This window comes from Streptomyces sp. NPDC101152 (assembly GCF_044768275.1).
Taxonomy (GTDB): domain Bacteria; phylum Actinomycetota; class Actinomycetes; order Streptomycetales; family Streptomycetaceae; genus Streptomyces.
The window spans coordinates 56,041-112,287 of the sequence record NZ_JBIWPO010000020.1 but is presented as its reverse complement, the minus strand read 5'-3'; the positions used below and the strand labels follow the sequence as shown (position 1 = coordinate 112,287).

Genomic DNA, 56,247 nt, shown 5'->3' with positions numbered 1-56,247 from the left:
TGCTGGCCCGCGTGGTCGAGGCCTTCGACGACCACGTCTACCACACGGTCATCGGCCGCACGGTCCGCTTCCCGGAGACCACGGTCGCCGGTGAGCCGATCACCACGTACGCCTCCAACTCCGTCGGCGCCGCCGCCTACCGTCAGCTCGCCAGGGAGGTGCTCGCCCGGTGTCACGCCGAGTGAGTCTGCCGGGGGCCGACGAACTCTTCCGTACGACAGGGGGAATGGCGCTCCAGCCGTCCACTCCGCGGCGGGGGGCAGGCGAAGCCCGGGTGCCCGCGCCCGCGGGAGAGAGCGAGCCGGCCACGGCCGGACCGCCCGAGGACGCACCGCAGTCGGTGCCCGCGCAGGGCGGGGACGGCGAGGGCGCGGAGCATGTGGCGGCGGAGCCGGAGCCGACCGACGAGGGCGAGTCCCGGGGCCGTCCCGCGCGCGGGCAGACGGCGCAGGAAGGTTCTGCCCCGGTCGGCGCGAACGCCCAGCCGCGCAAGCGGGGACGCGCGCCCAATCGGCGCCCCAGCGGACGGGAACGGCACGACGAGAAGATCACCGTGTACGTGTCCGCCGAGGAGCTGATGGACCTGGAGCACGCGCGCCTGGTGCTGCGGGGCGAGCACGGGCTGGCCGTCGACCGCGGCAGGATCGTCCGGGAAGCCGTCGCCGTGGTCCTGGCCGACCTGGAGTCCCGCGGGGACGCGAGCATCCTCGTACGCCGGCTGCGCGGCCGGTAGGCGGTAGCCTGCGGGGGCCATGACCTCGAACGACCTCCCCAGCCCCGGCCCCGCCGCCGGCCGCCGACGTGCGCTGGGAAGGGGCCCGGGCGCGGCTACCCCGCAGGACGCACCGGCGATGCCGGCTTCAAAGCCCCCCGCCGAACCGGCCGTCGGGGCGGGACCGACGGCTGTCGCGCCGGACCCCGACGGGACAGCGCAGCCCGCGGATGTTCCGCGGGACGTGTCGGTGGTTGTGGTGCCGGAGTCTCCCGGCGGTCCCGGCGTCGAAGCGGAACCGACGGCTGTCGCGCCGGACCCCGACGGGACAGCGCAGCCCGCGGATGTTCCGCGGGACGTGTCGGTGGTTGTGGTGCCGGAGTCTCCAGCCGAACCGGCCGGTGAGGGAGAACCGGCAGCTGTGGTGGCGGACCCCGACGGGGGAGGGAAATCCGCGGATGTTCCGCAGGACGCCATGGCGGTTCCGGCGGCGAAGCCTCCCGTCGGACCCGCCGTCGGGGCCGAGGTGCCGGAGACTGGGCAGGCCGGGGACTCCGTCGATGGTGTTTTCAAGGTTCGGCTTTCCAACTTCGAGGGGCCCTTTGACCTGCTCCTCCAGCTGATCTCGAAGCACAAGCTCGACGTCACCGAGGTCGCGCTGTCCAAGGTGACCGACGAGTTCATGGCGCACATCCGGGCCATGGGCCCGGACTGGGACCTGGACGAGACGACCGAGTTCTTGGTCGTGGCGGCCACCCTGCTGGATCTGAAGGCGGCCCGGCTGCTGCCGTCCGCCCGGGTGGAGGACGAGGCCGACCTGGCCCTGCTGGAGGCCCGCGACCTGCTCTTCGCGCGGCTGCTGCAGTACCGGGCGTACAAACAGATCGCCGACATCTTCAGCGGGCGCCTGGACGACGAGTCCCGGCGCTACCCCCGCACCGTCGGCCTGGAGCCGCACCACGCCGAACTGCTGCCGGAGGTCGTCATCAGCATCGGCCCGGAGGGGTTCGCCCGGCTCGCCGTCAAGGCGATGCAGCCCAGACCCAGGCCGCAGGTGTACGTCGACCATATCCACGCCCCGCTGGTCAGCGTCCAGGAACAGGCGCAGATCGTGGTCGCCCGGCTCCGGGAACTCGGCGAGGCCAGCTTCCGCTCCCTCGTCGAGGACACCGACGACACCCTCACCGTCGTGGCCAGGTTCCTGGCGCTGCTGGAGCTGTACCGGGAGAAGGCCGTCGCCCTCGACCAGGAGACCGCCCTCGGGGAGCTGACCGTGCGGTGGACCGGCGGTGAGGACCAGACCCAGCCGATGGTGACCGACGAGTTCGACCGGCCGCCCGAGCCGTCCAAGGAGGAGAAGGCATGAGTGAGGGGACGACCGAGCTGCCGGCCGGTCTGCTCGCCGTCGCGGATCTCGACCTCAAGCCCGCGCTGGAGGCCGTCCTGATGGTCGTGGACGAGCCCGCCACCGAGGAGCACCTGGCGAAGATCCTGGAGCGGCCCAAGCGGCAGATCGGCGACGCGCTGCGGGCGCTGGCCGACGACTACACCGTGCAGGGCCGCGGCTTCGAGCTGCGCTTCGTCGCGGGCGGCTGGCGCTTCTACAGCCGCGCCGAGTACGCCCCGGCCGTCGAGCGGCTCGTCCTGGAGGGCCAGACGGCGCGGCTCACGCAGGCCGCCCTGGAGACGCTGGCCGTCGTGGCCTACCGCCAGCCGGTCAGCCGCAGCCGGGTCTCCGCCGTCCGCGGGGTCAACTGCGACGGGGTCATGCGGACCCTGCTGCAACGGGGTCTGGTCGAGGAGGCGGGCACGGAACCCGAAACAGGTGCGATCCTGTACAGGACGACGAACTACTTCCTGGAGCGGATGGGCCTGCGCGGTCTGGACGAGCTCCCGGAGCTCGCGCCCTTCCTCCCGGAGGCGGAGGCGATCGAGGCCGAGACACTGGAAGGGGTCCCGTCGTTCGATCCGGACGCTCCGGATTCCGAGGACGCAGACGACAAGACGGAACTTTGATGCGAAGCAGCAGCGGCAGGAACAGCAGCGGAAACAACGGCGGGAGCCGTGGTGGCAACAGCGGCGGCCGCAGCGGAAGCAGCGGTGGCCGCGGCAACTACCGCGGCGCCGGCAACAACCGCGACGACAGTCAGGGGGGCCGCCCCAGGAAGCCCCGCCCCGAGGAGCGCCGCTACGACGTGGGCCCCGGCGCCACCCAGGACGGCCCCAAGTCCGGGCGCGGCGGCGCGGCCCGCGGCGGCGCCAAGGGCGGCCCCAAGCAGGGACAGCAGCGCGGCGGCCGTACGACTCCCGCCCGCTCCCGTGAGTACGAGGCGCGGGCCGAGGAGCGCAACCGGGACCGGTACGCGGGCAAGAAGGAGATCAAGCTGCCCAAGACCTTCCCGGGTGCCGAGCAGGAGGGCGAGCGGCTGCAGAAGGTCCTCGCACGCGCGGGCTACGGCTCCCGGCGCGCCTGCGAGGAGCTGATCGAGCAGGCCAGGGTCGAGGTCAACGGCGAGATCGTCCTGGAGCAGGGCAAGCGGGTCGACCCGGAGAAGGACGAGGTCAAGGTCGACGGGCTGACCGTCGCCACGCAGTCGTACCAGTTCTTCTCGCTCAACAAGCCCGCCGGTGTCGTCTCGACGATGGAGGACCCGGAGGGGCGCCAGTGCCTCGGGGACTACGTCACCAACCGGGAGACCCGGCTCTTCCACGTGGGGCGGCTCGACACCGAGACCGAGGGCGTCATCCTGCTCACCAACCACGGCGAGCTCGCGCACCGGTTGACCCACCCCAAGTACGGCGTGAAGAAGACCTACCTCGCCGCCATCGTCGGCCCGATCCCGCGCGACCTGGGCAAGAAGCTCAAGGACGGCATCCAGCTGGAGGACGGCTACGCGCGCGCGGACCACTTCCGGGTCGTCGAGCAGACCGGCAAGAACTACCTGGTCGAGGTGACCCTGCACGAGGGCCGCAAGCACATCGTGCGCCGCATGCTCGCCGAGGCCGGCTTCCCGGTCGAGAAGCTGGTGCGCACCTCCTTCGGCCCGATCACCCTGGGCGACCAGAAGTCGGGCTGGCTGCGGCGGCTGTCCAACACCGAGGTCGGCATGCTGATGAAGGAAGTCGACCTCTGAGCCTCGGGCACCGATGCCTTTTCGCCCTCTCGCCGGTCTGTACTGCGTGACCGGCGAGAGGAGTGTGCAGGGATGCCTGCTACGACGACGGACCGCGACGAGTTCGTCCGGCTGACGGACCCGTACCGGCGCGAGCTGCTCGCGCACTGCTACCGGATGCTGGGCTCGGTCGACGAGGCCGAGGACCTGGTCCAGGAGACGTATCTGCGGGCCTGGCGGTCCTACGAGGGCTACGAGGGCCGGGCCAGTCTGCGGACCTGGCTGCACCGGATCGCCACCAACACCTGTCTGACGGCCCTGGAGAGCCGCGCGAGGCGTCCGCTGCCCTCCGGGCTCGGGGGGCCGTCAGAGGCGCCCGAGGAGCCGCTGAGGGGCCCTGCGACGGATGTTCCGTGGCTCCAGCCCCTGCCCGACGCCCTCGTGGACCCCGCGACCGTCGTGGCCGCCCGCGGGAGCCTGCGGCTCGCCCTGGTCGCCGCGCTCCAGCACCTGCCCGCCCGGCAGCGGGCGGTGCTCATCCTGCGGGACGTGCTGGCCTGGCAGGCGCCGGAGGTCGCGTCACTGCTCGGGACCTCGACAGAGGCCGTCAAGAGCAGCCTCCAGCGCGCGCGTGCCCGGCTCGACGAGGTGGCCCCGGAAGAGGACCTCGTCGTCGAACCCGAGGGCGCGGCGGACCGCGAGGTGCTCGACCGCTACATGGCCGCCTTCGAACACGCCGACCTGGACGCGCTGATCGACCTCCTCCAGGACGGCGTCGAGCTGGAGATGCCGCCCAACCTGGAGTGGTTCCGCGGCCGGAAGGACGTGCTGCGCTTCCTGCACGCGCGCGTGCAGGAGAAGGGCGGCCTGCGCATGCTGCCCACGCGCGCGAACGGACAGCCGGCCCTCGTCATGTACGCGCGTGGGGTGGACGGTGTGCTGCGGGCTCACTCGGTGCAGGTGCTCACCGTGGTGGACGGGACGGTGTCCCGGATCACCGCCTTCCTCGACGTGGAGCAGATCGTGCGCTTCGGCTTCCCGAAGGTGCTGTCGTGAACGCCGGGGAGCTGCTGGAGCGTTCGCTCGCGTACGCGCTGGGCTGCGTCGCCGGGGTCGGCGCCGGACGGCTGGAGCGGGGGACGCCGTGCGCGGAGTGGGACCTGGGGGAGCTGCTCGGACATCTCGACGACTCCCTGGACGCCCTGCACGAGGGGCTGACGGGCGGGCGGATCGGACTCGCACCGGGGACCGGTGACCGGGCCTGCGCGTTCCGCACGCGCGCGTGTGCCGTGCTCGGCGCCTGGGCCGCCGGGCCCCGGGAGCGGGTGCTGGTGGGCGAACTTCCGCTGGACGTGCGGGTGATGGCCGCCGTGGGGGCCGTGGAGATCGCCGTCCACGGGTGGGACGTGGCGCAGGCCTGCGGGCGGCCACGGCCCATACCGGCCGCCCTCGCCGCCGAACTGCTGTCGGTCGCGCGGTGCGTGGTGGCGGAGGGGGACCGGGGCGTGCTGTTCGGCGCTCCCGTGGCCGTACCCCTGGGCGCGGGGTACGACGCGCGGCTGCTGGCCTTCCTGGGGCGGCGCGATTCCTTTGCGGGGTGAGGGTGGTCTGCCTTCCGTGAGCGACCTCATGAGCTCACGGAAGGAACCCCCCGTCATGACCGACACACTGAGTGTCTCCGTACGCAAACCACCCGTCGACACGGGTCCGTCCCGGCGCGGCTGGACCGTCGTGCTGGCCGGGCTCGGCGCGCTGCTGTGCTCGCTGGACGTCGTGGTCGTCGCCACCGCGCTGCCCGCGCTGCGGGCCGATTTCGGGGCGAGCCTGTCGGACCTGGAGTGGACGATCAACGCCTACAACCTGGTCTTCGCCTGCCTCACCCTGACCGGCGCCGCGCTCGGCGACCGCTTCGGGCGCCGGCGGATGTACGTCCTCGGGCTCGCCGTCTTCACCCTCGCCTCCGCCACCGCCGCCCTGTCCAACGGCCCCGGGCAGCTCATCGGCGCCCGGATGGTGCAGGGCGCCGGGGCCGCCGTCCTGCTGCCGCTCACCCTGACCCTGATCAGCGAGGCGTTCCCGGCCGAGAAGCGGGGCGTCGCCATCGGGGTGTGGGGCGGGGTGACCGGGCTCGGGGTCGCCGCCGGGCCGCTGCTGGGCGGGGCCGTCACCGAGGGCCTGTCGTGGCAGTGGATCTTCTGGCTGAACGTCCCGATCGGGCTGGCGATGCTGCCGTTCGCCGCCACCAAGCTCCGCGAGAGCCGCGGCACGCGGCCGCAACTCGACCCGGTGGGGCTGGTGCTGGCGGCCGCCGGGCTGACCGGGCTGGCCTGGGCTCCGGTACGGGCTCCGCAGGCGGGGTGGGGGAGTGCCGAGGTGCTGTCCGCGCTGACCGCGGGCCTGGTGTTCGTCGCAGGCTTCCTCCTCTGGGAGCGGCGGGGCGCCCGCTATCCGATGCTGCCGCTCGGGCACTTCCGCAACCGCGGCTTCACCACCGCCAACGCGGCCGCCTTCCTGCTCTTCGGCTCGCTCCTGGGCGCCCTCTTCATGATCACGCAGCTCTTCCAGACCGGGCTCGGCTACTCCCCGCTCCAGGCGGGCGTGCGCATCCTCGTCTGGAACGCCATGCCGCTGCTGGTCGCGCCGGTCGCGGGTGCCCTCGCGGACCGGTTCGGCACCCGGCTGTTCATGCTGGTCGGTCTGCTGCTCCAGGGCACCGGCCTGGCCCTGCTCGCCTGGCAGGTGCAACCCGGCGTCAGCTACGGGCAGTTGGTCTTCCCGCTGATCATCGCCGGGATCGGCATCTCCATGGTGTTCCCGAGCGTCGCCAACGCCGTGACCTCGTCGGTGCCGCTCGGCGAGGCGGGTGTCGCGGCCGGCGTCAACAACGCCCTGCGGGAACTGGGCGGGGTCTTCGGCATCGCGGTCGCCGCCCTGGTCTTCACCCGGTACGGCGGCTACGGCTCCCCGGCGTCCTTCCTGGACGGCTGCGCCCCGGCGCTGTGGGTGTCGGCGGGGGCCGCCGGAGCGGGCGCGCTGGTGGCGGCGTTCGCGCCGTCCCGCACGCGCGCGTGAGCCCGTTCCGTGCCGTCGAGCAGTGCGCGCATGCGCTCGGCGGCACGGACCGCGGCCGCGCCGCAGCAGTTGTTGAACAGCACGTGCAGCCGGCCGACGCGGTCGGCGAGTCCCCGTAACCGGGGCAGCCACTCGGCGAGTTCGGCCTCGGCGTAGTCGTACCGGAAGCGGTCCTCCTTGCTCCCCGTGCCCCAGGCGGGGCTGCGGCCGTGGAAGCGCACGACGGACAGGTCCGGTGAGGTGACCGGTGTGACGGGCGGGATGGACGAGGGCAGCGCCTGCGCCATGTCGACGGCCACGGCGGCCATGCCGTACCGGACCAGCAGCGCGCGCGTGGCGTCCGCCCACTCCTCGCGCCACCAGTCGGGATGCCGGAACTCCACCGAGACCGGCCAGCCCGCGGTCCGTTCGGCGCACTCCTGCAGGAAGCGCCCGGCCAGCCGTCCGGGCCGGAACCACGGCGGGAACTGGAACAGCACACCGCCGAGCCGCCCGGCCGCCCGCAGCGGCTCGATGCCCTCGGTGAACCGCGCCCACACCGCGTCGAGCACTTTCGGGTCCCGCGGATCGGCGGGCAGCCCGTCCGGCATCACCGAACCTCGGGTCGGGTGACCGGTGAGCAGCGAGAACGCCTTGACATCGAAGACGAAGCCCTCCGGTGTGCGCTCCGCCCACAGCCGGGAGTTGCGGGCGCTGGGCAGGGCGTAGTACGCCGAGTCGACCTCGACCACGGGGAACCGGTCCGCGTAGTACCGCAACCGCCCCTCGGGGTCCCGGCTCCCCTCCGGATACCAGCCGCTGCCGACCAGCGCGCGGTCCGTCCACGAACACGTGCCCACCAGGATCTCGCCCATGGCGCCCCGACTACCCCCGGAGGGCTTGTGGAAGCCCACCCACGCTGTTTATAGTCGATATGACTATTAAAGTGGTGGTGAAAGTGGCCTTCGACAAGGCGAGTTACGACAAGTACGCCTACGAGCCCTTCGCCGTCACCGTCGACCTCGCCGTCCTCACCATCCGCGACGGCGTTCTGCAGGTCCTGCTGGTGGAGCGCGGGCACGAACCGTACGCCGGTCACTGGGCGCTGCCCGGTGGCTTCGTCGAGCCGGACGAGTCGGCGGAGACGGCCGCCGGACGTGAACTCGCCGAGGAGACGGGCCTGTCCGACGTCACCGGACTGCACCTGGAGCAGCTGCGGACCTACAGCGAGCCCGACCGGGATCCCCGGATGAGGGTCGTGTCCGTCGCCTTCACCGCACTGCTGCCCGACGCGCCCGAACCGCACGCCGGCAGCGACGCCGCCCGGGCGAGCTGGCTGCCGTACGACGTGGAGCGGCCGCTCGCCTTCGACCACGACCGGATCCTGGCCGACGCCCACGAACGCGTCGGCGCCCAGCTGGAGTACAGCGGCCTCGCCACCGCCTTCTGCCCGCCCGAGTTCACCCTCGGCGAGCTGCGCCAGGTCTACGAGACCGTCTGGGGCACGCCCCTCGACCGGCCCAACTTCCGCCGCAAGGTGCTCGCCACGCCCGGTTTCGTCGAACCGGTGCCGGGCGCCGCCCGACTGACCGGAGGACGCGGCAAGCCCGCCGCCCTCTACCGCGCGGGCCGGGCCACCGCCCTGCACCCGCCGCTCCTGCGACCGTCCCGGGAAGGACGCCCCGTATGACCGCAACCATCGTCGACAAGCGCGCCGCCACCGGGGCGTTGATCGGGCTCGCCCTGGGGGACGCGCTCGGATACCCGACCGAGTTCAACGACGTGCCGACGATCATCGCCAAGCACGGTCCCTGGCGCCAACTGCCGCTGTCCCGGCATGCCTTCGTGTCCGACGACACGCAGATGACGCTCGCGGTCGCGCACGGGATGCGGACGGCGATGGACCGCGGGGTGCTCGCGCCGACGCGGCTGGAGGGTCCGTTGCGCGAGGAGTTCGTGAAGTGGTACCAGTCACCCGACAACAACCGGGCGCCGGGGAGGACCTGTCTGCGGGCCTGCGAGCTGCTCAAGGACGAGAACCGGCCCTGGCAGGACGCCAGCCAGATCGGCTCCAAGGGCTGCGGCGCGAACATGCGCGTGGCGCCCGTCGGGCTCGCCCCGGGCCTGAGCGACGAACAGCGGGCCGGCGCCGCCCAGTTGCAGGCCGCCCTCACCCACGGCCACCCGACCGCGCTCGCCGCGTCCGACCTGACGGCCCGGGCGGTACGCCTGCTCGCGCAGGGCACCGAACCGACGGCCCTCGTCGGGCTGCTGCGGACGTACGCCCGCGACAACCGCAGCCGCTACCACCACACCTGGCTCGGCGACCTGTGGAACCGGGCCGACGACGCCACCCCCGAGGAGTTCATCGCGCGCGGCTGGGACGAGTGCCTGGAGATACTCGACCGCCTCGACGCCGCCGTGCGCACGGCAGACCCGGAGGCGGACCCGTGCCTGGCCACCGGCGCGGGCTGGATCGCCGAAGAGGCCCTGGCCACCGGCCTGCTGTGCTTCCTGCTCTTCCCCGGCGAACCCGTCACCGCCATCCGCCGCGCCGCCTGCACCTCCGGCGACTCGGACTCCATCGCCTGCCTGACGGGCGCCTTCGCGGGCGCGTACCGCGGCGCCGAGGCCTGGCCGACCGACTGGGCCGACCGCATCGAGTACCGGGGCGACCTGATGACCCTCGGGGCACTCTGGGACTCCTGAGCCGGCTCAGGCGGCCGAGGCGCGGCGGACGCGGACGAGGAAGTCCTCCACGCGGCGGTGGTCCGGGGCCTCGGGGAGCGGGCTGTGGTGGGACGCCTCGTCCGCCTCCCTCGCCAGGCGGTTCATCCACGACTCGACCTCGGACCAGGTCAGTTCGCCGCGCTTCACGGCGAGAAGGGGCTCGCGCTCGGCGCCCACCTCGATGGTGAGGGTGCCCGTGCGCAGCAGGTCGCGGGAGCTGGTCAGCAGCCGGAGCAGGTGCATCGCGTGTTTCCAGCGCGGGGCGCCGTGGAGGCGGACGTCCGCCTCCAGCTTCCGGCGCTGGCCCAGCGCGTAGCGGGTGAACGTCCCGTGGGCCCGGCGGGAGAGGAACGCCTCGCGGAGGGCGAGGAGTTCGCGGCCCGTGGCGTCCACGTGCTCCACCAGCGGGGAGTGCAGGCACTCCAGGATGTTCGGGTTCGCGCGCAGGGCGAGTTCGCAGAAGCGTTCCAGTTCCCAGCTGAACTGTTCATCCGCCGGCCCCTCGACGTGCGTCGGCGGCTTCTCGAAGCGCCAGAACAGGGGAGTGGGGGCCAGAAAGACACCCCGGCGGTCGGTGTCGCTGCCCTCCGTCGCCAGACCGAAGGCGCGCGAACCCATCACGCAGGAGTAGATCGTGTGGTCGCGTACCAGGGTCTCGGGCTGCATGCCGGGGAGCGTACGCGGCGCATCACGCGAGGTGGATCGAATTTCCCTCCACCTTGATCGGCGCCGGCGGCAGCGGCTTGGGTGCCGGTCCGCCCGCCACCGAGCCGTCGGCGATGCGGTACTTGCTGCCGTGGCACGGGCAGTCGATGGTGCCGTTCGCGACCGAGCCGACCGTGCAGCCCTGGTGGGTGCAGATCGCCGAGAAGGCCTTGAACTCACCCTTCGCGGGCTGGGTGACGACCACCTTCTGGTCGTTGAAGATCTTCCCTCCACCGACCGGGATCTCGGACGTCTTCGCCAGTTCCTGCCCGCCGGACGCCGGCACCGGGGACGACCCCGAGCCGCTGTTGCTGTCGCCGTACTTGCTGCACCCCGCGGCCAGCGGCACCGCGCCGGTCGCGAGGAGAACCGTGCGCCGCTTCGGGCGGTGGGTCATGTCGTCACTCCGAAGGTACGGAAGAACCAGAGGGCGGAGGTCAGCCAGATGAGGGTGAGAACGGTGAAGACCAGCCCGCCGACGAACGGCAGCAGCCAGCCGGGCAGCCGCTCCGAGCGCAGCAGCAGCATCTTGGCACTGAAGGCACCGAAGAAGAAGCACCCCAGGACGGAGTGCCACATGACCCGCGTGCTGTACGTCTGGTAGCCCAGCGCGTACAGACAGTGCACGGCCACCGGGACCGCCACGAGGAACGCGATCCGCCCCGACCAGCGGTGCAGCGCCGGCGCCCAGCGCGGGCCCCGCAGTTTCCCGTACACCATGAACGCGGACAGGAGCTGGATCAGCGCGAAGAAGAACGCCGTTGTCGCGAGCCACGTCTTCACCGCGCCCGTGCTGCTGAATCCGGCGAGGTTGAAGGCGGTCCCGGCCGGATGGTGGGCCCTTCCGTAGACGCCGAGGCCGACGGCGACCGCGGCGGCGACGAGGGCCGGGAGCAGATAGCGGGCCCGGCCGGGTGCCCGGTGGGAGGGCGGAGAGGGCGGGAAGCCCTGGGTGGCGGCGTTCGGGTCGACGGTCATGGTCGGCTCCTCGGCGGGAGGGTCAGGGAGTTACGGGACGTGCCGTGAGCTGCTGTCCGTCGACCGTCACCGCGCCCGTGGCCGGGTCGATGGCGGGCGCCGCCGAGTGCCGTCCGTCGCGGGTGAGTAGACCGACCTGCCGGCCGCCGGGCAGCACGATCCAGCCGCCGACGATCCGGGCGCCGCGCACCTGGCTGTTGGCCCGGTAGAGCCCGGACGGTTTCTTCGCCCTGGCGAGGGTGAAGGTGTAGTGCCCGCCGCCCAGGTCGGCCGTACCGCTCAGCCGCTCGCTCCCCTTCAGCGTGCCGGTCAGCCGTGCGCCGTTGTTCCCGGTCAGCCGCATGCTGCCGTCGCCGCGCACATCGCCCTTCAGCCACGACTCGATGTCGTGGCCGTCGCAGAAGTAGGCGATCGCCTTGCCGCCGCGCAGCGACACGGCGACGGCGGAGGAGTCGTCGTCGGTCCGGCCGGTGTAGACGCCGGCCGCGGCGGGCGTGCGGGTCGGGGCCGGACTGGTACGGGGGGACATGCTGGTCCTCGTGGGAGCCGGGGACGCGCTCGGCGACTGCTCCCGGTACGGGGACGAGGCGCTCTTCGTGCCCGTGGTCGAGTTGAGCGTGAGCATGAACAGACCGAACAGCAGTCCCGCGAGCAAGGTCAGCAGCGGTCCAGGACGCTTCATGGAGGCCTCCCCCGAGGCGGGTTTCCTGTCATCAGAGCGGACCGGCCGGTGCGGCGTAAAGAGGCGCACGGAGTGTTCCCGTACCGAGTAGCGGAATAGAGACGTTCGGGTGACATTGTCGTAGATCGTCGGGTCGTCTCAGCGGGCGGGCGCCGAGGGCCCGCAGATCGCGGGCTGACTAGGCTGGACGGTCGGAGAGCCGATACCTCAGCAAGGAGCAGCGCCGTGGCGGTACGAGCGGTCCGGGGAGCCGTCCAACTGGAACGGGACGAGGCCGGGCACATGGACGAGCAGGTCGGAGCCCTGCTCACCGCCCTCCTGGAACGGAACGGCCTGAGCGCCGACGACCTGATCAGCATCTGGTTCACGGCCACGCCCGACCTGCACAGCGACTTCCCGGCGGCCGCCGCGCGCAAGCTCGGCATCGTCGACGTCCCGCTGATCTGCGCCCAGGAGCTGGACATAGCGGGCGCCATGCCCCGGGTCGTGCGGATACTCGCGCACATCGAGACCGATCGGCCCCGCACCGAGATCAACCACGTCTACCTCGGCGCCGCGGCCGCCCTGCGCAAGGACATCGCCCAGTGAGAACCGCACTCGTCATCGGCACCGGCCTCATCGGTACGTCCGCCGGTCTCGCCCTCGCCAAGCGGGGCGTCGTCGTCCACCTCACCGACCACGACCCGGGACAGGCCCGCACCGCGGCCGCGCTGGGCGCCGGCACGGACGAGGCGCCCGAGGGTCCGGTCGACCTCGCGATCGTCGCCGCCCCGCCCGCGCACGTGGCCGCGGTGCTGGCCGACGCCATGCGCCGGGGCCTGGCCCGCGGCTACATCGACGTGGCCAGCGTCAAGGGCGGCCCGCGCCGCGAACTGGAGGCGATCGGCCTCGACCTCTCCTCCTACATCGGCACGCACCCCATGTCCGGCCGCGAGAAGTCGGGCCCGCTGGCGGCCACCGGCGACCTCTTCGAGGGACGCCCCTGGGTGCTGACCCCCACCCGGGACACCGACACCGAGGTGCTGAACCTCGCCCTCGAACTCGTCTCGCACTGCCGGGCGGTTCCGGTGGTGATGGACGCGGACGCCCACGACCGCGCGGTGGCGCTGGTGTCGCACATGCCCCACCTCATGTCCAGCATGGTCGCCGCGCGCCTGGAGAACGCCGAGGAGGCGGCCGTACGGCTGTGCGGGCAGGGCATCCGGGACGTGACCCGGATCGCCGCCTCCGACCCCCGGATGTGGATCGACATCCTGTCCGCGAACCCGGGTCCGGTGGCCGACCTGCTCTCCGACGTCGCCGCCGACCTGGAGGAGACGGTCGAGGCGCTGCGGTCCCTGCAGTCCTCCGACGAGGCCAAGCGGCGCGAGGGCACGGCCGGCATCGAGGACGTGCTGCGGCGCGGGAACGCGGGCCAGGTCCGGGTCCCCGGCAAGCACGGGTCCGCGCCGCGGGCGTACGAGGTCGTGGCCGTCCTCATCGACGACCAGCCGGGGCAGCTGGCCCGCATCTTCGCCGACGCGGGCCGGGCCGGGGTCAACATCGAGGACGTCCGCATCGAGCACGCCACCGGGCAGCAGGCGGGCCTGGTGCAGCTGATGGTGGAGCCGCAGGCGGCGCCCGTCCTCACGGCGGCGCTGCGGGAGCGGGGCTGGGCCATCCGGCAGTGATCCTCCCGATCATCCGCCTGTAAGAGGGGACCCGGGAAGCCAGTAACCTTGTGCGGGGCGCGCTCGCGCCCGCACACCACCCGCCCCACCGCACCAGGAAGGTGTCCCCCCGTGGAAAACGGCGCCGCCCAGCCCGTGATCGTCGCCATCGACGGTCCCTCCGGCACGGGCAAGTCGAGCACGTCGAAGGCCGTCGCCGCGCAGCTCGGACTGAGCTACCTGGACACCGGCGCCCAGTACCGGGCGATCACCTGGTGGATGGTGACCAACGGGATCGACATCGAGGACCCGTCCGCGATCGCGGCGGTGGCGGGGAAGCCGGAGATCGTCTCCGGCACCGACCCGGCGAACCCGACGATCAACGTCGACGGCACCGACGTGGCAGGTCCCATCCGCACCCAGGAGGTCACCGCCAAGGTCAGCGCCGTCAGCGCGGTCCCCGAGGTGCGCGCCCGCATCACCGAACTGCAGCGTTCGGTGGCCGCCGCCGCACCGACGGGCATCGTGGTCGAGGGCCGGGACATCGGTACGACCGTGCTGCCCGACGCCGACCTGAAGATCTTCCTCACCGCCTCCCCGGAGGCCCGGGCCGCCCGCCGCAGCGGCGAGCTGAAGGGTGCGGACGTCAACGCCACCCGCGAGGCTCTGATCAAGCGGGACGCGGCCGACTCCTCCCGCAAGACCTCGCCGCTGGCCAAGGCGGACGACGCGGTCGAGGTGGACACCACCGAGCTCACCCTCGCGCAGGTCGTCGAGTGCGTCGTGACCCTCGTCGAGGAGAAGCGGGCCGGGAAGTGAGTGCCGCTCCCGTGGCTTCCGAGCGAGGCGCCGAGGTCGGGCGGCGGATCGGCGTCGGCCTGATGTACGGGCTGTGGAAGCCGCGTGTGCTCGGCGCCTGGAAGGTGCCCGCGAGCGGCCCGGCGATCCTCGCCGTGAACCACTCCCACAACATCGACGGCCCCATGGTCATGGGTGTGGCGCCCCGGCCGACGCACTTCCTGATCAAGAAGGAGGCGTTCGTCGGCCCGCTCGACCCGTTCCTGACGGCGATCGGCCAGCTGAAGGTGGACCGCTCGGTCGCCGACCGCGGGGCGATAACGCGGGCGCTCGACGTCCTGGCGGCCGGGGGAGTCCTGGGCATCTTCCCCGAGGGCACCCGCGGCGAGGGCGACTTCGCCTCCCTGCGCGCGGGGCTGGCCTACTTCGCCGTCCGCAGCGGCGCCCCGATCGTCCCGGTCGCCGTCCTGGGAAGTTCCGGGAATCCCGGACGGCTGACGAAGGCGCTGCCCCCGCTGCGCAGCCGCATCGACGTCGTCTTCGGCGACCCCTTCGAGGCGGGCGACGGCAGCGGCCGGCGCACCCGCGCGGCCCTGGACGCGGCGACCGAACGCATCCAGAAGCAGCTCGGCACCCACCTGGAAAACGCCAGGCGCCTGACCGGGCGCTAGGCGAGACTGAGTAGTGGATCAAACCGGACGACACCGGGCGGTCCACCGATCACCACGATGAACGAGGTACGGACTTCATGAACGACGACATCCACTCCGAGGGCTCTTTCGAGGAGCACGACCACGGAGCGCTTGGTGATGCCGAGTACGCGGAGTTCATGGAGCTCGCCGCGGAAGAGGGCTTCGACCTCGAGGACGTCGAGGGGGCGATCGAGGCGGCCGGCCACGGCCCGCTGCCCGTGCTCGCCGTCGTCGGGCGGCCGAACGTCGGCAAGTCGACCCTGGTGAACCGGATCATCGGCCGCCGTGAGGCCGTGGTCGAGGACAAGCCGGGTGTCACCCGCGACCGCGTGACCTACGAGGCCGAGTGGGCCGGCCGGCGCTTCAAGGTCGTCGACACCGGCGGCTGGGAGCAGGACGTCCTCGGCATCGACGCCTCCGTGGCCGCGCAGGCGGAGTACGCGATCGAGGCCGCCGACGCGGTGGTGTTCGTCGTGGACGCCAAGGTCGGCGCGACCGACACGGACGAGGCGGTCGTACGGCTGCTGCGCAAGGCCGGGAAGCCGGTCGTGCTGGCCGCCAACAAGGTCGACGGGCCGAGCGGTGAGGCGGACGCCGCCTACCTGTGGTCCCTGGGCCTGGGCGAGCCGCACCCCGTCTCCGCGCTGCACGGCCGCGGCACCGGCGACATGCTGGACGCCGTCCTGGAGGCGCTCCCGGACGCGCCCGCGCAGACCTTCGGCGGCACGGCCATCGACGGCCCGCGCCGCATCGCCCTGATCGGCCGCCCGAACGTCGGCAAGTCCTCCCTGCTGAACAAGGTCGCCGGCGAGGAGCGCGTCGTCGTCAACGAGATCGCGGGCACCACCCGTGACCCGGTCGACGAGCTGATCGAACTCGGCGGCGTCACCTGGAAGTTCGTCGACACGGCGGGCATCCGCAAGCGGGTCCACCTCCAGCAGGGCGCCGACTACTACGCCTCGCTGCGCACCGCGGCCGCCGTCGAGAAGGCCGAGGTGGCGGTCATCCTGATCGACGCCTCCGAGTCCATCTCGGTGCAGGACCAGCGGATCGTCACCATGGCGGTCGAGGCGGGCCGCGCCATGGTCATCGCCTACAACAAGTGGGACACCCTCGACGAGGAGCGCCGCTACTACCTGGAGCGGGAGATCGAGACCGAGTTCGGCCAGGTGGCGTGGGCGCCCCGGGTCAACGTCTCGGCGCGCACCGGGCGGCACATGGAGAAGCTGGTCCCGGCGATCGAGACGGCCCTGGCGGGCTGGGAGACGCGGGTCCCGACAGGGCGACTGAACGCCTTCCTCGGTGAACTGGTCGCCGCCCACCCGCACCCGATCCGGGGCGGCAAGCAGCCGCGCATCCTCTTCGGCACCCAGGCGGGCACCAAGCCGCCGCGGTTCGTGCTCTTCGCCTCCGGATTCATCGAGGCGGGCTACCGGCGGTTCATCGAGCGCCGGCTGCGCGAGGAGTTCGGCTTCGAGGGGACGCCGATCCATATCTCGGTGCGGGTGCGCGAGAAGCGCGGCACCAAGAAGAAGTAGGCGTACGAACAGGAGAGGGCGGCCCCGGCCGTGGGGTCGCCCTCTCCTCTGCTCCGAGGCCGCTCAGCTGCCTGAGGACCGGCCGGGCGGCAGGGCGGCTGGTACGTGGTGCATGCCCGTGCCCTGCGGCCCGATGTGCCCGACGCGCTGCCACTGCGACTGCGACTGCTGACGCGCGCTGTACGCCCCCGCACTGTAGGCGCTGTACGAGCTGCTGAAGGACCCCGGACGGTGTCCGCCGTACGACCCCGTGCCGTGCGGGATGTTCCCGAAGGCGGTGAAGCCGAGATCCTCCTCGCCGCTGCGGTCACCCGGCAGTGTGCGGAAGGACTTGACGTACTCGGCGTAGAGCGCGTCGTAGATCGGCGTGGCCGAGGGGCCGCCCGAGTAGTCCTGCGCCGGCCGCGCGGAGGGGATCGACGCGAAGGGCTGGCGGCGGGGAACGTCGTAGGTGTGCACGTATGTCCAAACGACCTCGGGTCACTTGGGATGCGGGTTCACCCGGCCGACGATCTCACGTCCCGGCCAGGGGCATCGCCGCGGCGACCAGCTTGCCGTTCGCCGCCGCCTTGTCGAGCGCGTCGCGCAGCAGGTCCTCCCGGGGCTGACGCCCGATCGAGCCGACCGGCGCGGCGAACATCAGCACCTGCTGGTGCTTGTTCGCGGCCGCACGCCAGCTCTCGGTGACCTGGAGCGGCTGGTGCGCCTGCCACCAGGCCACCGGCTGCCCGCCGTTCGCCGACGGCTGCAGCACCGCGTGCAGCTGTCCCACGGCGAGCAGCACCGACCAGCCGTGCAGCACCGGCGGCACCTCGGTCAGCTCGGTCAGCGGCATGAAGCCCTGCTCGATCAGCAGGGGCAGGAAGTCGTCGCCCAGTCCCGTGGTGCCCGGCCGGACGATCGGGCCGGTCGGCTCGACCACCAGCGCGGGGTGCAACTCCCCGGCGAGCAGGACGAGTCCGCTGGTCACGCCGAGCACCGCCTGCTCCGGCACGACCTTCTCCGGGTCCAGGTCCACCGTGTCGCCGGAGATGGACCGCACCGCCCCCTGGAGCTGCTCCTCGGTCACCTGGACGACCTGCGAGGGCAGGCAGGTGGCGTGGGCGAAGGCCAGGACGGCGGTCTCGTCGCCGATGAACAGGACGGTGCTGGTGCGCTCCTGTTCGGAGTCGCCCGGGGTGCGGCAGGACGTGCAGTCGTAACTGCCGGGGGCGTTCTCTCCGGCGAGCAGCCGGTCGGCTTCTTCGTCGCCGATCTCGGCGCGTACCTCGTTGCTGACGTCGAGCATGCGCGGCACGGTGGCTCCCCTCGGGAAGTGTGAACCGGGCGGGTCCCGGGCTCATGAAGGAGACAACGGGCGATCTGTGGGGAGAGTCACGCTCCAGGGCGAACGGAATCAATCCGGCCGACGCGCTTGGTCACGACGGGTGCGGAATTGGTCACTCACGGTCAATTGCAGTTAGATGCAAGGGAGTTGGTTGCGTGAAGTGAGTCACAGTCAGGTAACGGGCCTGGTCGAAATATCAGGAAATCAGGGAATGAAGTGGGTGGCCGTCATCTTTTGCTACCGCCGGTAACAGTTAACTGACCTGCCACAACGGCTCGTTGGTTGTCCTGCGGCCCCACGGCTCCTTAGATTCCTCCGCCGTGTGCAACGAGCACCGCTCGGGAAACGTCCACCGACCGCACCGGCCGTCACCATTCGGCAGGCGCGGGCCCGGCGGACGGGGTGGAGCGTGGCGACCGGCCCAAGTGCCGCGAGCGCGCCCCGCCTTGGGGGAGCCCGGGTGTTTCGAGAGGGAATTACATGTCCGAGTGTGCCGATACCACCCGCGAGAACGTCCGTAAGACGCGCACGACGGCGGTCCTCGCCGGGGCCGTACTGCTCGCCCCGCTCGGAGTGCTGGCCGCGACCGGGAACGCGGTCGCCGCGGACGGCGGGGTGTGGGACCGCATCGCCCAGTGCGAGAGCGGCGGCAACTGGCACATCAACACCGGCAACGGCTACTACGGCGGGCTCCAGTTCTCCGCCGGCACCTGGCGCGCGTACGGCGGCTCGGCCTACGCCTCCACCGCCGACCAGGCGTCCAGGGAAGCGCAGATCGCCGTCGCCACGAAGGTCCAGCACGCCCAGGGGTGGGGTGCCTGGCCGGTCTGCTCGGGCCGGGCCGGGGCGTACGGCAGCGCGCCCGCCTCCTCCGGTTCGGCGGCCACCAAGGCGGCCCCCGAGGACGCCGCGGCGAAGAAGGTCTTCAAGCAGCAGGTCCCGGAGAAGCCGGCGAAGGCGCCGGTCCGCTCCGAGGGACACGTCAACCGCGGTTCCGCCCGGGGCGACTACACGGTCCGCGAGGGCGACACGCTGAGCGGGATCGCCGCCCGGCACGGGACCGCCTGGCAGCGGCTGTACGACATCAACAAGTCCGTCATCGGCGGCGACCCGAACCTGATCGTGCCCGGGCAGCAGCTCCAGCTCTGAGCCGCGCCCTCTCATCCGGGTCATGGGGCCCTCTCCGGTTCTCGCCGGAGGGGGCCCCTCTGCGTGTCTGTGCCCGTCACCTCACCGCCGTGACAGTTCGCCCGCCTCGCCGGCGAACACGACGGCGCCGCGGCGGAGTTCGTACACGAGCGTCGGGGCCCGGCGCCGCAGCACGGGAGGCAGCCGCTGCTCGGCGACCACCACACACGCGTCCAGACCGCTCAGCAGCTCGTACGTGCGGGCGGCGACCGCCGGTGACATGCCCTGCGCGGGCTCGTCGACGAGGACCACGCGCGCGCGTGCCAGCAGGGCGCGGGAGAGGGCGAGCATGCGCTGCTCACCGCCGGAGAGCGTGCCGGCGCGGCGGGGGAGGAGGGGCTCCAGCTGGGGGTACGCGTCCAGGGCGGGGGCGTGGTCCCGGGCCGCCAGTTCCAGGTTCTCGAGGACGGTGAGCGAGCCGAACACGGCCTGCCGCTCCGGGACCAGGCACAGCCCGCGGCGGGCCCGCTCGTACGCCGGCAGCCGGGTCACGTCGGCTCCGTCCCACACCACCGCCCCGGCGGACAGCGGTACGGTCCCGGCGAGCGCGCGCAGGACGGTCGTCCGGCCGGAGCCGTTGCGTCCGAGGAGGACGGTGAGTCCGCGGGCGGGGGCGGCGAGGGTGACGCCGTGCAGCGCCTCCAAGGGGCCGTAGCGCACACGCGCGTGGCGGAGCGCGACGCCGTTCACGCCCCGACCTCGTTCAGTACGCGGTCCGGTGGGCCCGAGGCGACGATGTGGCCGGCCGCCATGACGTGCACCACGTGCGCGAGGTCGGCGACCAGGTCGAGGTCGTGCTCCACCACGAGGAGGGCGGTGCCGTCGGCGGCGAGGGCTCTCAGCACGCGGGTCATGGCGGCGATCTCGGCGCTGTCGAGGCCGGCCGCGGGTTCGTCGAGGAGGAGTACGCGGGGGTCGCCGGCGAGGGCCCGGGCCAGTTCCACGCGGCGCAGGGTGCCGGTGGGGAGGGCGGCGGCGAGGAGGGTCCGCACCGGGCCGTCGAGGCCGAGGAGTCTGAGGGTGCGCTCGACTGCCCGGGGGTCCTTGGTGCGGCCCTGCTCGGCGCCTACCCGGACGTTCTCCGTCACGGTGAGGGAGGGGAAGACGGACAGTTGCTGGAAGGTGCGGGCGATACCGAGGCGGGTGCGGGTGTGGGGCGGGAGCCGGGTGATGTCGCGGTTGCCGAGGTGGATCCGGCCGTGGGTGGGGTGCAGGGTGCCGGCGAGGCAGTGGAACAGGGTGCTCTTCCCCGCGCCGTTGGGCCCGACGACGGCGGTGATCTGCCCGGGGGCCAGGTCCAGATCGACGCCGTCGAGGGCGGTGAAGCGACCGTAGCGGGCGGAGAGGGAGCGGGCCTCGAGCGTCGGTGCGGCTGCGTGACGGCGGGGGCGCACCCGGCCTCCAGCCGGGTGCGTGTTCCCACCCGCACCACCCGTGCGGGTTTGGTGGTCGGGTGCGGGTGTCCCTGGTGGGGGCTGCGCGCCGTCGGCGGCTGTCCGGGGGGCGGCTGGTGGGTGTTCGTGCCGTGGCTCTGCGCCGCCGGCGTCTCCTGCGAGGCTCCGCCGTGGTGGCGCGGGTTCGGCGGCCGACTCCTGCGGCGTGGCGGTCCATGTCGCCCCGGTGACCCCCGCCAGGGCCGGGCGCACGGGCTTGGGCTGGGCCGCAGGGCGGAGTGTTGCTCGCACTCGTGTGCCGACCGGCGTCAGCGCCGCCCCTCGCCGGCCGGCCGCCGCTCTGCGCAGGGCCTCGTACGGGCCCCCCGGGAAGCGGCCCACCAGTACCGCCAGTACGCCGATCAGGGCTGCCGCCACTCCGCCCCGGGCGCCCGCGTCCAGGCCGACCAGGAGGGCGGCCGCGGCCAGGGCGCCGAGGGTGCTGTCGGCGCCCAGGACGACCACCGCGGCGAACCAGAGCAGGCCGCGGACGGGGTCGAACGCGGCGGGGTCGAAGGCACGCAGGCCCATGCCCAGCATGCCGCCGCCCAGGGCGGCCAGAGCGGCGCCCGCGACGAAGGCGAGCAGTTTCAGCTCCGGGACCCGCACACCCGCCGCCGACGCCCCGGCCTCGTCGTCCCGCATCGCGGCGAGGGCTCGGCCGGTGCGGCCCCTGCGCAGGGCGCGGGTGGCCAGCAACGCGGCCGCCAGCAGGGCCAGTTCGAGGACGTAGTACGCGCGGTCGCCGTCGAGGCCCGCCGGGCGGTTCAGGGACAGGTCGGACGTCGCGTACGGCTGGGCGAAGACGAAGCGGCTCACGCCGACGCCCACGGCGAAGGTCGCGAGGGCCAGCGCGAGGCCCTGGCGGCTGATCGCCGGCCAGCCCGTCAGGAGGCCCAGCGGCGCCACCAGGACGACGGCCACGGCGAGGGCGGCCAGTTCCGGCAGCCGGGGCAGCCACGGGAAACGGCCGGCGGACAGGAGGGCCGTGAAGAGGGCGCCCAGGCCCGCGTACGCCGCCTGGCCCAGGGAGATCTGGCCGCCGCGGCCGGTGACGACGACCAGGGAGAGGAGGACGACTCCCAACGCCGGGACCTGGACCGAGGTGTGCAGGTCCGAGCCCGCGAAGCCCAGCGGCAGGAGGAACAGGACGGCCGTCACCGCCCACGCGCCCGGCGGTGTTGGCACGCGCGCGGTGGCCGTGCGGGGCAGGGCGTCGCGCGTACCGATACGGGGCAGCGCGAGGGACGCGACCAGCAGGGCGACGACGAACAGGTTCGCGCCCGCCGCCTGCAGCAACGGCGCGCCCCAGCCCGAGGGATGCAGCCGCGTCAGCTGGCTCTGCGCCACGCCGACGCCGAGCGCCACCAGCACGGCGACCGGCAGACTGCGCATCCGCGCGGCCACCGCCACCGCCACGACCTCCATCACCAGCAGCGGCAGCCCGTACGGGTCCAGACGGACGTACGGCGCCAGCAGCACCCCCGTCAGCCCGGCCGTGAAGGACCCGAACGCCCAGCCCGCCGCCGCCACCCGGTCCGCGTCGATCCCGCCGAGCACCGCGAGCCCCCGGTCGTCCACCACGGCCCGCAGCTCCCGCCCGAACCGCGTCCAGCGGATGACCGCCCCGACCCCGGCGGCCAGGACCAGCGCGACGCCCAGCTGGCCCCACGGGTCCGCCGACACCAGTTCCGGCGCGTCGTTGCGCGCCCCCTGCCCCCACAGCAGCGCCGCACCGCCGACCAGCAGCACGAACACCCCGATCGAGGCGACCAGCGTCTGCGCCGGGTCGCTGCCCAGCACCGCCAACGGGCGGAACACGAACCGTTCCAGCGCCACCCCGATCGCCGGGCCGAGCACCACGAGCGTGGCCGTCGCCGCCAGCCACAGCGGCCAGCCCCAGACGACCACGCACTGCCGCAGCGCGTACGCGCACACCATCGCGATCGCCCCGTGCGCGAAGTTCAGCACGCCGGTCGCCCGGTACGTCACGATCAGGCCGATCCCGGTGAGCGCGGCCGCGCTGCCGACCGAGAGGCCGGCGAGCGTGAGGTCGTACGTCAGCGAGGACATCAGTCGGTTTCTTCGGACGGCTCACAGATGGGGCAGGGGCCCAGCTCGCCGCTCGCCAGGAGCTTGGCGTCCACCGGGACCGCCTCCGCCTTCCCGGCGACCAGGGGACAGTCCGCGCGGTGCCACAGAGTGCCGCCCGGCACCATCAGCCGGTCCCCGCTGACCGCGAGGGGCGCGCCGGCAGGCTGCCCGGACGCGTCGGCGTCGGCGGGCTCGACGGCGACCAGGAGGCCGTACAGCTCCTCGACGCGCGCGGCGGCCAGGGTGCCCCGGCCGTGGGTGAGCAGCACGGACCCGGCGACGATCAGGGCCGCTCCCGGGATCGAGCAGGAGGCCAGGTAGGGCAGTTGCCGCTCGGCGAAGCGCTCACCGGAGATCCCGTACCAGCCGATGACGCACAGCACCGCGCCCGCGGCCAGCGCGGCCCAGCCGGCCCACAGGACGGGATGCACACTCCGCACTCTGGCTGTCCGCATCTGGGGCTCCCACACGTCATGTGTCTGTCCATGTCAGCCAATGGCTTGCACTATGCCTTCTGGAAGCTGACCCTGAAAGCACCGGGCGCACCTTGCCCGGACCGACACCCGGTGGTGAGCCAGATGGTTCTCGGGAGCGACCTCAGGCGGGGGAACGCACGGAGGGGGCGCGGCCCAGGGGCTGCGGGACGGGGTACGGCGCTCGCCGCGGCCCTCGTTCTCATCTTCGCCCCGGTCCTCGCGGCGTGCAGCGACAAGAGCGGCGGCGGCAGCCAGAGCACGCCGCCCACCCCGTCCGTGGCGAGTACGACGACGAGCGCGCCGGCCACCGCGCCCGCGGACCCCGCCGCGGCCCAACAGGAGATCACCAGGAACTGGCAGAAGTTCTTCGACCCGAAGACGTCGCTGGCCGACAAGCAGAAGGTCCTGGAGAACGGCGACCGGATGGCGCCCGTGCTGAAGGCCTTCAGCAGTGACAGACGCGGCGGCCAGGTGCAGGCACAGGTCCAGAAGATCGCGTTCACCTCCCCGACGCAGGCCACCGTGACGTACGCGCTGACCCTGCAGGGCGCCACCGCGCTGCCGAACGCCTCCGGGACCTCGGTCCAGCAGGGCGGCACCTGGAAGGTGTCCGACAACACGCTGTGCGCACTGGTCAAGCTGAGCGGCGATGCGTCGAGTTCGCCGGCACCGGGCTGCTGAGGGCGCGGTCGCCGCGGCGCTGCTGCTCGTCCTGGGCACGGCCTGCGGGAGCCGGCTGCCGGAGAGCGACTTCGAGCACGGCACCCGTACTTCGGCGCCCGTGCCGAGCGGCGGCGCGCCCCTCGCCGTCGGCATCGTCACCAGCGCGACCAGCCCGGTCGGCGGCGACACCTTCACCGGCCCGCGAGACGGCGCCAAGGTGTACTTCGACCGTCTCAACGCGCGCGGGGGCATCGACGGCCGCCCGGTCGAGGTGCACGAGTGCGACGACGGCGGCAGCGGTGTCGGCGACAACGCGTGCGTGCGCAAGCTGATCGACGAAGACAAGGTCGTCGCCCTGGTCGCCACCACCGCCCTGGACTACGCAGGCGCCCCCCGCGTCTCCCGGGCGGGCGTGCCCGACATCGGCGGCCAGCCCATCGGCGCCGCCTACGACACCTGGCCGCACCTGTACGGCATCTACGGCAGCGACGCCCCCCGCGACGGCACCCCCGGCTGGGGCGGCAAGCTGTACGGCGGCACCGAGGTCTACCGGTACTTCAAACGGGAGCAGGGCGCCCGTACGGCCGCCGTCGTGTCGTACAACCAGGCCTCCTCCGCCGCCTACGCCCGCCTCGTCGAGCAGGGCCTGAAGGCGGAGGGCTACAAGGTGGTCAGCGAGGAACTGGACTTCGCGCTGCCCAACTTCCGCGCCGCCGCCGCCGACCTGAAGGAGCAGGGCGCCGACCTGGTCTTCGACGCGATCGACACGCACGGCAACGCGGAACTGTGCAAGGCGATGGACCAGGTGGGCGCGAAGGTCATCGCCAAGGTCACCAACGTGCAGAACTGGACCTCCACCGTCCCCGACGACTACAAGGACTCGCCGCGCTGCCGCAACGCGCTGTGGGCGACCGGCTCCAGCCGGAACTTCGAGGACACCGGAAACGCGGCCGTCCGCGCGTTCCGGGACGCCACGAAGGGCCTGACCACGCACTCGCAGTGGCAGCTGGAGGGCTGGGCGGCCGCCATGTGGTTCACGGACGCCGCCAGGTCCTGCGCGCCCACGGGCATCACGCGCGCGTGCGTGGACGCCTTCGTGAACCACAGCGCCGGCTACACCGCCGGCGGGCTGCTGCTGCCCGTGTCCTTCGAGCGGCTCGCCGAGCCACCGAGGACCCGCACGGCGTGTCTGTCGGTGGCCCGCTGGCAGGACGGCAGGGGCTGGGTCTCACAAGGGGACATGAACCACACCTGTTTCGACGTGCCCCAGCTCCCCTACACCCCCTAGGGCCGCGACGCCAGAGCGACCCGGCGCGGGGAGCGGACGCCAGGAACCCTTGCGGACAGACACTGTCCGCGACTGCTGGCAGACTCGGCACCATGTTGGAGACCTCGGCACGGCTGCTGCGTCTGCTCTCTCTCCTCCAGGCCCATCGGGAATGGTCGGGCGCCGACCTCGCCGAACGGCTCGGTGTCACCGCGCGCACCGTGCGCCGGGACGTCGACCGCCTGCGCGAGCTGGGCTACCCCGTCAACGCCAGTCCCGGCACCGGGGGCGGCTACCAGCTGGGCGCGGGCGCCGAACTGCCGCCGCTGCTGCTGGACGACGATGAGGCGGTTGCCGTGGCCGTCGGCCTGCGCACGGCCGCGGGGACCGGCATCGACGGCATCGGCGAGACCTCCGTACGGGCCCTCGCCAAACTGGAGCAGGTGCTTCCCGGCAGGCTGCGCCGGCGCGTCGGCGCCCTGAACGCCTTCACCGTGCCGATGCTGCGCGGTCCCCAGCCCTCCGCCGTCGACCCGGCCGTCCTCACCGAGCTCGCCAACCTCTGCCGGGACGCCGAACTCCTGCGCTTCGAGTACAGCGACCACAACCGCTCCGCCACCCGCCGCACCGTCGAACCGCACCGCCTGGTCTGCAGCGAGCGCCGCTGGTACCTGGTCGCCTGGGACCTGGAGCGGGACGACTGGCGGACGTTCCGCGTCGACCGCATCACCCCGAAGCCGCCGCACGGCCCGCGCTTCGCCCCACGCACCCCGCCCGCCCAGGACCTCGCCGCCTACGTGTCGAAGGGCGTCTCCACGCGCGCGTACGCCGCGCACGCCGTGGTGCGGCTGCTGGTGCCCGTCGAGCAGGCCGCCGAGCGGATCTCGCCGAGCGCGGGACAACTGGAGGCCGACGGACCCCACGCCTGCCTCCTGCGCACCGGGGCGTCGAGCCTGGACGTGATGGTGATCCACGTGATGATGACGGGCTTCGACTTCGAGGTGCTGGAGCCCGCGGAGCTGACCGAGGCGATCAGGACCGCTCGGGACCGGCTTTCTCGCGCTCTTCTCCGAGAGGCTCCGCAGGCGTCGCAGCGTACTCCGGGTGGTGCAGGTCGAACGCCGGGGACTCCGAGCGGATCCTCGGCAGCCTCGTGAAGTTGTGCCGGGGAGGCGGGCAGGAGGTCGCCCACTCCAGGGAGCGGCCGTAGCCCCAGGGGTCGTCGGTCTCGACCCGCACGCCGTACTTCGCGGTCTTCCACACGTTGTAGAGGAACGGCAGCGTCGACAGGCCGAGCAGGAACGCGCCGATCGTCGACACCGTGTTCAGCGCGGTGAAGCCGTCCGCAGCCAGGTAGTCGGCGTACCGGCGCGGCATGCCCTCCACGCCCAGCCAGTGCTGCACCAGGAACGTGGTGTGGAAGCCGACGAACAGCGTCCAGAAGTGGATCTTCCCGAGCCGCTCGTCGAGCAGCTTCCCGGTGAACTTCGGCCACCAGAAATAGAGGCCGCCGAAGATCGCGAAGACGACGGTGCCGAACACCACGTAGTGGAAGTGCCCCACCACGAAGTAGGTGTCCGAGACGTGGAAGTCCAGTGGCGGCGAGGCCAGGATCACCCCGGTCAGCCCGCCGAAAAGGAACGTCACCAGGAAGCCGGCCGCCCACAGCATCGGCGTCTCGAAGGACAGCGAGCCCTTGATCATCGTCCCGGTCCAGTTGAAGAACTTCACCCCGGTGGGCACGGCGATCAGGAAGCTCATGAACGAGAAGTACGGCAGCAGCACCGCGCCGGTGACGAACATGTGGTGCGCCCACACCACGACCGACAGACCGGTGATCGCCATCGTCGCGCCCACCAGCGTCAGATAGCCGAAGATCGGCTTGCGGGCGAAGACCGGGATGATCTCCGTGATGATGCCGAAGAACGGCAGCGCGATGATGTACACCTCGGGATGCCCGAAGAACCAGAACAGGTGCTGCCACAGCAGCGCCCCGCCGTTGGCCGCCTCGAAGACCTGGGCGCCGAACCGCCGGTCCGCCTCCAGCACCAACAGCGCCGCCGCCAGCACCGGGAACGCCAGCAGGATCAGGATCGACGTGAACAGGGTGTTCCAGGTGAAGATCGGCATCCGGAACATCGTCATGCCGGGGGCGCGCATCCCGATGATCGTGGTGATGAAGTTGACCGCGCCGAGGATGGTGCCGAAGCCGGCCAGCGCCAGCCCCATGATCCACATGTCGGGGCCGACGCCGGGCGAGTGCGCGGAGTCGTTGAGCGGGGAGTAGGCGAACCAGCCGAAGGCGGCGGCACCGTCGGGCGTGAGCAGCGAGCCGAGGACGATCAGCCCGCCGAAGAGGAACAGCCAGTACGAGAACATGTTCAGCCGCGGGAACGCCACGTCCGGGGAGCCGATCTGCAGGGGCATGAGCTCGTTGGCGAAGCCCGCGAAGGACGGCGTCGCGAACAGCAGCAGCATGATCGTGCCGTGCATGGTGAACAGCTGGTTGTACTGCTGGTTGCTCAGGAACTGCAGTCCCGGCCGGGCGAGCTCGGCCCGCATGAGCAGGGCCATCACCCCGCCGACCAGGAAGAACAGGAACGAGGTGATCAGGTAGAGGTGCCCGATCTTCTTGTGGTCGGTGGTGGTCAGCCAGTCGACGACCACCCGGCCGTGCGTGGTGCGCCGTACGGGTCGCACCGTCGCCTGCGCGGTGTGGGTCCCCATCGTTCGCTCGCCCCTTCGCTCGTCGCGCACCGGGTCCGCTGCAGCCCGCGTGCGCCCGCTCGCGAGCTCACGCCATGATGCGACGTCGCGGTGGGCTCCGACAGGGGGCGTGCGGGGGTTTTGTGCCGGATCCGTGTATTACCTATGCGGAGTCAGCTCCCGCGACGGGCGCCTGGAATCGGCTCGGAATCGAATCCGGCGGCGACCGGGGGCAGTTCTCACGGCACTTTCCGCCCGGGTATTCGACAGGCCGTCGCGACACGCGGGAATTCCGTTCGATTGCCTGCGGAAGGCGTACGGAACCGCTCGTACGTGTGACGGAGTACGGACGAAACGCGTGTCGTGATCCTGTGACAGAAGTGTGACCGGAGGGGCCGTTGTGACCCCTGCGGCGTCCCGGACTTCCCCGGCCGCGGGGCAGGGCCTAGCGTGGCTGCATGGCACCGATTCCCACTCCGCAGGCGGAGCCCCAGGACAGTCCGGACGCGTACGTCGGCCTCGACCAGGCCGGCGCCGAGCGGCTCGCGCGGGAGCGCGGATGGTCCACCGTGCGGTCGCTGCCGCCGGGGGCGATCATCACGATGGAGTACCGCACGGGCCGGCTGAACTTCGAGGTGAAGGACGGTCTGGTGGTGCGGTCCTGGAAGGGCTGACACGGCACGAAGGCCCCGGTTTCCCGCGAGCGGGAGCCGGGGCCTTCGTCGTGCGGGGCGTGGTCGTGCGTACCGGACCCCGCTGTTGTGCCGCCGGTCAGCCGCCCGTCAGGGGGCGGGCCGAGGCGGGTGTGCCGCGTGAGACGCGATCGGGGTGCGGCGGGCGGCGGCTGCCGACCGGGGTGACCGGCGTGCGCTCGGACCGGGCCGTGTGCGGGCCGGGCGCGAGGTAGACGGGCGCCCGGGGAGAGCGGGCCGCGGGTTCGCGCTTCTCCTCCTGTGCGGCCGTACGCGGCTTGAGCAGCACCGGCGTCCCCGCCGGTGCGGGCGCGGGTGCGGGCGCCGTGGCGCCCTTGCGGGCCCGCCGGCGGTCGCGCAGGTCGAAGAGCGCGACCTCGGCACGGGCGATCAGCGGTTCGCACCACGGCAGGGCCAGCAGGACCAGCAGGCCGGCGGCCCACCCGAGCAGGACGTCGCTCAGCCAGTGCGTACCGAGGTAGACGGTGGCCATCCCGACGCCCAGCGCGGTCACCGCGGAAATCGCCGACAGCCAGCGGCGGGCTCGCGGCGTGGAGGCGAGGTAGGCCAGGATTCCCCAGGTCACGACGGCGTTGGCGGTGTGGCCGCTGGGAAATATATCCCCGCCCATGCCCATCTCGTTCGAGCCGATCGTGGTCGCGTAGTGCGGTCCCAGGCGGCCCATGCCGAGCTTCGCGGCGCCGACGGAGATGTTCAGCAGCAGCAGCGCGGTGCCCAGCGTCAGCAGCGGGCGCAGGGTGTGCTGCCGCCAGGAGCGCCAGCCCAGCCAGGCCGCGACCATCACCGCGGTCGGGCCGCGCTGGCCGAGGACCACGTAGTAGTCGACGAACCAGTGGATCCCGTGCCACTGCTGGTACGGCCGGAAGAACATGACCTGCCAGTCCAGGCGGACGAGCCAGGAGGTGGTCACGACGGCCCACACGATCGCCAGGTAGAACGCCAGGGTGCCGGTCAGCAGCGCGACCCGGTGCCGGCTCATCTTCGGCACGTCGATGTTCGCCGGTCGTTCCGGCTCACGGTCGAGTCTGGCGAACACCCGGTCCAGACGGGTGAGGTTTCGTTCGGTACGCACCCAATCGACGTTACAGCCCGTGAGGTAAGTTCCCCGTCGCGTCAGCGGCTTTGTGATGACGATGTGATGTGGGATTCCTCTCAACGAGAGGCCTATTTCCGGGGGATCCGCAATGCCGGACGTCTCTTCCCCGCATTTGCATTGATCATGAGCGAATCAGTTGTCCCCCGCTTATGAATTCGTTCACCGAATGCTGGTGCCGAATTCCGCGCGCGCTCACCGCGTCCGGTGGACGGATCACGGGGGACCGGAGCCGTTCAGCCAGAACGCCCCGTACACGGCCGACGCCACCGCGAGGCAGCCCGCCATCAGTGCCGACCTGGACGTTCGCAGCCGGGACAGGGCCACGGCCAGCGGCAGCAGCAGCGGGAAGGCGGGCAGCAACAGGCGCGGTTTCGAGCCGAAGTAGCTCGAGGCGCACAGGGCGAGCGCGGTGACCACACCCGCGTACACCAGCAAGGGGAGCGGCTGGCGCTGCCGTACGCAGACGACGTACAGCCAGATCACCGCTCCCACGCCGACGACGATGCCGGCGCCCGCGAAAGCCCCCGGAATCGACGAGAACCTGCCGGCGACGAAACGGGCGAAGGCGGCGCCGCCGTCGAAGCCGTTGCGCCAGCCGGCCTGGACGTCCAGGTAGCCCAGCGGGCCGCGGCCGGTGCGGTGGCCGACCCACAGGACGTAGCCGGCCGCGCCGAGCGGGGCGAGCAGGAGCGCCAGGGCGCGTCGTACGGCTTCCGGGGCGGGCGGCGGACCCGGGGCGCCCTCGGTTGCCGTTGCGCGCCTCACAGGGCCGTCCCCGGGCGGCCCGGGGGCGTGCGGGCCCACGCGGGCGCCGTCCGCGCCCGTCGCGCTTCGGTCCCGCACGAAAGAGGCAACGCCGGCGGTCCACACGGCGGCGACCACCGCGAGACCGACCGGCCGGGTCAGTCCCGCCAGCGCGGCCAGCGCGCCCGCCGTGAGCCAGCGGCCGGTCAGCACCGCGTAGAGCGCCCAGGCGGCGAGCGCCGTGAACAGCGACTCGCTGTACGCCATCGACTGCACGATCCCGACGGGCAGCACGGCCCACAGCACGACGGCGCACGCGCCCGCCCGCCGCCCGTACACCAGCTCCGCGACCGCGAAGATCCCCCAGGCCGCCGCGAGCGAGGCGAGCAGGCTGACGACGAAACCGGCGTCCGCGTAGGACAGCGGTGCGAGCGCGTGCAGCAGCCGCTCCAGCCAGGGCAGCAGCGGGAAGAAGGCCAGGTTGGAGTGCACGTCGCCGTTCGGCAGCCGCACCTGGTAGCCGTAACCGAGCTCGGCGACCCTCGTGTACCACAGCGCGTCCCAGCGGGCCGTCAGCAGGGTGTACGCGCTCTTGCCGCGCGCGGCGCTCCAGACGGCCAGCACGAGCAGGCCCAGGGCACGCACGCCCACGTACCCGGCGAGGGCCAAAGCCGCGCGGCGCAGGGCCGGGCCGGCGGTGGGCGCGGCGCGCGTCGCGAGTTCGGTCACGGGCTCGATTATCGACGGCCCGCGGAACCGCTCGGCCGGACGGCACGTGCTCCACGGTGAGGGGGAGTGGCGCACGCCACACGAGTTCCGCACGAGTGTGAGAGGTCCGCCACGTGACCGCAGCGCGGACTCGCGTACGCTGACGTGTCACTCGCCTTCGTTGCGCGGGCCGGAGACAGCCGCTCCTCTCCGGTCGAGATCACGGGGAGTCCCCACCCCGTGTGCCCGCCGAATCGCGAGGTACATCTGGGAGGTACGTACATGTCCGGGACGACCACGGCTGCCGCAGCGTTGCGCCGTCGGGCGGCCGGGGCCGGTGCCAACCGCTGGGTCGTCCTCGTCGTCCTCTGTGTGAGCCTGCTGCTGGTCGCGGTCGACGCGACCGTGCTGCACGTCGCGGTCCCCGCGGTCACAGAGGACCTCAAGCCCGGCGCGATACAACTGCTCTGGATCGTCGACGTCTACCCCCTCGTCTGCGCCTCGCTGCTGATCCTCTTCGGCACGCTCGGCGACCGCGTCGGACGCAGACGGATCCTGCTCCTCGGCTACGGCCTCTTCGGCATCGCCTCCGGTCTCGCCGCCCTCGCCCGCGACCCGCAGGTCCTGATCCTCGCGCGGGCGCTGCTCGGCGTCGGCGGCGCGATGATCATGCCGGCCACGCTGTCGATCCTGCGCCAGGTCTTCCCGGACCGACGCGAGCGGGCGCTGGCCATCGGTGTGTGGAGCGCGGTCGCGGCGGTGGGCGCGGCGGTCGGACCGCTCCTCGGCGGCTTCCTGCTGGAGCACTTCTGGTGGGGCTCGGTCTTCCTCGTCAACATCCCGCTGATGCTGGTCAGCCTGCCGGTGGGCCGGGCGCTGCTGCCCGAGTCGCGGGGCAATGGCGAAGGCCCCTGGGACGTGGCCGGTGCGCTGATGGCGGCCGGCGGGCTGTTCGGCGTCGTGTTCGGCGTGAAGCGGCTCGGTGGCGGGGAGCCGGTCGGCAGCGTGTTCACCGTGGCGCCCCTGCTGGTCGGCGCGGTGCTGCTGGTCCTGTTCGTACGGCGGCAACGGCGACGGGCTCATCCGCTGGTGGATCTCGGCATGTTCGCCCGCCCGGCGTTCAGCACCTCGGTGGGCTGCATCGTGCTCGCGATGCTCGCGCTCGTGGGCCTCGAGCTGATCGCGGCGCAGTACCTGCAGCTGGTGCTCGGACTGTCGCCGCTGCAGACCGGGCTGCGGCTGCTGCCGCTGACGTTCGCGGCGATGGCGGCGGGCCTGACGGGGGCACGGATGCTCCGCCGGTTCGGCCCGCGCCGGATGGTCAGCCTCGGGTTCTGCGTCACCGCCGTGTCCGTGCTGGTGCTGACGCTGATGGGCGGGACGGACAATCCCGCCCTGCTCCTGTTCGCCTTCGTCCTGCTGGGCTTCGGCCTGGAGACGACGCTGTTCGGCGCGTACGAGTCGATGCTGAGCGAGGCGCCGCCGGCGCAGGCCGGTGGTGCGGCGGCGATCGGCGAGACCTCCTACCAGTTGGGCGCGGGCATGGGGATCGCCCTGCTCGGCACTGTGATGAACGCCGCGTACGCGCCCGGACTGTCGTCCGTCCCCGGGGTCCCGTCCTCGGCCTCCGCGGCGGCGGCGCACTCGCTGGGTGAGGCCTACGACATCGCCGGGCGGCTCGGCGGCCCGGTCGGCACGGCCCTGCGACGGGCGGCCCGGGACTCCTTCGTGCACGGGCTGCATGTGACCTTGCTGGTGAGCGCGGCGTTGTTGCTGCTGGGCGCGGTCATGGCGCTCAGGCTGCCCCGCATCATGCAGTGCGGGGAGGCCGCACCGCCGCTGGAGCTGCCCGCGCCCCGCGAGGTCACGCAGTCCCGCGTCTCCGCGTAGGCCGTTCACTGGACGTGCGGGACACTGCGGTCGTAACGTCGGCCCCAGAGTCGTAACTAGCGATGCTAGTTTTTCGTGTGCCGGAGGGTGTCCTGATGTCCGCGTCCTCGAAGTTGCCCCCGTTCGATCCCGCCGATCCCCTCGGCATCGACGACCTGCTGGAACCGGAGGACCTGGCCGTGCGGGACACCGTGCGGGCCTGGGCCGCGGACCGGGTGCTGCCCCATGTCGCCGGCTGGTACGAGAGCGGCGAGCTGCCGGTCATCCGCGAGCTGGCCGGGGAACTCGGGGGGATCGGGGCCCTCGGGATGTCGCTCAGCGGGTACGGGTGCGCGGGGGCCAGCGCGGTGCAGTACGGGCTCGCCTGTCTGGAGCTGGAGGCCGCCGACTCGGGGATCCGGTCCCTGGTCTCCGTGCAGGGCTCCCTCGCCATGTACGCCGTCCACCGGTTCGGCAGCGAGGAGCAGAAGCAGACGTGGCTGCCGCGCATGGCCGCCGGTGAGGTCATCGGGTGCTTCGGGCTCACCGAACCCGATCACGGGTCCGACCCCGCCTCGATGCGCACCCACGCCAAGCGCGACGGCGGCGACTGGGTGCTGAACGGGCGGAAGATGTGGATCACCAACGGGTCCGTCGCCGGGGTCGCCGTGGTGTGGGCGCAGACCGAGGACGGGATCCGCGGGTTCGTCGTCCCCACCGACACCGCCGGCTTCTCCGCGCCCGAGATCAAGCACAAGTGGTCGCTGCGGGCCAGCGTGACGAGCGAGCTGGTGTTCGACGACGTACGGCTGCCCGCCGATGCCGTGCTGCCGGAGGTCGTCGGGCTCAAGGGGCCGCTGAGCTGTCTCTCGCACGCCCGCTACGGGATCGTGTGGGGCGCGATGGGCGCGGCCCGGTCCTGCTTCGAGGCCGCCGTCGACTACGCGAGAACGCGGGAGCAGTTCGGACGGCCCATCGGGGGCTTCCAGCTCACCCAGGCCAAACTCGCCGACATGGCGGTCGAACTGCACAAGGGGATCCTGCTCGCCCACCACCTGGGGCGCCGCATGGACGCCGGCCGCCTGCGTCCCGAGCAGGTCAGCTTCGGCAAGCTCAACAACGTGCGGGAGGCCATCGAACTCTGCCGTACCGCGCGGACGATCCTCGGTGCCAACGGGATCTCCCTCGAATACCCCGTGATGCGGCACGCGACCAACCTCGAGTCGGTGCTGACGTACGAGGGCACCGTCGAGATGCACCAGCTGGTGCTGGGCAAGGCGCTCACCGGGCTCGACGCCTTCCGGTGAACCCCGCGCGGGGCAGGGCCGGTGAGCGGCCCTGCCTCAGCTCTGGTTGTAGAAACCGTCCTCGCGGCGCGCGGCCGGCTCACTGCTGACGATCTCGGTGTTCGCCGGCGTCAGCAGGAAGACGCGGGTGGCGACCCGCTCGATGGTGCCGCGCAGGCCGAAGGTCAGCCCGGCCGCGAAGTCGACGACGCGCTTGGCGTCGGCGGCCTCCATGGCCGTGAGGTTCACGATGACCGGGACGCCCTCCCGGAACAGCTCGCCGATGGCGCGCGCGTCCCGGAAGCTGTCGGGGGTCACCGTGCCGATGCGGCGGCCCTTCTCCTCGGCGACTTCCGAGGCCACCTTGACCCGCGGGTCGGTGACCCAGGCATCCCCGGGCTGCTCGGTCCCTTCGGAGTAGTCGTCGTCGTAGTAACGCTCGTCGTCGTTGTCGTCGACGAGGCCGAGCCAGGCACTCGCTTTGCGTACCGATCCCATGGACGCCTCCTCTCACAGCGGTCTTTTCTGCTTTCCGCACCTATGGTCATCCATGATGCGGACGTCGCGCCAAGTGGATAGACGCCGCGCGGGGGGTTTGTGACGGTACTGGTGCACAGCGAATACGTCGAGAGCCCGGGTGCCCCAAGGGTCTTGATGTATGCGGCTGCTGACTGTGAGTGAAATATGATTCTTCGCGGCGTACGGGTGATGAACGGTGCGTCCGGGTGAACGCGGCGGTCGGTACGATGCGGCAGCTCAGCGCCGTGTCAACGGCCACGGAAGTCGCACGCGTCACGGGGGATCGCCATGTTCGGAATCGTCAGACCCTGCACCCATCGGCTCGGTGAGAGCCTGAAGTCCCAGTGGATGGCGCACTTGTGCGGGCTGTGCCTCACCCTGCGCGGGGACCATGGACAGCTCGCACGCGTCGTCACCAACTACGACGGGCTGCTCATATCCGTTCTGACGGAGGCTCAGGCCGAAACCGCGGGCGCCTGGCGGCGTACGGCGGGCCCGTGTCCCCTGCGCGGGATGCGCACCGCCTCCGTCGCCCGGGGCGAGGGCGCCCGGCTCGCGGCCGCCGTCTCGCTGGTGCTCGCCTCGGCCAGGATGCGCGACCATGTCGCCGACGGCGACGGGTTGCTGGCGCGAAGGCCGGTGGCCCTCGCGGCTCGCCGGGTCGCCGCGCGCTGGGGCGCGGCGGGTGCCCGTACGGGATCCGACGTCGGCTTCGACACGGCCGTGCTGGTGGACGCCGTGGACCGGCAACTCGGCATCGAGGCGCTCGCCGGGCGGGGCACATCGCTGCTCACGGTCACCGAGCCGACCGAGACGGCGACCGCGGCCGCCTTCGCCCACACGGCCGTTCTCGCAGGCAGGCCCCGCAACGCCGAGCCGCTGGCGGAGGCGGGGCGGCTGTTCGGGCGGCTCGCGCATCTGCTGGACGCCGTGGAGGACAGGGAAGCTGACGCGGCGTCGGGTGCCTGGAACCCGCTCACCGCGACCGCGACCCCGCTCGCCGAGGCGCGACGGCTCGCCGACGACGCCCTGCACGGGATCCGGCTCGCGCTCGGCGAGGTCGAGTTCGCGGACGCGAAGCTCGCGCACCGGCTGCTCGTGCACGAACTGCGCGCCTCCGTCGACCGCGCCTTCGGTACGGCGTCCTGCGCGCACCGCTCGGCGCCCTCGCTCGCGGGGCCGTACGCGCCGCCCGGCTTTCCGGGCGGACCGCCGCAGCCGCCGAAGCCGCCCCGGCGCGACGGGCGCGGACTGCTGGCGGGGTGCGCGGTGTGGGCGGGGCTGGCCTGCACCTGCCAGTTGTGCTGCGGCGAGTACGACGACCCGTGGACCCGTGAGCGCAAGGACGGGCTGTGCCGCGACGCGAGCTGCTCCGACTGCGGGGACTGCGCCGACTGCTGCCAGTGCTGCGGGGACTGCGACGGGTGCGACTGCTGTGACTGCGGCTGCGACTGCGGCTGTTGAACCCGTTACTGAGGGTGTCGTATACGGGATGCGCACACGGCGGCGGCCACCAGGCGGTTGACGAAGATCCTGTTTCCGCAACGTAAAACAAGAACATGATCCGGTGACCGGTGCCCCGTGAGGGTCGTTGGCGGGGGCAGAACCTCTTCCGCCCCCTGTCCCGATCCGCCCCTCGAATAAGGCACTTCTGTGGACGACACAGCAAAAGCGACCACCACCATCCGCACCAGACTGCTGAGGATCCTCGCCCTCGCCCTCGCGGTCCTGCTGGCGCTGCTCGGACTCGCCGCCGCCGAGCAGATCTCCGCCTACCGCAACGCGTCCGCGACCGAGGGCAACGCACGCCTGGAGATCATCCTCCAGGGCCTCGTCCACGAGCTGCAGAAGGAGCGCGGGCTCACCACCGGATACGTGGGCGGCGTCTGGCAGTTCAAGGCCAAGCTGCCGGCCCAGCGCAAGGCCACCGACACCGCACGCGCCGAACTCGACCGGGCGCTGAAGGGCCGCGGCGACAGCGCCGCCGGTTCCGTGCGCGAGTCGCTCGGCCGGCTCGACGGCCTGGCCGGCATCCGCGGCCACGCCGACGACCACACCGGCGTGGTGAAGGACACCTTCGACTACTTCACCACCACCATCACCGTCCTCGACCAGCTCGACCTCGGCCTCGAGGAGGTCCACGACGCCACCCTGCGCGACGACTACCAGTCACTCCAGACCCTGGGCAACGCCAAGGAGTTCACCGGCGAGGAGCGCGCCATCGTGCTCGGCTCCGTGCGCGCCGGGAAGTTCCGCGCGGACGACTACAGCCGCTTCATGCAGATCCGGGCCGGCCGGCTCGCCGCCCTCGCCGCCTTTCCGCGCTCGGCGACCTCGGCCCAGGAACGGAGCCTGAACGACGCCCTGACCACCCCGGACGCCGAACGCATGCTCGCCTACGAGTCCACCGCCGTGCACGGCGGCGGCGGGCTGAGCGCGAGCGCCGTTCCGCCGTTGGCCTGGTGGGAGGCGACGACCGCGACCATCAACGGACTGCGTCAGGTGCAGGTCTCGCTCGGCACCGACGTCGAGAACCGCGCGGCCGAGCTGGAGAGCGCCGCCCAGCGCGACCTGCTGCTGTTCGCACTGCTCGCCCTCGGCACGGTCGCCGCGCTCGGCGCCCTCGCCCTCGACTGCGTACGATCGGTCTCCGCGCCCCTCGCCGAACTCGCCCACCAGGCACGGGAGATGGCCGAGGAACGGCTGCCGCGCGCCGTCGCCGCCGTCCAGGAGGCCGGTTCCGGGCAGAGCCCCGAACCGCCCGCCCCGCTCACCCTCCCCGGCAAGGCGGGCGCCGAAGTCAGGGAGGTGGCCGAGGCGTTCGACCGGGTGCAGCGCGCCGCCTTCGACCTCGCCACCGAGCAGGCGGTGCTGCGCCGCAACGCCACCGACTCGCTGGTCAGCCTGGGCCGCCGCAACCAGAACCTGGTGCGCCGCCAGATCAGCTTCATCAACCGGCTGGAGCACGAGGACGCCGACCCGGCCACGCTGGCCAACCTCTTCGAACTGGACCACTTGGCCACCCGTATGCGCCGCAACGCCGAGAGCCTGCTCGTGCTCGCCGGCGAGTCCAGCCCCCGCCCCTGGGCCACCCCGCTCGCCCTCACCGACGTGCTGCGCGCCGCGCTCTCCGAGGTCGAGGAGTACCGCCGGGTCACCCTGCGGCGGATCGAGCCCGCGCACCTCGCCGGGTCCGTCGTCGCCGAGGTCGCCCACCTGCTCGCCGAGCTGGTCGAGAACGCGCTGAACTTCTCGCCGCCGGACTCCGACGTGGAGGTCGAGGGGCGCCGCACCAGCGCCGGTTACCTGGTCGCGATCGTCGACCACGGGTTCGGCATGGCCCCGCAGTCGCTCGCCGAGGCCAACGTACGGCTGTCCGGCACGGCCGGCTTCATGGCCGAACCCACCCGGTTCCTCGGCCACTTCGTGGTCGGCGCGCTCGCCCGCAAGTGCGGCATCGAGGTCCGGCTCGGGGAGGCCCCGGCGGCCGGTGTGGTCGCCCGGGTGCTGATCCCGACCCCGCTGCTGACGGAGGCCCCGCAGCAGAAGCCGGCGGGTGAGCCGGTGGTGCCCGCACCGCGCAAGGAGAGGACCGAGGTGGCCGCCCACGAGCTGGTCACCGTGGCGGCGGAAGCGAAAACGAGCTTGAGCGAGAACACGAACGCGAACAGGACCGAGAACAGGGACGAGGGCCGGAGCGCCGGTCCGCGGAGCGCCACCTCCGCCGCCCGTACCCGCAACGGGCTCGTGAAACGGCCGCAGCGCAGCGCGATCTCCGACGCCGTCAGCGAGGCGGACCGGCCGGGGCGTACGGCGCCCACCGAGCCGACGCCCGACCGCAGCCCCGAGCAGATCTCCGGGATGCTCTCCACCCTGCGCAGCGCCCATATGCGGGGCGCGATCAGCGTCGAGAAGGCCAAGGAGAAAGCGAAGGCGAAGGAGAAGGCCGAGTCCAAGGAGACGGGCGACGGCTGCGACGAGAGCGAAGGTGGCGCCAAGTGACCACGATCGACGCCCACAACGACTCGCAGACCTTCAACTGGCTGCTGGCCAACTTCGTCCGGAGCACCGACGGCGTACGGGACGCGGTCGCCGTCTCCTCGGACGGACTGCTGATCGCCGTGTCCGACGGGCTCGGACGGACCGAGGCCGACCATCTCGCGGCGATCGTGTCGGGCCTGAGCAGCCTGGCGCGCAGCGCGTCCAAGCGGTACGGCTTCGACGGGGTCAAGCTCATCATGATCGAGATGGGGCGGGGTTTCCTGCTCGTCTCGGCGATCCGGGACGGCAGCTGTCTCGGCGTCCTCGCCGACAGCGGCGGTGAACTGGGCCTCGTCGGCTACGAGATGGCGGTGCTCGCGGAGCGGGCGGGTGATCTGCTCACCCCGACGCTCATCGCCGACCTGCGGCAGGCGTTGCCCCGGTGAACGGCGAACAGCCCAGGGACGTAGAACCGGTAGAGGACGTGACGTTCGTCCGGCCGTTCATCATGACCGGCGGCCGGGCCGAGCCGCTCCAGGCGGATCTGCGGCTGGAGACGCTGGTCGTGGCCGTCGGCGTACCCGACGAGACGCTGACGTTCGAACGGCGGCACATCGTCGCGGTGTGCGAGCGGCCGACGACGCTCGCGGAGGTGGCGTCGCGGGTCGGCGTGCCTCTCGGCGTGGCCAAGGTGCTCGTCTCCGACCTCGTCGTGGCGGGTCAGCTGACCTGCCGGCAACCCGCGGAGCTGCCGCTCCAGACGCTCGAAAGGATCAGGGACCATGTCCGGGCGCTCTGACAGGATCGTGCCGCTCGCCGTGAAGATCGTGGTGAGCGGAGGACTCGGGGTCGGCAAGACCACCTTCATCGGGGCGATCTCGGAGATCGAGCCGTTGGACACGGAGGCCGCCATCACGCAGGTCTCCGTGGGCGTCGACTCGCTGGACGGTGTGGAGTCGAAGACCACGACGACGGTCGCCCTCGACTTCGGGCGGATCACCCTCGATCCGACGATCGCCCTGTACCTGTTCGGGACGCCCGGGCAGGACCGGTTCTCGTTCCTGTGGGACGACCTGGTGGAGGGGGCGCTCGGCACGGTCGTGCTCGCGGACACCCGGCGGATCGAGGAGTGCTTTCCGGCCGTGGACTACTTCGAGTCGCAGGGGGCGCCGTTCGTGCTGGCCGTGAACCGCTTCGACGGCGCGGAGCGGTTCGAGCTGGAGGAGGTCAGGGAGGCGCTCGGCCTGGGGGCCGACGTGCCCGTGCTGGAGTGCGACGCCCGGCAGCGGGCGTCGGTGCGGGACGTGCTGGGGGCCCTGATGGACCGGGTCATCGGGGTCCGGGCCGCGCCCAGGAGGCGGGCCGCCATGGTGCGTTAGCCGGACGAGCAGATGCGCGAGGGGAGGGGTGCGCGTGTGAAGGCGACGAGGGAGGAACACGTCAGGCGCCAGATGACCGACGAGTGGGCGCGCAGTGGGTCAGCTCAACAGGAACAGGACCACACTCGACCGAAGTCGATGTGGGAGCGCTTGACCAGCCACTGCTGCGGATGCATGAGCCAAGTGGAACAGGCATCCGGTTTCCCGTCAACTGTCCTGAGACGCGCCGCTCACATGGTGGACAGCCTTGACAGTGAGGGGAAAAGCACCCGTAGAGTCGACGGACGGCCCTGCTGAGGGGCTCGGCCGTAGCGCGCCGCGCGGCGCCGTGTGAAGGCACCACCCGTGTTCGACCCAGCATCACGGAGCCTTCGCATGCCATCACCCTTCCCTGACCCCGCCTCCGCCGCACCGGACATACCGGAGCGCGTCCGATGAGGCACTCCCTGGTGATCGTCGGGGCCGGTCCGCGGGGGACCGGTCTCATCCAGCGGATCGCCGCCAACGCCCCCGAGCTGTACGGCGGTTCGGGCCTCGACATCCATCTCGTCGACCCGCACCAGCCGGGCGCCGGACGCATCTGGCGCGCCGCGCAGTCGCCGCTGCTGTGGATGAACTCGCACGCCGAGGACGTCACCATGTTCACCGACGAGACGGTGGTCATGGAGGGCCCGGTGCGGGAGGGCCCCACGCTGCACGAGTGGGCCGGCATCGACGCCCGGACCTTCGCGGACCGCCAGTTGCAGGGCTCCTACCTGCGCTGGGTGCACGAGCGGGCCGTCGCCGAGCTGCCCCCCGGCGTCACCGTGCACCACCACCCCCGGCGCGCCCTGCGGGTCGCCGGCCCGCGTGAGGGCCGCCAGCAGGTGTGGCTGGAGGGCAGGGCACGGCCGCTCCTCGCCGACCTCGTGGTGCTGGCCCTCGGCCACCTCGACGCCGAACTGGACGAGCAGCAGAGCGAGTTGGCCGAGTACGCGCGCGCCCACGACCTCGTCCACCTGCCGCCCGACTTCACCGCCGACAGCGACCTGTCCCGCCTGAAGGCCGGCGACCCCGTCCTGGTCCGCGGCTTCGGGCTCGCCTTCGTCGACCTGATGGTGCTGCTGACCGAGGGGCGCGGCGGACGCTACGAGGGCGACACCTACCTCCCCTCCGGGCAGGAGCCGGTGCTCTACGTCGGTTCGCGCCGCGGAGTGCCGTACCACTCGAAGATCGGCTACGACTGGAGCGGGGAACGGCCGCCGCTGCCACGGTTCTTCGGGCCCGGCGAGGTGGACGAGCTGCTCGCCCGGCCGGGCGGCTTCGACTTCCGGCGGGACGTGTGGCCGCTGGTCGAGAAGGAGCTGGGGTTCGCCCACTACCACCGGCTGTTCGGCGTGCATCCGGAGCGGACCGCGATGGCCTGGGCCGACTTCGAGGAGAAGTACGCGGCGGGCGACGGCGCCGAGATCCAGGCGCTCGTGGCCTCCGCCGTGCCCGACCCGACGGACCGGCTGGACCTCGCCGCACTCGACCATCCCCTGGACGGCGTGCGGTACGGGTCGTTCGAGGAACTCCAGGACGGGCTGCGCTCGTATGTCGAGCACGACCTGAGCAGGCGGCACGACCCGGAGCACAGCCCCGATCTTGCGGTCTTCCTCGGACTGCTGTCCGTCTACGGGCAGTTGTTCCGGCTCGGTGACATCGGGCCCTGGTGGCACGGGTTCTTCAGCTACCTGGCCTCCGGGCCGCCCGGGCCCAGGCTGCGGCAGATGCTCGCACTGTCCCGGGCCGGCGTGCTGAGGTTCCTCGGCGCCGAGATGACCGTCACCGCGGCGGACGGCGTGTTCCGGGCGACCGGTGCCACCGTGCCGGGCGCCTCCGTCGAGGCGCGGGCGCTGGTCGAGGCGCGCCTGCCCGAGCCCACGGTCGGCCGCGCCCGCGACCCGCTGCTGCGGGAACTGCAGGCCGACGGGGCGGCCGAGACACCGGACGGGCTGCTGCGGGTGGATCCCCGCGACGGACGCGTCCTCGACGGCGCCGGGCGGCCGCATCCCCGGCGGTTCGCGCTCGGGCCGTTCACCGAGGGGCGGACCGCCGGCGCGTTCACCCGGCCGCGCACCGGCGGGCCCGCGTTCCGGCAGAACGACGCGACGGCACGGGCCGTGCTGCGTTTCCTGGCCGCGCTCACCTCCAGCGCGGCCGCATGACCGGGCACCAGCGCACCCGCCGAGCCCTGTGAACCCGCCGATCCACCGGCACAAGGAAGGATTCCCCCATATGACCCCATCGCACGGCCGGGGGCTGCTGCACCTGGCCGCCGCCATCGACCGGGAGGGCGTGTACGACGCGGGCCCCCATGTCGAGCTGGCGCGGCTCGCCGAGCGCGGCGGGCTCGACTTCGTGACGCTCGGCGACACCTTCGCCCGTCCCGGGCCGGACGCGGTGGCCGTCCTCGCCCGGGTCGCGCCCGCCACCGGCCGCGTCGGCCTGGTGCCCACCGTCACCACCACGCACACCGAGCCCTTCCACGTCCAGGCCGCCGTCGCCACCCTCGACTGGGCGAGCCGCGGCCGGGCCGGCTGGCGCATCGACGTGTCGAGGACCGAGGGCGAGGCGCGCCTCTTCGGCCGCCGGCACGCGGCGCCCGCCGAGGAACTGTGGCGGGAGGCCGGCGAAGTCGCCGACGTGGCCGCCAGGTTGTGGGACAGCTGGGAGGACGACGCCGAGATACGGGACGTGGCCACCGGCCGCTTCGTCGACCGGGACAAGCTCCACCACGTCGACTTCGAGGGCACCGCCTTCTCGGTGAAGGGCCCCTCGATCGTGCCGCGCCCGCCGCAGGGCCACCCCGTACGCGTGGTCGACGCCACCGAGGGACCAGCCCGGGGCACCGCCGCCCGGTACGCCGACGTGGCTTTCGTGCGCGCCACGAGCGCCCGGCAGGCGGCCGCCGTACGCGACCAACTGCGGGCCGAGGCGGCCGGCTTCGGGCGTGACCCCGACACCCTGCGGGTCCTCGCGAGCCTCCTGGTCGACCTCGGCGGCGGCGAGCACGCGGCCGAGCCCGGCCACGGTGGGGGCGGCCCCCGGCAGACCGCGCAGGGCCCGCTGTACCGGGGCGGCCCGGTGGACCTCGCCGAGCTGATCGCCGCCTGGCACACCGAGGGCGTCGTCGACGGCTTCCACCTCACGCCCGCCGAACCACGCCGTGACCTGGAACGGCTCGTCAACGGCACGGTGGCGCTGCTCCAGCACCGCGGCCTGTTCCGCACCTTCTACCCGGGCAGCACGCTCAGGGAGCACCTGGGCCTGGCCAGACCCGCCAACCGGTACGCCGTGCCACGGGGAGCGGCATGAGCCGGAGAGCGATCCATCTCGCGGCGCACTTCCCGGGCGTCAACAACACCACCGTGTGGGCCGATCCGCGTTCCCGGTCACAGATCGCGTTCCCGTCCTTCGAGCACCTCGCCCGTACCGCGGAACGCGGCCTGTTCGACTTCTTCTTCCTCGCCGAGGGCCTCAGGCTGCGCGAGCACAAGGGCCGCGTCCACGACCTGGACGTGGTGGGACGGCCCGAGTCGCTCACCGTCCTCGGCGCCCTCGCGGGCGTGACCGAACACCTCGGGCTCGCCGCCACGGTCAACGCGACCTTCAACGAACCGTTCGAACTGGCCCGCAGACTCGCCACCCTGGACCACCTCAGCGGTGGCCGGGCGGCCTGGAACGTGGTGACCTCCTCCGACGCCTTCACCGGTGAGAACTTCCGCCGCGGCGGCTTCCTCGACCGGGCCGACCGGTACACGCGGGCCGCCGAGTTCGTCGAGGTGGCACGGAAGCTGTGGGACTCCTGGACGCCCGACGGCCTCGCGCGGCCGTTCGCCCACCGCGGAGCGCACTTCGACATCGCGGGCGAGTTCACCGTGCCGCGCCCGCCGCAGGGGCACCCGGTCGTGATCCAGGCCGGCGACTCCGAGGAGGGGCGGGAGTACGCCGCGTCGGCGGCCGACGTCGTCTTCACCCGGCACGGCACGCTGGAGGCGGGGCGCGCCTTCTACGCCGACGTCAAACGACGGCTCGCCAAGTACGGCCGGGAGCCGGGCGAGCTGAAGATCATGCCCGGGGTCACCGTCGTGCTCGGCGACACCGCCGCCGAGGCCCAGGAGAAGGCCTCGGAGATCCGGCGGCAGCAGGTCTCCCCGCAGAACGCGATCCTCGCGCTGGAGCAGATCTGGGGCATGGATCTGTCGGCGTACGACCCCGACGGCCCGCTCCCCGAGATCGACCCGGTGCCCGACTCCGGCATCACCCGGGGCCGGACCCGGCGCGGCGACACCGTCCAGACCGCCGAGAAGTGGCGTGCCCTGGCGAAGGAGAAGGGGCTGTCGATCCGGCAGACGGTGATCGAGGCGAGCGCCCGGCAGTCGTTCATCGGCACCCCTCAGGCCGTCGCCACCGAGCTCGACGAGTTCGTGCAGCGCGACGCCGCCGACGGCTTCATCCTCGTACCGCACCTCACCCCCGGCGGACTCGACGAGTTCGTCGACCGGGTGGTGCCGCTGCTCCAGGAGCTCGGCGCCTTCCGCACGGAATACCGGGGAGCCACCTTGCGCTCCCACCTCGGGCTGCCCGACCCCGCAGGGAAGGGCCGAACACCATGACGACAGGGCTGATCGCATGACCTCGGACGCATCGAACACCACGGACGTACCGGATGGTTCGGACGCGTGGAAGCAGTGGCACGAGCACCGGGTGGAGTCGGTCTCGGCGCCGTACGGGCCGCTCGCGCTGACCGGCACGCACTGGATCGAGGGCCATCCGGAGGGGCGACTTCCGGACATCCCCGGTGTCTGGACGGCCGACGCGGACGCCGTCGTGCTGACCGCCGCCGCGTCCGACGGGCTGACGGTGGACGGCGAACCGCTCGACGGAGCGGTACGGCTCGGCGCCGACACCGGCGCGGTCGACGCGGCGCGCGTGGCGCTCGGCGAGCGGCGCCTGGTCGTGCTGGTGCGCGAAGGGGTGTGGGGCGTACGGGACTTCGACCCCGGTGCCGCGACGCGCCGTGCCTTCCGGGGCATCGACGCCACGCCCCACGACCCGCGCTGGTCGGTGCCGGGGCGCTTCACCCCGTACGGCGAGGGCGATCGCACCATCCGCGTGCCGAACCACGACGGACGGGAACGCGGGCTCGGGCTCGCGGGTGAGCTGGCCTTCACCCTCGACGGACGGGAGTCGACCCTCCAGGTCGCCGAGCAGGGCGACGTCCTGTGGGCGGTCTTCGCCGACGCGACCAGCGGCCGGAGCAGTTTCCGCTTCCGGTTCCTGTACCCGGCCGCGCCCGACGCGGACGGCCGTACGACCGTCGATCTCAACCGCGCCGTGCTGCCGCCGTGCGCCTTCGCCGACCACTTCATCTGCCCCTTCCCGCCGCCCGGGAACACCCTGGGGATCGCCGTGGACGCGGGGGAGCGCAACCTGGTCTGAACCAGGGCACGCATGGCCAAAACACATAGCCGGCTCACAGGTTGACGGCCGAAAGGCGCCCTTGCGTCTACCGGCCGTTCGGCCGAATACTCCCCGCAAGCGCTTGTCAGGGGCACGGCTTGTCCGGAACCCGGACGATCACGCCTCGGGCTGCGCCTCACGGGGCCCCGACCCCACGCGGGCCCCCCGACTTCCCCCTCGGAGGAACGAACGTGAGGATCAAGCGCACCACCCCTCGCAGCGGCGTTTCGAGACGAACCCGGCTGATCGCCGTCACCACCGGTCTCGTGGCCGCCGCGGCGATCGCGGTCCCCAGCGCGAACGCGTCCGACACCACCCCCACCTTCAGCGCGAACGCGCTGAAGAGTGTCGACAGCTCGGTGCTCAAGGCCGATGTCCCGGGCACCGCCTGGGCCGTCGACAGCAAGACCAACCGTGTCGTCGTCACCGCCGACAGCACGGTCTCCCAGGCCGAGATCGCCAAGATCAAGCGTGCGGCCGGCGCCAACGCCGGGGCCCTCACCATCAAGCGCTCGGCCGGAAAGTTCAAGCCGCTGATCTCCGGCGGCGACGCCATCTACGGCGGGCAGTACCGCTGCTCCCTGGGCTTCAACGTGCACAGCGGGAGCACCTCCTACTTCCTGACCGCCGGTCACTGCGGCCAGGTCGCCTCCACCTGGTACTCCAACTCCAGCCACTCCACGGTGCTGGGCACCAACGTGGGCTACAGCTTCCCGGGCAACGACTTCGCGTTGGTGCGCTACACCAACTCCTCGATCTCACACCCGAGCACGGTCGGCAGCCAGACCATCACCAGCGCGGCCACCCCGAGCGTCGGCACGACCGTGTACCGCCGCGGCTCCACCACCGGCACGCACAGCGGCCGGGTCACCGCGCTGAACGCCACCGTCAACTACGGCAGCGGCGACGTCGTCTACGGCCTGATCCAGACCACGGTCTGCGCCGAGGGCGGCGACAGTGGCGGTCCGCTCTACGGCGGCAGCGTGGCCTACGGCCTGACCTCCGGCGGCAGCGGTGACTGCACCTCCGGCGGCACGACCTTCTTCCAGCCGGTCACCGAGGCGCTGAGCTACTACGGCGTGAGCATCGGCTGACGCTCCCTCCGGACGGGCCCTCGCACGCAAGTGGCGTGCGGGGGCTCCCTCTTGCCCGGGTGACGGAGTTACCTTCGAAGTACAGGTTTCGAAGTACAGGTAGTGCTCAGTCCCCTGGGGGCCGGCATGGTCGAGGAGCTGGTGGCGGCGGGAGTGACCCTCGCGTCCGCCGGTGTGGTGTACGTGCTGGCGGCGGCACGGGTCGTCAAGCAGTACGAACGCGGTGTGGTGTTCCGGCTCGGCAGGCTCCGCGAGGAGGTGCGGGGACCGGGGTTCACGATGATCGTGCCGTTCGTGGACCGGCTCCAGAAGGTGAACATGCAGGTCGTGACGATGCCCGTGCCCGCGCAGGAGGGCATCACCCGGGACAACGTCACGGTGCGGGTGGACGCCGTCGTGTACTTCAAGGTGACCGGGCCCGCCGAGGCCGTCGTCCGGGTGGAGGACTACCGGTTCGCCGTCGCGCAGATGGCGCAGACCTCGCTCAGGTCCATCATCGGAAAGAGCGAGCTGGACGATCTGCTCTCGAGCCGGGAGAAGCTCAACCAGGGGCTTGAGCTGATGATCGACTCCCCGGCGGTGGAGTGGGGCGTCACGATCGACCGGGTCGAGATCAAGGACGTGTCCCTGCCCGAGACCATGAAGCGGTCGATGGCCCGGCAGGCCGAGGCCGACCGGGAGCGGCGCGCCAGGGTCATCAACGCCGACGCGGAGCTGCAGGCGTCGAAGAAGCTCGCCGAGGCGGCGCAGCAGATGGCGGACACGCCGGCCGCGTTGCAGCTGCGCCTGCTGCAGACGGTGACGGCGGTGGCCGCCGAGAAGAACTCCACCCTGGTCCTGCCCTTCCCGGTGGAGCTGCTGAGGTTCCTGGAGAAGGCCCAACAGGGTCCCGCACCCGCGGCGCCCCAGCAGGTGGACCGGCAGCCGGTGCAGGAGCAACTGCCACCTCCCGCGCCGCGACAGGACTAGTTCCGCGGGACCAGTCCCAGTATCTCGTTCCGACACGCCTTTGTGTGCCCTCGCCCTGCGGGCGCTGCCCGCTCGGCTTCTCCGTGTGCCCCGGTGGCGAAAATCGTGTCGCGCCGTCGTCCGGTGGTTCGTGCTCGAACGCCTTGTTGACGGTCGGGTCGTCGGTCGCGGTGAGGTCCACCGGTGTCGAGTTGTTGACCCAGAGGTCCACACCGACCCCCGGCCAACCGTGCTAGGGCTTGCACTGTCCAGATTCCCGCGGCGGCAGGAAGCACGCCGGTAAACGGCATCCGCCCCCCCTTCGCGCCCCTGAGGTCGAAGTGGATCAGCCGCCACCCGGCGTTTTCGGGTCCCCTGGCCTCATGCCTCCTCGGCGCCGCGGGCCGGCATTGAGCCGTACCGGCTGCGCAGGCGGGCCTTGAGGATCTTGCCGGTGGCGTTGCGGGGCAGGGCGTCGACGAGGACGACCGACTTGGGGAGCTTGTACTTGGCGAGTCGGCCGGACAGGGAGTTCATGATGTCGTCGGGCGACACCTCGGCGCCCGCGCGGGGCACGACCAGCGCTCTGCCGACCTCGCCCCGTCGTTCGTCGGGTACGCCGATCACCGCGCATTCGGCGACCGCGGGATGCTGGTAGAGGAGTTGCTCGACCTCTGCGGGGTAGACGTTCTCCCCGCCGGAGATGTACATGTCCTTGATCCGGTCGACGATCGTCGCGTACCCCTCCTCGTCGACGGAGGCCGCATCCCCGGAGCGGCTTCCTTCGACGATGGCGTCCTTGGTCGCTTCGGGCCACTGCCAGTAACCCTTCATCACGTTGAGGCCCTCGATGATCACCTCGCCGACCTCGCCCGGTGCGACATCGGTGAGGTCGGGCCGCACCACGCGTACGTCGGTGAAGAAGCAGGGCGTGCCGGCCGAGCCGGCCTTGCGGATGCTGTCCCGTGCGCGCAGGCCCAGTGCGGCGGGGGCGGTCTCGGTCAGGCCGTATGCCTGGAGGAAGGTCAGGCCACGGTCCTGGTACGTGGATGAGTGCCTTGGGGACGGGTGCCGCCGCGCACATCAGGATCCGGATCGACGACAGGTCGGCCGTCGCCCACCGCGACGACCGGGCCATGGCCTGGTACATCGCGGGTACGCCGAACATCCTGGTCACCCGGTGCTCGGCGATGACGTCGAGAACCCGGTCCGGGTCGAAGCCGCGCATCAGCACCGACGTCGCTCCTTTGAGGAAGCCCGGCAGGAAGACGGTGTTGAGGGCGGCGGTGTGGAACATCGGTGCCACCACCAGAGCGACGTCGTCGGAGGCGATGTCCACGTCCAGCAGGATGTTGAAGCAGTTCCAGGCGATGTTGGCGTGGGTGAGCATGACCCCCTTGGGACGGCCGCTGGTGCCAGAGGTGTACTGGATCATGCACACCTCGTCGAGGCCGACCGTCTCGTCCAGGGGGTCGTCGGGTGCGTTCGTCGGCAGCTCCTCGTACGCGCTCCCCACCTCGACGTAGTGCTTCCCTCAACGCGTCGACGAACTCGGTCAGCTCGGTGCCGTACAGCAGTACCGGCGCCCCCGCGTCTCCCAGGATGAAGGCCAACTCAGGTGCCGCAAGGCGGGTGTTGAGCGGTAGGAAGATGGCGCCCAGCGCGTTCGCGGCGAACAGGGTCTCCGTCAGGGCCGGATGGTTCGCGCCCAGGTAGGCCACCCGGTCGCGTGGCCGACCCCCAGGGCACGCAGGGCGTGAGCGAGCCGCGTCACGCGCGCGGCCAGCCCTCCGTGGGACAGGGATCCACCGTCGTGCACGACGGCGGTGGCCTCCGGTGCCATGCGGGCGCGCCGCGCGGGCCACGAGCCGAGCCCTTGATCGCGCATGGTGCGTCTCTCTTCTCTCGGATCTCTCAGAGCCAGTCGGGCCATGTGTAGTCGGCCGCGTCGTCGTGGTCCCGGCGGGGCGGCAACGGGGCGAGACGCCCCCGGGAGAAGACCAGCGGCGAGACGCCGTCGTCCGCTTGAGGTCAGGCGGCGTCGGGCAAGGGGCGTCGGGCGATCTCGTGGGCGTCGTCCGCGGGCAGGCCCAGCATCCGCAGGACCATCTCGGCGAGGTTGACGGCGGCCTCGTCGCCGTCCACCTCGGGGCGGGTGAACCGCAGCTCCACCAGGGACAGCAGGGTTCCGCCCAGTGCCGACAGGGCGACCACGGGGTCGGGAGTGGTGAAGCGGCCGGAGGCGATGCCGACCTGGAGATCACGCAGGGCGCGTCGGGTCAGTCCGTTGTCCGAGTGGATGTGCCCGAGGCCACGGCGGCGCACGACCTGCATCAGCTCCGGGTGGGAGTCGGCCATGCGGGCACTGAGCCGGAAGCCGGCCGCGAGCAGCTCCGCCGGGTCGTCGATCCCCGTCAGACGCTCGTCGAAGGCCTGCCCGAACTCCTCGAGGGCGTCGACCACTGCCGTCTCGAACAGCTCCGCCTTGGAGTCGAAGTGGTTGTAGAAGGAGCCGAAGCCCACGTCCGCGCGCTCGGCGATCGCCTGGATGCTCGCGCTGGTGTCGCCGTTCTCGGCGAGTATCTGCCGGGCCGCTCGCACGAGAGCTCCACGGGTCTCCGCCCGACGTCGCTCGAACCGGTTGCTGGGCGGGGCTGACGTAGACATGCGCAGAGTCTAACGGTTGCGCGATGACGATCGCAGTCCTGATGAATTCATCATTTCATGCGGCGAACGCCTTGACGACAGAACTGTCACAGTTGATGATTTCCTCATTACGGCAATGTTGCTCGGAGGGCGCCATGTCTGAAACACGCGTCAGCGGGGACGTCATCACGGCCCACCAGGACCTCCACAGCGAGCAGGGCGCCCTGCGCGGCGAACACCCCGGCCGCTCCCGGAATCCCGTGATCAAGGTGGCGGACCTGTCCTGGCTGGAGTTCGAGAAGCCCGACCTGGACCGGGCGGAGGTCTTCGCCCGCGACTTCGGCTTCGGCGTCGCCGCCCGCACCGAGAGCGAGCTGTGGCTGCGGGGCACCTTCGCGGGCTCGCCCTGCATGGTGATCCGGCGCGGCCGCACGTCCCGCTTCATCGGTCCCGCGTTCCGTGCAGCCGAGCGGGGCGATCTGGACCGGCTGGCGCGCGCCACCAGATCGTCCGTACGAGAATCCGACGTGCCCGGCGGCGGAAAGGTGGTCGACCTGCTCGACCCGTCCGGCTTCCCGGTCCGGGTCGTGCACTGTGGCGAACAGCTCCCCGCACTGCCGGAACAGCAGCCGCTGCTCCTCAACTCCGGCACGGATCGCCGTCGTACCAACGCCACCCAGCGGCCGCCGCGCGAGCCGTCCCGTATCCAGCGGCTCGGCCACGTGGTGCTGGAGACGCGGGTGTTCGGCCGGGCCCTGGACTGGTATCTGGACACCCTCGGGATGATCGTGTCCGACTTCCTGTTCCTGGACGGGCAGCGCGGGCGCGGGCCGACGATGGCGTTCATCCGCTGCGACCTGGGCGGTGTGCCGGCCGACCACCACACCCTCGCGATGCACCTGGGGCCGGGCACCGGCTACGTCCACTCCGCCTACCAGGTCACCGACCTCGACTCCATCGCCGCGGGTGGCGAATACCTCAAGGAGCGGGGCTACAAACGCAGTTGGGGCATCGGTCGGCACATCCAGGGCAGCCAGCTCTTCGACTACTGGCGCGATCCGGACCACTTCATGCTGGAGCACTTCGCCGACGGCGACCTGTTCTCCTGCGACGTCGAGCCCGGCTGGGCGCCCATGTCGACCAGCGGCCTCGCCCAGTGGGGCCCGCCGGCCACCCGCGACTTCCTCGGCGCGAGCCCCTCGCCGCAGCGGGTCCGCGACGTCATCGAGGCCCTGCGCGGCGACAACGAGATGGACCCGGCACGACTGTTCGGCCTGCTCAAGGCCGCCAACTCCTGACCCCCTTCACAGAGAGCCACGTCATGAGCACCAATGTCCTGCGCACCGCAGACGGCTGGTGGGTCGTCCGAGGCGGCCGAGCCGTCCCCGTCGAGACCAAAGCCGTGACCACCGCCGAGCTGCTGACCGACCGGGACGCCGTTCGGGAGGCCGCTGCCTCCGGTGAGCCGAGCACTCCGGTCGCCGATCTGGTCGCGCTCTCGCCGGTCACCACGCCCTGCCGGGTGGTCGCCCAGATGGTCAACTACCGTAGCCACGCCCGCGATTCGGGCTTCAAGGGCGACATCCCGCCCGCCTTCTTCCGCAAGGCGTCCGGCTCGGTCAGCGGCCCTGGCGAGGCCGTCGTCCGGCCGTCGCACGTGAAATTCCTCGACTACGAGATCGAGTTGGGGCTCGTGATGGGCGCGCCACTGCACGTCGGCACCGTCGTCGAGGAGCGGGACCTGCCGTCGTACGTCGCCGGACTGGTGATCACCAACGACATCAGCGCCCGCGAGGTGCAGCTGACCAAGACGCAGTTCTACGAGAGCAAGTCCTACCCCACCTTCACCCCGACCGGTCCGTACCTGACGCTGCTGGAGCCGGAGGACTTCACCCATCTCCTTGACCTGCGGCTGAAGTTGAGCGTGAACGGCGAGCTGCGCCAGGACCGCACCCTGGCCGACATGATCGTCCGCCCGGCACAGGCGCTCACCCTGCTCGCCCGCTTCCAGACCTTGGACGCCGGCGACCTGCTGCTCACCGGCACCCCCGGCGGCACCGCCCTGAAGGCCCCGGCGAAGGCCGTCGAGAAGATCGGCGCGCTGCTGCCGCCCGCCGTGAAGTGGAAGGCCTTCTTCAAGAGCCAGGCCAAGAACCCGCACTACCTGAACCCGGGTGACGTGATCACGGCGACGATCGCGACCCCCGACGGCCGCATCGACCTCGGCGAGCAGCGCACGCCCGTCGCGGCCGCGAACTGAACCCCGAGGTGAGCCGCACATGACCGTCGACGAAGCCGCACGTGTGCCCGTCGTGATCGTCGGCGCCGGGCCGGTGGGCGTGATCGCCGCCCTTCTCCTGGCCCGGCGCGGAGTCCGCAGTGTCGTCCTCGAACGCCACCGGGACATCTACCCGCTCCCGCGCGCCGTCGCAGGCGACGACGAGATCCACCGGATCCTTCAGGCTGCGGGCGTCGGTGAGGAGTTTGCCGCGATAGCCCGGCCGGCGAAGGGGCTGCGGCTGCTGGACGCCCGGCACCGGGTGATGGCCGAGTTCCGGCGCACCGAGCACGGCCACCACGGCTCCCCGCAGACCAGCATGTTCGACCAGCCCGAGCTGGAACGCGTACTGCGCGACGCCCTGGCCCGGCGCCCCGAGTGCGAACTGCGCGGCGGCGTGGAGGTCACCGGCGTCGGCCCGGACACCACAGGCCCTGTACGCGTCACCTACCGCGACGACGATCGCGAGCATGAGTTGTGGGCCGACGCGGTCCTCGGCTGCGACGGCGCGGGCAGCCTCACCCGCGAGGCCATCGGCGGCGTCTGGGAGGACCTGCGCTTCGAGGAACGCTGGACCGTCATCGACGCCGAGACGACGGGCCCCGTCCGCTGCTGGGAAGGCGTCGATCAGATCTGCGACCCGGTGCGGCCGGCCACCTTCATGCGCGTGAGCGAGAACCGCTACCGCTGGGAGTTCCGGCTCGGGGAAGGGCAAGAGACGGTCCGTGAGCTGGTCGCCCCGTGGCTGCCGACCTCGTACGACGGGGACTTCGAGGTGGTCCGCGAGACGCAGTACACCTTCCGGGCCCGCGTCGCCGACCGCTGGCGCCACGGCCGGGTCTTCCTGCTCGGCGACGCCGCCCACCTCACCCCGCCGTTCATCGGACAGGGCCTGTGCTCGGGACTGCGGGACGCCTACAACCTCACCTGGAAACTCACCCGCGTCCTCCAGCAGGGCGGCGACGAACGGCTGTTGGACACCTACGAGAGCGAACGCAGGCCGCACGCACGGCATGTGGTCCGCCTCGCGGTCGCCATGGGCTGGGCCATGACCGGCGGCCAGGACGGCGCCGCCGCGATCCGCCGCCGAGCGCTGGCCGCGGCCTGCCGCATACCCGGCCTGACCGAGCTGGCCGGCCGCGACCTCAGCCCGCCCCTGACCGCCGGACCGCTCGTGCGGCGCGGGGTCCGCCGACGCCTGCCGGGCACGCACTGTCCGCAACCGTGGGTGAGCGTCGGCGGACGGCGTACCCGTCTCGACGAGCTTCTCGGCGACTCCTTCACCGTGCTGACCGCTACCGAACCCGGCCCCTTGCTGACCGCGCTTGCCCACAGCCTCGGCATACGCGCGCTCTCCGTGGCCGACCTCGGCGACGACGGCACCCTCGCCGCCTGGTTGCGCGGCGGCCGCGCGGACGCGGTCCTGCTGCGGCCCGACCGCGTCGTGATGGACGTCGTCCCCTCAGGTAGTCACGACTTCACGTCGACCGCCGCCTGGGCTTGCCTGCTGCACACCACCCGAAGCCCCGTCCCTTCGCAACGGACGGCCCCGAAGAGCCTGTTGAGGAGTACGACGCGATGAGTACGGCCTTCTTCACCCCCGATCCGGAGACGGTGGCCGCCAGTCGCATCGCGGACTTCGCCCGGCTCCAGGGCATGGATCCGGGCGACTACGCCGCCCTGCATCAGTGGTCGGTCACCGACCTGGAGGGCTTCTGGGGCGCCGTCTGGGAGTACTTCGACATCGACGCGGACACCCCCTACGAGCAGGTGCTGGCCGAGGAGCGGATGCCGGGCGCCCGGTGGTTCCCCGGCGCCACCCTCAATTACGCCCACCATGCCCTGCGTAACCTGGCCGAGGACGACGCGGCCATCCTCGCCCTCGACGAGACCGGCTCCGGGTACGAGGTGACCGGCGGGCGGCTGCGTGCCCTGGTCGCCTCCGTCGCCGCCACCCTGCGCGACCTCGGCGTGGGCAAGGGCGACCGGGTCGTCGGCTACCTGCCCAACACCCCGCACGCCATCGTCGCGTTCCTCGCCGCTGCGAGCCTGGGCGCCGTGTGGTCGGTGTGCGGACAGGACTACGCCCCAAAGGCCGCAGCCGACCGCTTCGCCCAGCTCGAACCCACCGTGCTGATCGCCGCCGACGGCTACCTGTTCAACGGCACCATCCACGACCGCCGCGACGCCGTCCTCGAACTCGCCCACGCCCTCCCCACGTTGAAGGCGACGCTGCTGGTGGACCACATGGGCCTGCCCTGGCCGTCGCAGGCGTACCCGTCGCTGGTGGTCCCCTGGAAGGACGCCTCCACCCGTACCGAGGAACTCGCCTGTGTACCGGTGCCGTTCGACCACCCGCTGTGGGTCGTGTTCTCCTCCGGCACCACCGGCCTGCCCAAGGGCATCGTCCACAGCCACGGCGGCGTGCTCCTGGAGCACCTGAAAACCCTGGGCCTGCACTCCGACCTGGGCCCCGGTGACCGCCTCCTCTGGTACACCACCACCCACTGGATGATGTGGAACCTGGTCGCCTCCACCCTCTTGGCCGGCGCGACGACCTGTACGTACGACGGCAGCCCGGCCCCCTTCGCCAAACTCGATCGCCTATGGGAACTGGCCGCCCGCCACCGTGTCACCGTCTTCGGCACCAGCCCCCAATACCTGCTCGGCATGGCCAAGTTCGGCATCGACCCGTCCGTCCACGACCTGTCGTCGATCCGCGTCGTCGGCTGCACGGGCTCGGCCCTGCCCGCCTCCGCCTACCCCTGGGTGCGCGACCACGTCGGCGAGCACGTCCTGCTGGCCTCCATCAGCGGCGGCACCGACATCGTCTCCGGCTTCGCCGGCAGCGCACCCAACACCCCGATCTGGTCAGGGGAGTTGTCGGCCCCCCACCTGGGCGTGGCACTGGCTGCGTACGACAGCGAAGGGTTCCCGGTCATCGACCAGGTCGGCGAACTGGTGGTGACTCGCCCGATGCCGTCGATGCCGCTGTACTTCTGGAACGACCCCGACGGCAGCCGCTACCGGGACGCCTACTTCTCCTCCTACCCCGGCGTGTGGCGACACGGCGACTGGATCACGGTCACGGGACACGGCTCGGTGATCGTCCACGGCCGCTCCGACTCGACGCTGAACCGCAACGGTGTCCGCCTGGGCAGCGCCGACATCCACGACGTCGTCGAACGCCTCCCAGAGATCGCCGAGGCCCTGGTCATCGGTGCGGAGGAGCCGGACGGCGGCTACTGGATGCCGCTGTTCGTGGTCCCGGCGGCGGGGGTGGCCCTGGACGACACCCTGCGCGAGAAGATCCGCAACGCCGTCCGCACCGGCGCCTCACCCCGCCACGTCCCCGACGAGATCCTCGAAGTGCCGGGCATCCCGCACACCCGCACCGGCAAGAAACTGGAGGTCCCGATCAAGCGACTGCTCCAGGGCGCCCCGGTCGAGCAGGTCGTCAACCCCGCCACCGTGGACAGCCCCGAACTCATCGACCACTACGTCCGGCTGGGCGCCGAGCGCCGCGAAGGCAGGACCACCGCATGACAACCGTGCTCGCCATAGTCCTGTCCCTGGTCTTCCTCCCGCTGGGCCTGGCCAAGATCGCAGGGGTACCGGTCATGCGGCAGGCAGCGGCCCACCTCGGCATGTCGACCGGCCTCTATCGCGTCGTCGGCGCGCTGGAGGTGGCCGGCGT

At 72.0% G+C, this 56,247-nt stretch carries 52 protein-coding genes and 2 pseudogenes (2 of these 54 cut by a window edge); 38 read left to right on the top strand and 16 right to left on the bottom strand.

Going from position 1 to position 56,247, the window contains the following annotated elements:
- From ACIRVK_RS25050 to ACIRVK_RS25015, 8 genes are all read left to right on the top strand, one after another.
- Positions 1–185: the 3' end of a ParA family protein gene (locus tag ACIRVK_RS25050; protein WP_404250633.1), read on the top strand. Its footprint begins 952 nt before the window's first position; 185 of the gene's 1,137 nt are visible here — the last part of the coding sequence; its start codon lies beyond the left edge, outside the window; it ends in the stop codon at positions 183–185.
- Positions 170–733, top strand: coding sequence for a hypothetical protein (locus ACIRVK_RS25045; protein ID WP_404250631.1), 564 nt, complete (start codon positions 170–172; stop codon positions 731–733). The genes ACIRVK_RS25050 and ACIRVK_RS25045 overlap by 16 nt, the downstream gene beginning before the upstream one ends.
- A 400-nt stretch (positions 734–1,133) precedes the next feature.
- Positions 1,134–2,078 carry a segregation and condensation protein A gene (locus tag ACIRVK_RS25040; RefSeq protein ID WP_404250629.1) on the top strand — a complete coding sequence of 315 codons (945 nt, stop codon included), beginning with the start codon at positions 1,134–1,136 and terminating at the stop codon, positions 2,076–2,078.
- A complete protein-coding gene (gene scpB, locus ACIRVK_RS25035) occupies positions 2,075–2,728 on the top strand; it encodes an SMC-Scp complex subunit ScpB (protein WP_404250627.1) in 654 nt (217 codons plus the stop codon). The genes ACIRVK_RS25040 and scpB overlap by 4 nt, the downstream gene beginning before the upstream one ends.
- A complete protein-coding gene (locus tag ACIRVK_RS25030; protein ID WP_404250625.1) occupies positions 2,728–3,846 on the top strand; it encodes a pseudouridine synthase in 1,119 nt (372 codons plus the stop codon). The genes scpB and ACIRVK_RS25030 overlap by 1 nt, the downstream gene beginning before the upstream one ends.
- Before the next feature lie 72 nt (positions 3,847–3,918).
- Positions 3,919–4,881 carry a sigma-70 family RNA polymerase sigma factor gene (locus tag ACIRVK_RS25025; protein ID WP_404250623.1) on the top strand — a complete coding sequence of 321 codons (963 nt, stop codon included), beginning with the start codon at positions 3,919–3,921 and terminating at the stop codon, positions 4,879–4,881.
- Positions 4,878–5,426, top strand: coding sequence for a TIGR03086 family metal-binding protein (locus ACIRVK_RS25020; RefSeq protein ID WP_404250621.1), 549 nt, complete (start codon positions 4,878–4,880; stop codon positions 5,424–5,426). The genes ACIRVK_RS25025 and ACIRVK_RS25020 overlap by 4 nt, the downstream gene beginning before the upstream one ends.
- Before the next feature lie 55 nt (positions 5,427–5,481).
- The gene (locus tag ACIRVK_RS25015) at positions 5,482–6,897 is read left to right on the top strand and encodes a DHA2 family efflux MFS transporter permease subunit (protein ID WP_404250619.1); all 1,416 of its coding nucleotides are present in this window, start codon (positions 5,482–5,484) and stop codon (positions 6,895–6,897) included.
- Here the strand turns inward: ACIRVK_RS25015 and ACIRVK_RS25010 are convergent.
- Positions 6,780–7,751, bottom strand: coding sequence for a DUF72 domain-containing protein (locus ACIRVK_RS25010; RefSeq protein WP_404250617.1), 972 nt, complete (start codon positions 7,749–7,751; stop codon positions 6,780–6,782). The genes ACIRVK_RS25015 and ACIRVK_RS25010 overlap by 118 nt on opposite strands.
- A 59-nt stretch (positions 7,752–7,810) precedes the next feature.
- On the opposite strand from ACIRVK_RS25010, the gene ACIRVK_RS25005 reads away from it, so the two are divergent.
- Positions 7,811–8,566, top strand: coding sequence for an NUDIX domain-containing protein (locus ACIRVK_RS25005; protein WP_404250615.1), 756 nt, complete (start codon positions 7,811–7,813; stop codon positions 8,564–8,566).
- The gene (locus ACIRVK_RS25000) at positions 8,563–9,585 is read left to right on the top strand and encodes an ADP-ribosylglycohydrolase family protein (protein ID WP_404250613.1); all 1,023 of its coding nucleotides are present in this window, start codon (positions 8,563–8,565) and stop codon (positions 9,583–9,585) included. Before ACIRVK_RS25005 ends, ACIRVK_RS25000 begins: the two co-directional genes overlap by 4 nt.
- A 6-nt stretch (positions 9,586–9,591) precedes the next feature.
- On the opposite strand, the gene ACIRVK_RS24995 is transcribed toward ACIRVK_RS25000, so the two are convergent.
- The 4 genes from ACIRVK_RS24995 to ACIRVK_RS24980 are packed head-to-tail and all read right to left on the bottom strand — an operon-like array spanning position 9,592 to position 11,971.
- Positions 9,592–10,272, bottom strand: a complete 681-nt coding sequence (locus tag ACIRVK_RS24995) for a DNA polymerase beta superfamily protein (protein ID WP_404250611.1) — start codon at positions 10,270–10,272, stop codon at positions 9,592–9,594.
- A 22-nt stretch (positions 10,273–10,294) separates the two neighbouring features.
- Positions 10,295–10,708, bottom strand: coding sequence for a Rieske (2Fe-2S) protein (locus ACIRVK_RS24990; protein WP_404250609.1), 414 nt, complete (start codon positions 10,706–10,708; stop codon positions 10,295–10,297).
- Positions 10,705–11,289 carry a DUF6529 family protein gene (locus ACIRVK_RS24985; RefSeq protein ID WP_404250607.1) on the bottom strand — a complete coding sequence of 195 codons (585 nt, stop codon included), beginning with the start codon at positions 11,287–11,289 and terminating at the stop codon, positions 10,705–10,707. Before ACIRVK_RS24985 ends, ACIRVK_RS24990 begins: the two co-directional genes overlap by 4 nt.
- A 22-nt stretch (positions 11,290–11,311) precedes the next feature.
- Positions 11,312–11,971: a hypothetical protein gene (locus tag ACIRVK_RS24980; protein WP_404250605.1), complete on the bottom strand. Its 660-nt coding sequence runs from the start codon at positions 11,969–11,971 to the stop codon at positions 11,312–11,314.
- Positions 11,972–12,196: 225 nt separating this feature from the next.
- Here ACIRVK_RS24980 and aroH point away from each other — a divergent pair, with 225 nt between their 5' ends.
- The 5 genes from aroH (at position 12,197) to der (ending at position 16,648) form a co-directional block, all read left to right on the top strand.
- The gene (gene aroH / locus ACIRVK_RS24975; protein ID WP_404250603.1) at positions 12,197–12,559 is read left to right on the top strand and encodes a chorismate mutase; all 363 of its coding nucleotides are present in this window, start codon (positions 12,197–12,199) and stop codon (positions 12,557–12,559) included.
- On the top strand, positions 12,556–13,641 hold the full coding sequence (locus ACIRVK_RS24970) for a prephenate dehydrogenase (protein WP_404250601.1): 1,086 nt from the start codon (positions 12,556–12,558) through the stop codon (positions 13,639–13,641). The genes aroH and ACIRVK_RS24970 overlap by 4 nt, the downstream gene beginning before the upstream one ends.
- A 111-nt stretch (positions 13,642–13,752) precedes the next feature.
- A complete protein-coding gene (cmk, locus tag ACIRVK_RS24965; protein ID WP_404250599.1) occupies positions 13,753–14,439 on the top strand; it encodes a (d)CMP kinase in 687 nt (228 codons plus the stop codon).
- The gene (locus tag ACIRVK_RS24960; protein WP_404250597.1) at positions 14,436–15,089 is read left to right on the top strand and encodes a lysophospholipid acyltransferase family protein; all 654 of its coding nucleotides are present in this window, start codon (positions 14,436–14,438) and stop codon (positions 15,087–15,089) included. Before cmk ends, ACIRVK_RS24960 begins: the two co-directional genes overlap by 4 nt.
- Before the next feature lie 77 nt (positions 15,090–15,166).
- Positions 15,167–16,648, top strand: coding sequence for a ribosome biogenesis GTPase Der (der, locus tag ACIRVK_RS24955; RefSeq protein ID WP_404250595.1), 1,482 nt, complete (start codon positions 15,167–15,169; stop codon positions 16,646–16,648).
- 63 nt (positions 16,649–16,711) lie between these two features.
- Here the strand turns inward: der and ACIRVK_RS24950 are convergent, their stop codons facing one another.
- A complete protein-coding gene (locus tag ACIRVK_RS24950; protein ID WP_404250594.1) occupies positions 16,712–17,107 on the bottom strand; it encodes a hypothetical protein in 396 nt (131 codons plus the stop codon).
- Between the two features lie 55 nt (positions 17,108–17,162).
- The gene (locus ACIRVK_RS24945; RefSeq protein ID WP_404250592.1) at positions 17,163–17,945 is read right to left on the bottom strand and encodes a hypothetical protein; all 783 of its coding nucleotides are present in this window, start codon (positions 17,943–17,945) and stop codon (positions 17,163–17,165) included.
- Positions 17,946–18,455: 510 nt separating this feature from the next.
- Here ACIRVK_RS24945 and ACIRVK_RS24940 point away from each other — a divergent pair.
- Positions 18,456–19,124: a transglycosylase family protein gene (locus ACIRVK_RS24940; RefSeq protein WP_404250590.1), complete on the top strand. Its 669-nt coding sequence runs from the start codon at positions 18,456–18,458 to the stop codon at positions 19,122–19,124.
- A gap of 81 nt (positions 19,125–19,205) precedes the next feature.
- On the opposite strand, the gene ACIRVK_RS24935 is transcribed toward ACIRVK_RS24940, so the two are convergent.
- Genes ACIRVK_RS24935 through ACIRVK_RS24925 form a run of 3 tightly spaced genes read right to left on the bottom strand, consistent with a single transcriptional unit; the run spans position 19,206 to position 23,145 of the window.
- Positions 19,206–19,853, bottom strand: a complete 648-nt coding sequence (locus ACIRVK_RS24935; RefSeq protein WP_404250588.1) for an ATP-binding cassette domain-containing protein — start codon at positions 19,851–19,853, stop codon at positions 19,206–19,208.
- The gene (locus tag ACIRVK_RS24930; protein WP_404250586.1) at positions 19,850–22,669 is read right to left on the bottom strand and encodes an ATP-binding cassette domain-containing protein; all 2,820 of its coding nucleotides are present in this window, start codon (positions 22,667–22,669) and stop codon (positions 19,850–19,852) included. Before ACIRVK_RS24930 ends, ACIRVK_RS24935 begins: the two co-directional genes overlap by 4 nt.
- On the bottom strand, positions 22,669–23,145 hold the full coding sequence (locus ACIRVK_RS24925; protein WP_404250584.1) for a hypothetical protein: 477 nt from the start codon (positions 23,143–23,145) through the stop codon (positions 22,669–22,671). The genes ACIRVK_RS24930 and ACIRVK_RS24925 overlap by 1 nt, the downstream gene beginning before the upstream one ends.
- A gap of 123 nt (positions 23,146–23,268) precedes the next feature.
- Between ACIRVK_RS24925 and ACIRVK_RS24920 the strand changes: the two genes are divergently transcribed.
- From ACIRVK_RS24920 to ACIRVK_RS24910, 3 genes are all read left to right on the top strand, one after another.
- Complete coding sequence (locus ACIRVK_RS24920) at positions 23,269–23,847, top strand: hypothetical protein (protein WP_404250582.1); 579 nt, start codon at positions 23,269–23,271, stop codon at positions 23,845–23,847.
- Positions 23,816–25,117 carry an ABC transporter substrate-binding protein gene (locus tag ACIRVK_RS24915; protein WP_404250580.1) on the top strand — a complete coding sequence of 434 codons (1,302 nt, stop codon included), beginning with the start codon at positions 23,816–23,818 and terminating at the stop codon, positions 25,115–25,117. Before ACIRVK_RS24920 ends, ACIRVK_RS24915 begins: the two co-directional genes overlap by 32 nt.
- Before the next feature lie 92 nt (positions 25,118–25,209).
- The gene (locus ACIRVK_RS24910) at positions 25,210–26,253 is read left to right on the top strand and encodes a helix-turn-helix transcriptional regulator (RefSeq protein ID WP_404250578.1); all 1,044 of its coding nucleotides are present in this window, start codon (positions 25,210–25,212) and stop codon (positions 26,251–26,253) included.
- Here ACIRVK_RS24910 and ctaD read toward each other — a convergent pair.
- Positions 26,135–27,823 (bottom strand): annotated as a pseudogene (ctaD, locus tag ACIRVK_RS24905) (cytochrome c oxidase subunit I); the annotation flags it as partial. The gene ACIRVK_RS24910 and the pseudogene ctaD sit on opposite strands and share 119 nt — an antisense overlap.
- A 437-nt stretch (positions 27,824–28,260) precedes the next feature.
- Here ctaD and ACIRVK_RS24900 point away from each other — a divergent pair.
- On the top strand, positions 28,261–28,476 hold the full coding sequence (locus tag ACIRVK_RS24900) for an I78 family peptidase inhibitor (protein ID WP_404250576.1): 216 nt from the start codon (positions 28,261–28,263) through the stop codon (positions 28,474–28,476).
- Between the two features lie 97 nt (positions 28,477–28,573).
- Here the strand turns inward: ACIRVK_RS24900 and ACIRVK_RS24895 are convergent, their stop codons facing one another.
- Together ACIRVK_RS24895 and ACIRVK_RS24890 are read right to left on the bottom strand one after the other, a co-directional pair.
- Complete coding sequence (locus ACIRVK_RS24895) at positions 28,574–29,587, bottom strand: phosphatase PAP2 family protein (RefSeq protein WP_404250574.1); 1,014 nt, start codon at positions 29,585–29,587, stop codon at positions 28,574–28,576.
- A 237-nt stretch (positions 29,588–29,824) separates the two neighbouring features.
- Entirely contained in the window at positions 29,825–31,084 is a 1,260-nt protein-coding gene (locus tag ACIRVK_RS24890) for a mannosyltransferase family protein (RefSeq protein WP_404250572.1), read from the bottom strand.
- Positions 31,085–31,345: 261 nt separating this feature from the next.
- On the opposite strand from ACIRVK_RS24890, the gene ACIRVK_RS24885 reads away from it, so the two are divergent.
- Together ACIRVK_RS24885 and ACIRVK_RS24880 are read left to right on the top strand one after the other, a co-directional pair.
- Positions 31,346–32,953: an MFS transporter gene (locus ACIRVK_RS24885; RefSeq protein WP_404250570.1), complete on the top strand. Its 1,608-nt coding sequence runs from the start codon at positions 31,346–31,348 to the stop codon at positions 32,951–32,953.
- Between the two features lie 95 nt (positions 32,954–33,048).
- A complete protein-coding gene (locus tag ACIRVK_RS24880; protein ID WP_404250568.1) occupies positions 33,049–34,239 on the top strand; it encodes an acyl-CoA dehydrogenase family protein in 1,191 nt (396 codons plus the stop codon).
- A 36-nt stretch (positions 34,240–34,275) separates the two neighbouring features.
- Here the strand turns inward: ACIRVK_RS24880 and ACIRVK_RS24875 are convergent, their stop codons facing one another.
- On the bottom strand, positions 34,276–34,716 hold the full coding sequence (locus ACIRVK_RS24875) for a cell division protein SepF (protein WP_404250566.1): 441 nt from the start codon (positions 34,714–34,716) through the stop codon (positions 34,276–34,278).
- A 309-nt stretch (positions 34,717–35,025) separates the two neighbouring features.
- On the opposite strand from ACIRVK_RS24875, the gene ACIRVK_RS24870 reads away from it, so the two are divergent.
- The 11 genes from ACIRVK_RS24870 (at position 35,026) to ACIRVK_RS24820 (ending at position 47,647) form a co-directional block, all read left to right on the top strand.
- Positions 35,026–36,201 carry a DUF5685 family protein gene (locus ACIRVK_RS24870; protein ID WP_404250564.1) on the top strand — a complete coding sequence of 392 codons (1,176 nt, stop codon included), beginning with the start codon at positions 35,026–35,028 and terminating at the stop codon, positions 36,199–36,201.
- Positions 36,202–36,390: 189 nt separating this feature from the next.
- Positions 36,391–38,739, top strand: coding sequence for a nitrate- and nitrite sensing domain-containing protein (locus ACIRVK_RS24865; RefSeq protein WP_404250563.1), 2,349 nt, complete (start codon positions 36,391–36,393; stop codon positions 38,737–38,739).
- Positions 38,736–39,164, top strand: a complete 429-nt coding sequence (locus ACIRVK_RS24860; protein WP_404250561.1) for a roadblock/LC7 domain-containing protein — start codon at positions 38,736–38,738, stop codon at positions 39,162–39,164. The genes ACIRVK_RS24865 and ACIRVK_RS24860 overlap by 4 nt, the downstream gene beginning before the upstream one ends.
- A 38-nt stretch (positions 39,165–39,202) precedes the next feature.
- On the top strand, positions 39,203–39,517 hold the full coding sequence (locus ACIRVK_RS24855) for a DUF742 domain-containing protein (RefSeq protein WP_404250559.1): 315 nt from the start codon (positions 39,203–39,205) through the stop codon (positions 39,515–39,517).
- Positions 39,501–40,097 carry a GTP-binding protein gene (locus tag ACIRVK_RS24850; RefSeq protein WP_404250557.1) on the top strand — a complete coding sequence of 199 codons (597 nt, stop codon included), beginning with the start codon at positions 39,501–39,503 and terminating at the stop codon, positions 40,095–40,097. The genes ACIRVK_RS24855 and ACIRVK_RS24850 overlap by 17 nt, the downstream gene beginning before the upstream one ends.
- A 434-nt stretch (positions 40,098–40,531) precedes the next feature.
- A complete protein-coding gene (locus ACIRVK_RS24845; protein ID WP_404250555.1) occupies positions 40,532–42,286 on the top strand; it encodes an FAD/NAD(P)-binding protein in 1,755 nt (584 codons plus the stop codon).
- 70 nt (positions 42,287–42,356) lie between these two features.
- Positions 42,357–43,436 carry an LLM class flavin-dependent oxidoreductase gene (locus ACIRVK_RS24840; protein WP_404250553.1) on the top strand — a complete coding sequence of 360 codons (1,080 nt, stop codon included), beginning with the start codon at positions 42,357–42,359 and terminating at the stop codon, positions 43,434–43,436.
- Positions 43,433–44,737, top strand: coding sequence for an NtaA/DmoA family FMN-dependent monooxygenase (locus ACIRVK_RS24835; protein WP_404250551.1), 1,305 nt, complete (start codon positions 43,433–43,435; stop codon positions 44,735–44,737). The genes ACIRVK_RS24840 and ACIRVK_RS24835 overlap by 4 nt, the downstream gene beginning before the upstream one ends.
- A gap of 16 nt (positions 44,738–44,753) precedes the next feature.
- Entirely contained in the window at positions 44,754–45,563 is an 810-nt protein-coding gene (locus ACIRVK_RS24830) for a DUF1684 domain-containing protein (RefSeq protein ID WP_404250549.1), read from the top strand.
- Between the two features lie 212 nt (positions 45,564–45,775).
- On the top strand, positions 45,776–46,678 hold the full coding sequence (locus ACIRVK_RS24825) for a S1 family peptidase (RefSeq protein ID WP_404250547.1): 903 nt from the start codon (positions 45,776–45,778) through the stop codon (positions 46,676–46,678).
- A gap of 126 nt (positions 46,679–46,804) precedes the next feature.
- Positions 46,805–47,647 carry a slipin family protein gene (locus ACIRVK_RS24820; RefSeq protein ID WP_404250668.1) on the top strand — a complete coding sequence of 281 codons (843 nt, stop codon included), beginning with the start codon at positions 46,805–46,807 and terminating at the stop codon, positions 47,645–47,647.
- A gap of 360 nt (positions 47,648–48,007) precedes the next feature.
- Here ACIRVK_RS24820 and ACIRVK_RS24815 read toward each other — a convergent pair.
- Both ACIRVK_RS24815 and ACIRVK_RS24810 read right to left on the bottom strand, forming a co-directional pair.
- Positions 48,008–49,514: pseudogene (locus ACIRVK_RS24815) on the bottom strand (long-chain fatty acid--CoA ligase).
- 143 nt (positions 49,515–49,657) lie between these two features.
- Positions 49,658–50,293: a TetR/AcrR family transcriptional regulator gene (locus tag ACIRVK_RS24810; protein ID WP_404250545.1), complete on the bottom strand. Its 636-nt coding sequence runs from the start codon at positions 50,291–50,293 to the stop codon at positions 49,658–49,660.
- A gap of 134 nt (positions 50,294–50,427) precedes the next feature.
- Between ACIRVK_RS24810 and ACIRVK_RS24805 the strand changes: the two genes are divergently transcribed.
- The 5 genes in view from ACIRVK_RS24805 to ACIRVK_RS24785 are tightly spaced (at most 23 nt apart) and all read left to right on the top strand, a layout consistent with a single transcriptional unit that may run on beyond the window.
- On the top strand, positions 50,428–51,570 hold the full coding sequence (locus ACIRVK_RS24805; RefSeq protein ID WP_404250543.1) for a VOC family protein: 1,143 nt from the start codon (positions 50,428–50,430) through the stop codon (positions 51,568–51,570).
- A gap of 23 nt (positions 51,571–51,593) precedes the next feature.
- Positions 51,594–52,532 (top strand): fumarylacetoacetate hydrolase family protein, encoded by a 939-nt coding sequence (locus ACIRVK_RS24800; protein ID WP_404250541.1) that lies wholly within the window; start codon positions 51,594–51,596, stop codon positions 52,530–52,532.
- Between the two features lie 19 nt (positions 52,533–52,551).
- A complete protein-coding gene (locus ACIRVK_RS24795; RefSeq protein WP_404250539.1) occupies positions 52,552–54,132 on the top strand; it encodes a bifunctional 3-(3-hydroxy-phenyl)propionate/3-hydroxycinnamic acid hydroxylase in 1,581 nt (526 codons plus the stop codon).
- Entirely contained in the window at positions 54,129–56,096 is a 1,968-nt protein-coding gene (locus ACIRVK_RS24790) for an acetoacetate--CoA ligase (RefSeq protein ID WP_404250537.1), read from the top strand. The genes ACIRVK_RS24795 and ACIRVK_RS24790 overlap by 4 nt, the downstream gene beginning before the upstream one ends.
- A protein-coding gene (locus ACIRVK_RS24785; RefSeq protein ID WP_404250535.1) for a DoxX family protein crosses the window boundary here: on the top strand, positions 56,093–56,247 show its beginning. The gene runs 190 nt beyond the window's last position; the window shows 155 of its 345 coding nt (coding positions 1–155); it begins with the start codon at positions 56,093–56,095; its stop codon lies beyond the right edge, outside the window. Before ACIRVK_RS24790 ends, ACIRVK_RS24785 begins: the two co-directional genes overlap by 4 nt.

Excerpts from the sequence above, each read along its gene's own strand:
- ACIRVK_RS25005 (WP_404250615.1), top strand. The coding sequence starts at position 7,811 with ATGACTATTAAAGTGGTGGTGAAAGTGGCCTTCGACAAGGCGAGTTAC.
- ACIRVK_RS24930 (WP_404250586.1), bottom strand. The coding sequence starts at position 22,669 with ATGTCCTCGCTGACGTACGACCTCACGCTCGCCGGCCTCTCGGTCGGC.
- ACIRVK_RS24880 (WP_404250568.1), top strand. The coding sequence starts at position 33,049 with ATGTCCGCGTCCTCGAAGTTGCCCCCGTTCGATCCCGCCGATCCCCTC.
- ACIRVK_RS25010 (WP_404250617.1), bottom strand. The coding sequence starts at position 7,751 with ATGGGCGAGATCCTGGTGGGCACGTGTTCGTGGACGGACCGCGCGCTG.
- ACIRVK_RS24850 (WP_404250557.1), top strand. The coding sequence starts at position 39,501 with ATGTCCGGGCGCTCTGACAGGATCGTGCCGCTCGCCGTGAAGATCGTG.
- ACIRVK_RS24805 (WP_404250543.1), top strand. The coding sequence starts at position 50,428 with ATGTCTGAAACACGCGTCAGCGGGGACGTCATCACGGCCCACCAGGAC.
- ACIRVK_RS24795 (WP_404250539.1), top strand. The coding sequence starts at position 52,552 with ATGACCGTCGACGAAGCCGCACGTGTGCCCGTCGTGATCGTCGGCGCC.
- ACIRVK_RS24840 (WP_404250553.1), top strand. The coding sequence starts at position 42,357 with ATGACCCCATCGCACGGCCGGGGGCTGCTGCACCTGGCCGCCGCCATC.
- ACIRVK_RS24910 (WP_404250578.1), top strand. The coding sequence starts at position 25,210 with ATGTTGGAGACCTCGGCACGGCTGCTGCGTCTGCTCTCTCTCCTCCAG.
- ACIRVK_RS25030 (WP_404250625.1), top strand. The coding sequence starts at position 2,728 with ATGCGAAGCAGCAGCGGCAGGAACAGCAGCGGAAACAACGGCGGGAGC.
- ACIRVK_RS24940 (WP_404250590.1), top strand. The coding sequence starts at position 18,456 with ATGTCCGAGTGTGCCGATACCACCCGCGAGAACGTCCGTAAGACGCGC.
- ACIRVK_RS24830 (WP_404250549.1), top strand. The coding sequence starts at position 44,754 with ATGACCTCGGACGCATCGAACACCACGGACGTACCGGATGGTTCGGAC.
- ACIRVK_RS24915 (WP_404250580.1), top strand. The coding sequence starts at position 23,816 with ATGCGTCGAGTTCGCCGGCACCGGGCTGCTGAGGGCGCGGTCGCCGCG.
- ACIRVK_RS24875 (WP_404250566.1), bottom strand. The coding sequence starts at position 34,716 with ATGGGATCGGTACGCAAAGCGAGTGCCTGGCTCGGCCTCGTCGACGAC.
- ACIRVK_RS24790 (WP_404250537.1), top strand. The coding sequence starts at position 54,129 with ATGAGTACGGCCTTCTTCACCCCCGATCCGGAGACGGTGGCCGCCAGT.
- ACIRVK_RS24885 (WP_404250570.1), top strand. The coding sequence starts at position 31,346 with ATGTCCGGGACGACCACGGCTGCCGCAGCGTTGCGCCGTCGGGCGGCC.
- ACIRVK_RS24985 (WP_404250607.1), bottom strand. The coding sequence starts at position 11,289 with ATGACCGTCGACCCGAACGCCGCCACCCAGGGCTTCCCGCCCTCTCCG.
- ACIRVK_RS24845 (WP_404250555.1), top strand. The coding sequence starts at position 40,532 with ATGAGGCACTCCCTGGTGATCGTCGGGGCCGGTCCGCGGGGGACCGGT.
- ACIRVK_RS25025 (WP_404250623.1), top strand. The coding sequence starts at position 3,919 with ATGCCTGCTACGACGACGGACCGCGACGAGTTCGTCCGGCTGACGGAC.
- ACIRVK_RS24920 (WP_404250582.1), top strand. The coding sequence starts at position 23,269 with ATGGTTCTCGGGAGCGACCTCAGGCGGGGGAACGCACGGAGGGGGCGC.
- ACIRVK_RS24995 (WP_404250611.1), bottom strand. The coding sequence starts at position 10,272 with ATGCAGCCCGAGACCCTGGTACGCGACCACACGATCTACTCCTGCGTG.
- ACIRVK_RS24990 (WP_404250609.1), bottom strand. The coding sequence starts at position 10,708 with ATGACCCACCGCCCGAAGCGGCGCACGGTTCTCCTCGCGACCGGCGCG.
- scpB (WP_404250627.1), top strand. The coding sequence starts at position 2,075 with ATGAGTGAGGGGACGACCGAGCTGCCGGCCGGTCTGCTCGCCGTCGCG.
- ACIRVK_RS24835 (WP_404250551.1), top strand. The coding sequence starts at position 43,433 with ATGAGCCGGAGAGCGATCCATCTCGCGGCGCACTTCCCGGGCGTCAAC.
- ACIRVK_RS24870 (WP_404250564.1), top strand. The coding sequence starts at position 35,026 with ATGTTCGGAATCGTCAGACCCTGCACCCATCGGCTCGGTGAGAGCCTG.
- ACIRVK_RS24900 (WP_404250576.1), top strand. The coding sequence starts at position 28,261 with ATGGCACCGATTCCCACTCCGCAGGCGGAGCCCCAGGACAGTCCGGAC.
- ACIRVK_RS24810 (WP_404250545.1), bottom strand. The coding sequence starts at position 50,293 with ATGTCTACGTCAGCCCCGCCCAGCAACCGGTTCGAGCGACGTCGGGCG.
- ACIRVK_RS25000 (WP_404250613.1), top strand. The coding sequence starts at position 8,563 with ATGACCGCAACCATCGTCGACAAGCGCGCCGCCACCGGGGCGTTGATC.
- ACIRVK_RS24800 (WP_404250541.1), top strand. The coding sequence starts at position 51,594 with ATGAGCACCAATGTCCTGCGCACCGCAGACGGCTGGTGGGTCGTCCGA.
- ACIRVK_RS25015 (WP_404250619.1), top strand. The coding sequence starts at position 5,482 with ATGACCGACACACTGAGTGTCTCCGTACGCAAACCACCCGTCGACACG.
- ACIRVK_RS24820 (WP_404250668.1), top strand. The coding sequence starts at position 46,805 with ATGGTCGAGGAGCTGGTGGCGGCGGGAGTGACCCTCGCGTCCGCCGGT.
- ACIRVK_RS24925 (WP_404250584.1), bottom strand. The coding sequence starts at position 23,145 with ATGCGGACAGCCAGAGTGCGGAGTGTGCATCCCGTCCTGTGGGCCGGC.
- ACIRVK_RS24980 (WP_404250605.1), bottom strand. The coding sequence starts at position 11,971 with ATGAAGCGTCCTGGACCGCTGCTGACCTTGCTCGCGGGACTGCTGTTC.
- der (WP_404250595.1), top strand. The coding sequence starts at position 15,167 with ATGAACGACGACATCCACTCCGAGGGCTCTTTCGAGGAGCACGACCAC.